The organism is Tepidiphilus thermophilus, from assembly GCF_001418245.1.
In the GTDB taxonomy this organism is placed as follows: Bacteria; Pseudomonadota; Gammaproteobacteria; order Burkholderiales; family Rhodocyclaceae; genus Tepidiphilus; species Tepidiphilus succinatimandens.
This window is the reverse complement of the sequence record NZ_LIPU01000004.1, coordinates 167020-221378: the sequence shown is the minus strand read 5'-3', so window position 1 is coordinate 221378 and position 54359 is coordinate 167020. Positions and strand designations below refer to the sequence as shown.

General features: G+C 67.5%; 56 protein-coding genes and 1 riboswitch (2 of these 57 only partly in view). Of the genes, 38 read left to right on the top strand and 18 right to left on the bottom strand.

All coding sequences use genetic code 11. The annotated features are described in order from the left end of the window. From ASC37_RS05410 to ASC37_RS05390, 5 genes are all read left to right on the top strand, one after another. A protein-coding gene (locus tag ASC37_RS05410) for a MetQ/NlpA family ABC transporter substrate-binding protein (protein WP_055423393.1) crosses the window boundary here: on the top strand, positions 1 to 616 show its 3' portion. 167 nt of this gene lie to the left of the window's left edge; only the last 616 of its 783 coding nucleotides appear in the window; its start codon lies beyond the left edge, outside the window; it ends in the stop codon at positions 614 to 616. A gap of 248 nt (positions 617 to 864) precedes the next feature. Continuing rightward, positions 865 to 1203 (top strand): P-II family nitrogen regulator, encoded by a 339-nt coding sequence (gene glnK / locus ASC37_RS05405; RefSeq protein ID WP_055423392.1) that lies wholly within the window; start codon positions 865 to 867, stop codon positions 1201 to 1203. Between the two features lie 23 nt (positions 1204 to 1226). Beyond that, on the top strand, positions 1227 to 2567 hold the full coding sequence (locus tag ASC37_RS05400) for an ammonium transporter (RefSeq protein WP_176697458.1): 1341 nt from the start codon (positions 1227 to 1229) through the stop codon (positions 2565 to 2567). A 117-nt stretch (positions 2568 to 2684) separates the two neighbouring features. Continuing rightward, on the top strand, positions 2685 to 3362 hold the full coding sequence (locus tag ASC37_RS05395; RefSeq protein WP_055423391.1) for a hypothetical protein: 678 nt from the start codon (positions 2685 to 2687) through the stop codon (positions 3360 to 3362). 91 nt (positions 3363 to 3453) lie between these two features. Then, positions 3454 to 6144, top strand: a complete 2691-nt coding sequence (locus tag ASC37_RS05390) for a cation-translocating P-type ATPase (protein ID WP_072247934.1) — start codon at positions 3454 to 3456, stop codon at positions 6142 to 6144. A 12-nt stretch (positions 6145 to 6156) separates the two neighbouring features. On the opposite strand, the gene gshB is transcribed toward ASC37_RS05390, so the two are convergent. Genes gshB through ASC37_RS05375 form a run of 3 tightly spaced genes read right to left on the bottom strand, consistent with a single transcriptional unit; the run spans position 6157 to position 9724 of the window. Continuing rightward, positions 6157 to 7104: a glutathione synthase gene (gene gshB / locus ASC37_RS05385; protein ID WP_055423390.1), complete on the bottom strand. Its 948-nt coding sequence runs from the start codon at positions 7102 to 7104 to the stop codon at positions 6157 to 6159. Beyond that, entirely contained in the window at positions 7101 to 8405 is a 1305-nt protein-coding gene (gene gshA, locus ASC37_RS05380; RefSeq protein WP_055423389.1) for a glutamate--cysteine ligase, read from the bottom strand. Before gshA ends, gshB begins: the two co-directional genes overlap by 4 nt. 41 nt (positions 8406 to 8446) lie before the next feature. After that, positions 8447 to 9724, bottom strand: coding sequence for an HsdM family class I SAM-dependent methyltransferase (locus ASC37_RS05375; protein ID WP_055423388.1), 1278 nt, complete (start codon positions 9722 to 9724; stop codon positions 8447 to 8449). 47 nt (positions 9725 to 9771) lie between these two features. On the opposite strand from ASC37_RS05375, the gene ASC37_RS05370 reads away from it, so the two are divergent. Further along, positions 9772 to 11118: a M48 family metalloprotease gene (locus ASC37_RS05370; protein WP_198289017.1), complete on the top strand. Its 1347-nt coding sequence runs from the start codon at positions 9772 to 9774 to the stop codon at positions 11116 to 11118. A gap of 73 nt (positions 11119 to 11191) precedes the next feature. Continuing rightward, complete coding sequence (locus tag ASC37_RS05365; protein ID WP_055423387.1) at positions 11192 to 12163, top strand: NAD(P)H-dependent flavin oxidoreductase; 972 nt, start codon at positions 11192 to 11194, stop codon at positions 12161 to 12163. Between the two features lies 1 nt (position 12164). On the opposite strand, the gene ASC37_RS05360 is transcribed toward ASC37_RS05365, so the two are convergent. Next, complete coding sequence (locus ASC37_RS05360) at positions 12165 to 12989, bottom strand: TerC family protein (RefSeq protein ID WP_072247933.1); 825 nt, start codon at positions 12987 to 12989, stop codon at positions 12165 to 12167. A gap of 120 nt (positions 12990 to 13109) precedes the next feature. Between ASC37_RS05360 and ASC37_RS05355 the strand changes: the two genes are divergently transcribed. From ASC37_RS05355 to ASC37_RS05335, 5 genes are all read left to right on the top strand, one after another. Beyond that, positions 13110 to 13457 carry a CidA/LrgA family protein gene (locus ASC37_RS05355; RefSeq protein ID WP_055423406.1) on the top strand — a complete coding sequence of 116 codons (348 nt, stop codon included), beginning with the start codon at positions 13110 to 13112 and terminating at the stop codon, positions 13455 to 13457. Further along, positions 13447 to 14166 carry an LrgB family protein gene (locus ASC37_RS05350; RefSeq protein WP_176697457.1) on the top strand — a complete coding sequence of 240 codons (720 nt, stop codon included), beginning with the start codon at positions 13447 to 13449 and terminating at the stop codon, positions 14164 to 14166. Before ASC37_RS05355 ends, ASC37_RS05350 begins: the two co-directional genes overlap by 11 nt. Before the next feature lie 79 nt (positions 14167 to 14245). After that, entirely contained in the window at positions 14246 to 14446 is a 201-nt protein-coding gene (locus tag ASC37_RS05345; protein ID WP_198289016.1) for a DUF4160 domain-containing protein, read from the top strand. A 10-nt stretch (positions 14447 to 14456) separates the two neighbouring features. Continuing rightward, on the top strand, positions 14457 to 14717 hold the full coding sequence (locus ASC37_RS05340) for a DUF2442 domain-containing protein (protein WP_055423386.1): 261 nt from the start codon (positions 14457 to 14459) through the stop codon (positions 14715 to 14717). A 33-nt stretch (positions 14718 to 14750) separates the two neighbouring features. After that, complete coding sequence (locus tag ASC37_RS05335) at positions 14751 to 15149, top strand: RNA-binding S4 domain-containing protein (protein WP_055423385.1); 399 nt, start codon at positions 14751 to 14753, stop codon at positions 15147 to 15149. Between the two features lies 1 nt (position 15150). On the opposite strand, the gene ASC37_RS05330 is transcribed toward ASC37_RS05335, so the two are convergent. Further along, positions 15151 to 15567, bottom strand: a complete 417-nt coding sequence (locus tag ASC37_RS05330; RefSeq protein ID WP_055423384.1) for a hypothetical protein — start codon at positions 15565 to 15567, stop codon at positions 15151 to 15153. A gap of 60 nt (positions 15568 to 15627) precedes the next feature. On the opposite strand from ASC37_RS05330, the gene ASC37_RS05325 reads away from it, so the two are divergent. The 9 genes from ASC37_RS05325 (at position 15628) to yedF (ending at position 23475) form a co-directional block, all read left to right on the top strand. Beyond that, entirely contained in the window at positions 15628 to 16329 is a 702-nt protein-coding gene (locus ASC37_RS05325; RefSeq protein WP_055423383.1) for an AzlC family ABC transporter permease, read from the top strand. Beyond that, the gene (locus ASC37_RS05320; RefSeq protein ID WP_055423382.1) at positions 16308 to 16652 is read left to right on the top strand and encodes an AzlD domain-containing protein; all 345 of its coding nucleotides are present in this window, start codon (positions 16308 to 16310) and stop codon (positions 16650 to 16652) included. Before ASC37_RS05325 ends, ASC37_RS05320 begins: the two co-directional genes overlap by 22 nt. A 43-nt stretch (positions 16653 to 16695) precedes the next feature. Beyond that, positions 16696 to 17319 carry a bifunctional phosphoserine phosphatase/homoserine phosphotransferase ThrH gene (thrH, locus tag ASC37_RS05315; protein WP_055423381.1) on the top strand — a complete coding sequence of 208 codons (624 nt, stop codon included), beginning with the start codon at positions 16696 to 16698 and terminating at the stop codon, positions 17317 to 17319. Beyond that, entirely contained in the window at positions 17316 to 18191 is an 876-nt protein-coding gene (gene purU, locus ASC37_RS05310; protein WP_055423380.1) for a formyltetrahydrofolate deformylase, read from the top strand. Before thrH ends, purU begins: the two co-directional genes overlap by 4 nt. 155 nt (positions 18192 to 18346) lie before the next feature. After that, on the top strand, positions 18347 to 18625 hold the full coding sequence (locus ASC37_RS05305; RefSeq protein WP_055423379.1) for an HU family DNA-binding protein: 279 nt from the start codon (positions 18347 to 18349) through the stop codon (positions 18623 to 18625). 100 nt (positions 18626 to 18725) lie between these two features. After that, the gene (gene mdtD, locus ASC37_RS05300; protein WP_055423378.1) at positions 18726 to 20159 is read left to right on the top strand and encodes a multidrug transporter subunit MdtD; all 1434 of its coding nucleotides are present in this window, start codon (positions 18726 to 18728) and stop codon (positions 20157 to 20159) included. Between the two features lie 289 nt (positions 20160 to 20448). Next, positions 20449 to 21963 carry a DEAD/DEAH box helicase gene (locus ASC37_RS05295; RefSeq protein ID WP_072247932.1) on the top strand — a complete coding sequence of 505 codons (1515 nt, stop codon included), beginning with the start codon at positions 20449 to 20451 and terminating at the stop codon, positions 21961 to 21963. A 76-nt stretch (positions 21964 to 22039) separates the two neighbouring features. Then, positions 22040 to 23224 carry a selenium metabolism membrane protein YedE/FdhT gene (gene yedE, locus ASC37_RS05290; RefSeq protein ID WP_055423377.1) on the top strand — a complete coding sequence of 395 codons (1185 nt, stop codon included), beginning with the start codon at positions 22040 to 22042 and terminating at the stop codon, positions 23222 to 23224. Further along, positions 23221 to 23475: a sulfurtransferase-like selenium metabolism protein YedF gene (gene yedF / locus ASC37_RS05285; protein ID WP_055423376.1), complete on the top strand. Its 255-nt coding sequence runs from the start codon at positions 23221 to 23223 to the stop codon at positions 23473 to 23475. Before yedE ends, yedF begins: the two co-directional genes overlap by 4 nt. Positions 23476 to 23508: 33 nt before the next feature. On the opposite strand, the gene nusB is transcribed toward yedF, so the two are convergent. From nusB to ASC37_RS05265, 4 genes are read right to left on the bottom strand one after another with little or no spacing between them, the layout of a single operon-like run. Next, complete coding sequence (nusB, locus tag ASC37_RS05280) at positions 23509 to 23994, bottom strand: transcription antitermination factor NusB (RefSeq protein WP_055423375.1); 486 nt, start codon at positions 23992 to 23994, stop codon at positions 23509 to 23511. Then, a complete protein-coding gene (ribH, locus tag ASC37_RS05275; RefSeq protein ID WP_055423374.1) occupies positions 23991 to 24461 on the bottom strand; it encodes a 6,7-dimethyl-8-ribityllumazine synthase in 471 nt (156 codons plus the stop codon). Before ribH ends, nusB begins: the two co-directional genes overlap by 4 nt. 2 nt (positions 24462 to 24463) lie before the next feature. Continuing rightward, entirely contained in the window at positions 24464 to 25603 is a 1140-nt protein-coding gene (gene ribBA, locus ASC37_RS05270; RefSeq protein WP_055423373.1) for a bifunctional 3,4-dihydroxy-2-butanone-4-phosphate synthase/GTP cyclohydrolase II, read from the bottom strand. After that, positions 25600 to 26223, bottom strand: a complete 624-nt coding sequence (locus ASC37_RS05265; RefSeq protein WP_055423372.1) for a riboflavin synthase — start codon at positions 26221 to 26223, stop codon at positions 25600 to 25602. Before ASC37_RS05265 ends, ribBA begins: the two co-directional genes overlap by 4 nt. Positions 26224 to 26312: 89 nt before the next feature. Here ASC37_RS05265 and ASC37_RS05260 point away from each other — a divergent pair, with 89 nt between their 5' ends. The 6 genes from ASC37_RS05260 to ASC37_RS05235 all read left to right on the top strand — a co-directional run bounded on the left by ASC37_RS05260 (position 26313) and on the right by ASC37_RS05235 (position 32450). Continuing rightward, positions 26313 to 26726: a hypothetical protein gene (locus ASC37_RS05260; protein WP_072247931.1), complete on the top strand. Its 414-nt coding sequence runs from the start codon at positions 26313 to 26315 to the stop codon at positions 26724 to 26726. Next, positions 26726 to 27253: a DOMON-like domain-containing protein gene (locus ASC37_RS05255; protein ID WP_055423370.1), complete on the top strand. Its 528-nt coding sequence runs from the start codon at positions 26726 to 26728 to the stop codon at positions 27251 to 27253. Before ASC37_RS05260 ends, ASC37_RS05255 begins: the two co-directional genes overlap by 1 nt. A 106-nt stretch (positions 27254 to 27359) precedes the next feature. Further along, on the top strand, positions 27360 to 27839 hold the full coding sequence (locus ASC37_RS05250; RefSeq protein ID WP_055423369.1) for a formate dehydrogenase subunit gamma: 480 nt from the start codon (positions 27360 to 27362) through the stop codon (positions 27837 to 27839). Next, entirely contained in the window at positions 27836 to 29416 is a 1581-nt protein-coding gene (locus ASC37_RS05245) for a formate dehydrogenase beta subunit (protein ID WP_055423368.1), read from the top strand. Before ASC37_RS05250 ends, ASC37_RS05245 begins: the two co-directional genes overlap by 4 nt. A gap of 5 nt (positions 29417 to 29421) precedes the next feature. Further along, positions 29422 to 32196, top strand: a complete 2775-nt coding sequence (fdhF, locus tag ASC37_RS05240) for a formate dehydrogenase subunit alpha (protein ID WP_082438381.1) — start codon at positions 29422 to 29424, stop codon at positions 32194 to 32196. Then, positions 32193 to 32450, top strand: coding sequence for a formate dehydrogenase subunit delta (locus ASC37_RS05235; protein WP_055423367.1), 258 nt, complete (start codon positions 32193 to 32195; stop codon positions 32448 to 32450). Before fdhF ends, ASC37_RS05235 begins: the two co-directional genes overlap by 4 nt. A gap of 8 nt (positions 32451 to 32458) precedes the next feature. Here the strand turns inward: ASC37_RS05235 and ASC37_RS05230 are convergent, their stop codons facing one another. After that, on the bottom strand, positions 32459 to 32887 hold the full coding sequence (locus ASC37_RS05230; RefSeq protein WP_055423366.1) for an A1S_2505 family phage non-structural protein: 429 nt from the start codon (positions 32885 to 32887) through the stop codon (positions 32459 to 32461). Between the two features lie 25 nt (positions 32888 to 32912). Further along, on the bottom strand, positions 32913 to 34313 hold the full coding sequence (gene fumC, locus ASC37_RS05225; protein WP_055423365.1) for a class II fumarate hydratase: 1401 nt from the start codon (positions 34311 to 34313) through the stop codon (positions 32913 to 32915). Between the two features lie 96 nt (positions 34314 to 34409). Between fumC and ASC37_RS05220 the strand changes: the two genes are divergently transcribed. Together ASC37_RS05220 and ASC37_RS05215 are read left to right on the top strand one after the other, a co-directional pair. Further along, entirely contained in the window at positions 34410 to 35987 is a 1578-nt protein-coding gene (locus tag ASC37_RS05220; RefSeq protein ID WP_055423364.1) for a thymidine phosphorylase family protein, read from the top strand. Beyond that, positions 35987 to 36865 carry a ribose-phosphate diphosphokinase gene (locus ASC37_RS05215; RefSeq protein WP_055423363.1) on the top strand — a complete coding sequence of 293 codons (879 nt, stop codon included), beginning with the start codon at positions 35987 to 35989 and terminating at the stop codon, positions 36863 to 36865. The genes ASC37_RS05220 and ASC37_RS05215 overlap by 1 nt, the downstream gene beginning before the upstream one ends. Here the strand turns inward: ASC37_RS05215 and ASC37_RS05210 are convergent. Genes ASC37_RS05210 through ASC37_RS05195 form a run of 4 tightly spaced genes read right to left on the bottom strand, consistent with a single transcriptional unit; the run spans position 36862 to position 40446 of the window. Beyond that, on the bottom strand, positions 36862 to 37314 hold the full coding sequence (locus ASC37_RS05210) for a universal stress protein (RefSeq protein WP_055423362.1): 453 nt from the start codon (positions 37312 to 37314) through the stop codon (positions 36862 to 36864). The genes ASC37_RS05215 and ASC37_RS05210 overlap by 4 nt on opposite strands. 58 nt (positions 37315 to 37372) lie before the next feature. Beyond that, a complete protein-coding gene (locus ASC37_RS05205; RefSeq protein ID WP_055423361.1) occupies positions 37373 to 38926 on the bottom strand; it encodes a DHA2 family efflux MFS transporter permease subunit in 1554 nt (517 codons plus the stop codon). After that, positions 38913 to 40025, bottom strand: coding sequence for an HlyD family secretion protein (locus ASC37_RS05200; RefSeq protein WP_055423360.1), 1113 nt, complete (start codon positions 40023 to 40025; stop codon positions 38913 to 38915). Before ASC37_RS05200 ends, ASC37_RS05205 begins: the two co-directional genes overlap by 14 nt. Beyond that, positions 40018 to 40446, bottom strand: a complete 429-nt coding sequence (locus ASC37_RS05195; protein ID WP_198289014.1) for a MarR family winged helix-turn-helix transcriptional regulator — start codon at positions 40444 to 40446, stop codon at positions 40018 to 40020. Before ASC37_RS05195 ends, ASC37_RS05200 begins: the two co-directional genes overlap by 8 nt. A gap of 131 nt (positions 40447 to 40577) precedes the next feature. Further along, positions 40578 to 40655, top strand: a riboswitch (SAM riboswitch). 37 nt (positions 40656 to 40692) lie between these two features. Here ASC37_RS05195 and metX point away from each other — a divergent pair. Together metX and metW are read left to right on the top strand one after the other, a co-directional pair. Continuing rightward, positions 40693 to 41820 carry a homoserine O-succinyltransferase MetX gene (gene metX, locus ASC37_RS05190; protein WP_055423358.1) on the top strand — a complete coding sequence of 376 codons (1128 nt, stop codon included), beginning with the start codon at positions 40693 to 40695 and terminating at the stop codon, positions 41818 to 41820. A gap of 2 nt (positions 41821 to 41822) precedes the next feature. After that, entirely contained in the window at positions 41823 to 42446 is a 624-nt protein-coding gene (gene metW, locus ASC37_RS05185; RefSeq protein ID WP_055423357.1) for a methionine biosynthesis protein MetW, read from the top strand. 61 nt (positions 42447 to 42507) lie between these two features. Here metW and ASC37_RS05180 read toward each other — a convergent pair whose 3' ends face one another. Continuing rightward, positions 42508 to 42825, bottom strand: a complete 318-nt coding sequence (locus tag ASC37_RS05180) for a hypothetical protein (protein ID WP_055423356.1) — start codon at positions 42823 to 42825, stop codon at positions 42508 to 42510. A gap of 144 nt (positions 42826 to 42969) precedes the next feature. On the opposite strand from ASC37_RS05180, the gene fdhD reads away from it, so the two are divergent. Continuing rightward, positions 42970 to 43809 carry a formate dehydrogenase accessory sulfurtransferase FdhD gene (gene fdhD / locus ASC37_RS05175; protein WP_055423404.1) on the top strand — a complete coding sequence of 280 codons (840 nt, stop codon included), beginning with the start codon at positions 42970 to 42972 and terminating at the stop codon, positions 43807 to 43809. On the opposite strand, the gene ASC37_RS05170 is transcribed toward fdhD, so the two are convergent. Next, the gene (locus tag ASC37_RS05170) at positions 43799 to 44785 is read right to left on the bottom strand and encodes a zinc-dependent alcohol dehydrogenase family protein (RefSeq protein WP_055423355.1); all 987 of its coding nucleotides are present in this window, start codon (positions 44783 to 44785) and stop codon (positions 43799 to 43801) included. The two genes, fdhD and ASC37_RS05170, sit on opposite strands and share 11 nt — an antisense overlap. Positions 44786 to 45088: 303 nt before the next feature. Here ASC37_RS05170 and fdnG point away from each other — a divergent pair, with 303 nt between their 5' ends. Genes fdnG through selB form a run of 6 tightly spaced genes read left to right on the top strand, consistent with a single transcriptional unit; the run spans position 45089 to position 53956 of the window. Next, positions 45089 to 48157, top strand: coding sequence for a formate dehydrogenase-N subunit alpha (fdnG, locus tag ASC37_RS05160; protein ID WP_141654650.1), 3069 nt, complete (start codon positions 45089 to 45091; stop codon positions 48155 to 48157). Positions 48158 to 48167: 10 nt separating this feature from the next. Continuing rightward, on the top strand, positions 48168 to 49067 hold the full coding sequence (gene fdxH, locus ASC37_RS05155) for a formate dehydrogenase subunit beta (protein WP_055423352.1): 900 nt from the start codon (positions 48168 to 48170) through the stop codon (positions 49065 to 49067). Beyond that, positions 49060 to 49695, top strand: a complete 636-nt coding sequence (locus ASC37_RS05150; RefSeq protein WP_055423351.1) for a formate dehydrogenase subunit gamma — start codon at positions 49060 to 49062, stop codon at positions 49693 to 49695. The genes fdxH and ASC37_RS05150 overlap by 8 nt, the downstream gene beginning before the upstream one ends. 12 nt (positions 49696 to 49707) lie before the next feature. Further along, positions 49708 to 50619: a formate dehydrogenase accessory protein FdhE gene (gene fdhE, locus ASC37_RS05145; RefSeq protein ID WP_055423350.1), complete on the top strand. Its 912-nt coding sequence runs from the start codon at positions 49708 to 49710 to the stop codon at positions 50617 to 50619. Further along, positions 50616 to 52040, top strand: a complete 1425-nt coding sequence (selA, locus tag ASC37_RS05140; RefSeq protein ID WP_055423403.1) for an L-seryl-tRNA(Sec) selenium transferase — start codon at positions 50616 to 50618, stop codon at positions 52038 to 52040. Before fdhE ends, selA begins: the two co-directional genes overlap by 4 nt. Then, positions 52037 to 53956: a selenocysteine-specific translation elongation factor gene (gene selB, locus ASC37_RS05135; RefSeq protein WP_055423349.1), complete on the top strand. Its 1920-nt coding sequence runs from the start codon at positions 52037 to 52039 to the stop codon at positions 53954 to 53956. Before selA ends, selB begins: the two co-directional genes overlap by 4 nt. Here selB and ASC37_RS05130 read toward each other — a convergent pair. Then, a protein-coding gene (locus tag ASC37_RS05130; protein WP_055423348.1) for a transglutaminase-like domain-containing protein crosses the window boundary here: on the bottom strand, positions 53949 to 54359 show its 3' end. 648 nt of this gene lie beyond the right edge of the window; 411 of the gene's 1059 nt are visible here — the last part of the coding sequence; its start codon lies off the right edge, out of view; its stop codon occupies positions 53949 to 53951. The two genes, selB and ASC37_RS05130, sit on opposite strands and share 8 nt — an antisense overlap.

Below are 54359 nucleotides of genomic sequence, written 5' to 3'. Positions count from 1 at the left end.
GTTCACCGACTACGTCCAGCCCAACATCCAGGTGGCGCAAAAGCGCATGGACGCCAATTTCTTCCAGCACAAACCCTATCTGGACGAGTTCAACAAGGATCGCGGCACCGACCTGGTGGCGGTGGCCGGGGTGCACATCGAGCCTTTCGGCGCCTATTCCCGCCGCATCAAGAAGCTCGACGAGCTCAAGGAAGGCGCCGTCGTGGCCATTCCCAACGATCCGACCAACGGCGGGCGGGCGCTTCTGCTGCTGCAGCGCGCTGGACTCATCAGGCTCAAGGATCCGGGAAAGATCACCGCTACGCCGCGGGACATCGCCGACAATCCCAAGCGGCTGGGCTTCAAGGAGCTGGAAGCGGCCACGCTGCCGCGCATCCTCGACCAGGTCGATCTGGCCCTCATCAACACCAACTATGCGTTGGAGGCCGGACTCAATCCCACGAAAGACGCGCTCGTCATCGAGGGGGCCGATTCGCCCTACGTGAACGTGCTGGTGGCCCGGCCGGACAACAAGGACGGCGAGGCCATGCAAAAACTCGTGCGCGCCTTGCACTCGGAGGCGGTGAAGCGCTTCATCCTCGAGAAGTACCAGGGGGCCGTGGTGCCGGCGTTTTGAGCCGAGGCCGCCGATCCGCTCCAGAGTGGACGGATCGGTTCGCGGAATGCACTGAAACGGTGCGTCCGCGCGCGGGGGCGCGCCAGGGGCGGCCCGATCCCGTCGCGCTCCATCGTTCGGATTTCTCGATTCCGTAGCACCAGCCTGAGGGGACGCGGTTCGTTGCCGCGTCCCCTTTTCGCTTTTCCTGCATTTTGGCACGTTCCGTGCTTACGTCGTGGTGGGCATTCCCGCTACGGAGAAGAATCATGAAATTCGTCATGGCGATCATCAAGCCGTTCAAGCTCGACGAGGTGCGCGAGGCGCTCTCGGAAAATGGCGTGCAGGGGCTCACGGTGAGCGAGGTCAAGGGGTTCGGCCGGCAGAAGGGGCACACGGAACTCTACCGCGGGGCGGAGTACGTGGTCGATTTCCTGCCCAAGGTGAAGCTCGAAGTGGCCATACCGGACGAGCTGCTCGAGCAGGTGCTTGAGGCGATCGAGAAGTCTGCCTTCACGGGGAAGGTGGGCGACGGAAAGATCTTCGTCTTCGAACTCGCGGAGGCGGTTCGCATCCGCACCGGCGAGACCGGGACGGCGGCGCTGTGATCTGGACGATGAGGAGAATCATCATGATGAAGAAGAAGTGGTTCGGCGGGGTCGGCTCCTTGGTGGCTCTGGCAACGGTCTCCCTGCCTTCCTGGGCGCAGGAGGCGGCCAGCACGGCCGCGCCCGTGGTGCATCGCGGCGACGTCGCCTGGATGATGACCTCTACCCTGCTGGTGCTGATGATGATCGTGCCGGGCTTGGCGCTCTTCTACGGCGGCATGGTACGGGCGAAGAACGTGCTCTCCGTGCTCATGCAGGTGCTGATGGTGACGGCGCTGGTGCTCGTGCTGTGGGCCTGCTATGGCTATAGCCTCGTCTTCACCGAGTCGATGCCCTGGCTGGGGTCGTTTTCCAAGGTGTTCCTCGCCGGCGTCACGCCCGACAGCCTGGCCGACACCTTTACCGCCGAGGTGAAGCTGCCGGAATACGTCTATGTCGCCTTCCAGGGGACGTTTGCCGCCATCACCTGCGCGCTGGTGGTCGGGGCCTTTGCCGAGCGCATCAAGTTTGCCGCGGTGATGGTCTTCATGGTGCTGTGGTTCACCTTCTCCTACCTGCCGATCGCGCACATGGTCTGGGGGCCGGGCGGATGGCTGCTCGGCGCCGGGGCGATCGACTTCGCCGGCGGCACGGTGGTGCACATCAATGCCGGCGTGGCCGGGCTGGTGGGCGCGATGCTCGTGGGCAAGCGCATCGGCTATGGGCGGGAGGCGCTTGCGCCGCACTCGCTGCCGCTCACCATGGTGGGGGCCTCGCTCTTGTGGGTGGGCTGGTTCGGTTTCAACGCCGGCTCCAACCTGGAAGCGACTTCGGGCGCGACGCTCGCCTTCCTCAACACGCTGCTCGCCACGGCGGCGGCGGTGCTCTCCTGGAGCGCGGTCGAGGCGCTCGTCAAGGGCAAGCCTTCCATGCTCGGGGCGGCTTCGGGCGCGGTGGCCGGGCTCGTGGTCATCACGCCGGCCTGTGGCACGGTGGGCCCGATCGGCTCGATCGTGATGGGCTTGATCGGCGGCGTAGCCGGGCTGTGGGGCGTGAGCGCGCTCAAACGCTGGCACGGCATCGACGATTCGCTCGATGCCTTCGGCGTGCATGGGGTGTGCGGCATCGTGGGGGCGTTGCTCACCGCGGTCTTCACTTCCCCTGCCCTGGGCGGCACGGGCAACGGCAAGGCGGATTTCTCGGTGATGCATCAGCTGTGGGTACAAGGTTGGGGCGTGCTCACCACCATCGTGGTGAGTGGCGTGGTGGCTTTCCTCGCCTACAAGATCGCCGGTGCGCTCACCGGGGGCTTGCGCGTGAGCGAGGAAGAAGAGCGCGAGGGGCTGGACGTGGCTACCCACGGCGAGACGGCCTACCGCCTATAGTCTCCTCTCCGACGGCGATTCCTGTCGTTGCCCCCGGTGATGAACCGGGGGCTTTTTCTTGGCCTGGACCCAGGGGTCGTGCTAGCATGGGGGCATCCGTCCGGTTGCACGCCGCCCATGAAAGACACGAGCCGTCTGATCCTCACCTATACGATGGAAGTGTCCCTTCCCGAGCCTTTGCAGAAGATGCCGCGCGCCGATCTGGCGCGCATCGTCGATGGTCTGCTCGGCGACGTGGTGCATCAGGGCTTGAAGGCGGTGGCGACGAAGCGCCTGCAGGGTAGCGGCATCATGATCCACAAGATGCAGCACCACGTCGATGTCGAACGGCCCCGGCGCGAGCCGGGTCAGACGATTCCCAAGGAGCTGCTGGTGCGCGCGGCACCGCACCTCACCGACGAGGAGCTCGCCGAGCTGGAGGCGCGCGTGGGCAACGTCCCTTTCCTTGCCGAGGAGGAGCTGGAGAAGCGCTTGCGCACCCAGGCGCTGAAGCTGTGCAACGACGTGCGGCTCGCGCCGGTCGTGGTGCGCGGCGTGCGGCCCAACGACGAGCCGCTCGAAACCGAGGCGCAGCTCAATTTCACCCATGGCTCGGTCTTCTTCGACGAGTCGCAGCGCAACCTGCGGCTGAAGGCGAACGCACCCGTGGAGGTCCTGCTGCCGGGCGCAGAAACGCCCGTTCTCGGCCGCTATCTCGGAACCACCTTGGGTGGACCGGTAGTGGAAGTTCCCCTCCACCTGCTCGCGCCTTATCGCGACTTCCTGCTCGCCGCCTGGCAGGGCGGACGCGGCTGAGCCTCTTCTGCCGCGTAGGGGCCGGGGGCCTTGCGCTCCGTGGTATGCTGCATTTCACCGTCCCTTTGTGGTGAGTTCCACGATGTCGTCCATGAGCCGAAGGAACAGGTCTTTTCATGCGCAGTCGCCCCTGGAGGTGACCGAGCAGTTGGCCACGAATCTGCAGTGTGGCCTGACCCAGGCCGAGGCCGAGCGGCGGCTCGCCGTCCATGGCCCGAACCGCTTGCCGGAAGAGCCGCCCGATCCGGCCTGGCTGCGGCTGCTGCGCCAGTTCCACAATCCCCTGATCTACGTGTTGCTGGTGGCGGGAATCTTGACGGCCTACCTCGGGCACTGGATCGATGCGGCGGTGATCTTCGCGGTGGTGATCGTCTCGGCGGTGCTGGGCGCGCTCCAGGAGGGGAAGGCCCAGCGGGCGCTCGCGGCGGTGAAGTCGATGCTGGCGCAAACCGCGGTGGTGATCCGCGACGGACGGCGGCGTCAGATCGCTGCCGAGGAGCTGGTGCCGGGTGACCTCGTCTTCCTCGAATCGGGGATGGTGGTGCCGGCCGACTTACGTCTGGTTGCCGCGCGCCGGCTGGCCGTGGACGAGGCCGTGCTCACGGGGGAATCGCTGCCGGTGGAGAAGGATCCGGAGCCCGTCGACGAGGCGGCTCCGCTCGCTGAGCGACGCTGCATGGCCTACAGCGGCACCACGGTGGTGCGTGGCCAGGGCCTGGGGGTGGTGGTAGCCACGGGCGGGGACAGCGAGCTCGGGCGCATCGGCAAGCTGGTGGCCAGCGTCTCGCGGCTGGAAACGCCGCTCACCCGCCGCTTGACGCGGTTCGCCCAGGGTGCGGCGGCGGTGATCGTGGGCGTGTCGGCGCTGCTCTTCGCCTGGGCCTATTGGGGGCTGGGGCAGCCGCTCGACGAGATCTTCCTTGCGGTGGTGGGGATCGCGGTGGCGGCCATCCCCGAGGGATTGCCGGCCATCGTCACCATCATCCTGGCAATCGGCGGACAGCGATTGGCGCAGCACCAGGCCATCGTGCGCCGCCTGCCGGCGGTGGAGACGCTCGGATCGGTCACCGTGATCTGCACCGACAAGACGGGGACGCTGACGCGCAACCAGCTCACCGTCACCTCGGTGCTGCTGCCGCACGACAGCGTGGAGGTGTCGGGTTCGGGCTATGAGCCGACGGGAGCGTTCCTGCGCGACGGACGCCCGCGGCTGCCGGAGAGCGTGCGCGGCCTGGTGCGGCTTGCACGCGCCTCGCTGCTGTGCAACGACGCCGCGCTCCATGCGGATGCCGAAGGGCACTGGCATGGCGAAGGGGACCCGCTCGAAGTCGCCCTCATGAGCATGGCGCTGAAGGCGGGGCTGGACCCAGAGCGCGAGCGCCGCTGCTGGCCGCGGGTCGACCTGATCCCCTTCGAGCCGGAACGGCGCTGGATGGCGACGCTCAATCGCGATCATCACGGGAATCACGTGATTTTTCTCAAAGGGGCACCCGAAGTGGTGTTGGCGCACTGCTACAGCGATGCCGACGGCCAGCCGCTCGACATGGCCGGCTGGGGAGAGCGGCTGATGCGCGAAGCGGCCAAGGGGCGGCGGATGATCGCGCTCGCCTGGAAACGGCTGTCCAGTCCCAAGGAGGCGCTGAGTCTGGAGGACGTCAACGGCGGCTTTGCCCTGCTGGGCGTAGTGGGGCTGGAGGATCCGCCGCGGCCGGAAGCGAAGGAGGCGATCCGCGAGTGCCACGAGGCCGGCATCCGGGTGCTGATGATCACGGGCGATCACCCGGTCACGGCCCAGGCGATCGGGCAGATGCTGGGACTGCGCGCCGAGGCGCCCCTCACCGGTGTGGAGATCGAACGGCTCGACGACGCAGCCCTGGGCGCGCGCATCGCCGAGACGGACGTCGTCGCACGGGCCGCGCCGGAGCACAAGCTGCGTCTGGTGCGGGTGCTGCAGGGGCAGGGCCACATCGTGGCCATGACCGGCGACGGGGCCAACGACGCGCCGGCGCTGCAGGCGGCCGACATCGGAGTGGCCATGGGCAAGCGCGGCACCGATGCGGCGCGTCAGGCTTCGGCCATGGTGCTCGCCGACGACAACTTCGCCACCATCGCCCAGGCCGTGCGCTGGGGGCGCGTGGCCTACGACAACATCAAGAAGGCGCTGCTCTTCGTGCTGCCGACGAATGTGGCGCAGGCGTTGGTCGTGGCGATCGCGCTGGCGGCGGGCTGGTCGCTGCCGATCTCGGCCACGCAGATCCTGTGGGTGAACCTGGTGACGGCGGTGACGCTGGCGATCGCCGTGGCGTTCGAGATGCCGGAACCGGACGTGATGCAGCGCCCGCCGCGCCCGCCGGTCGAGCCTTTGGTCACGGGGGCCATGGCGTGGCGCGTCGTCTTCATCGGCGTGCTGATCTGCCTCTTGTCCTACGGCGCCTACGGTATCTCCCTCGTGCGCGAGCTCGGCGAGGACTTCGCCCGCACGGCGGCCACGCATACGCTGGTGTGCGCCGAAGTGGTCTATCTCTTCAGCTGCCGGCGCTTCGTCGCGAGCGGCTGGAGCCTGGAAGTCCTGCGGGGCAATCCGGCGCTGTGGCCGGTGATCGGGGTGCTGGCGCTGCTGCAGCTGGCTTTCATCTATGCCCCGCCGCTGCAGCTGCTCTTTCGCACCGCGGCGCTCGATGCCTTTGCCTGGGCGTATGCGCTCGCCGGGGCGCTGGCGGCTTTCGCGGTGGTCGAAGTGGAAAAGGCCGTGTTGCGGCGCATGGGGCGCGTCGCCCTGTGAGCGGCGGCGCGCTCAGCCGGCCGCAAGGCGCTCGAGCGCCTCGATCACCCGCTCGGCTGCGCTGAAGCCGGTCTGGGCCGCGATTTCCACCATGCAGGTAGGGCTGGTGACGTTGATCTCGGTGAGCCGTCCGCCGATGAGGTCGAGCCCCACGATCAAAAGCCCCCGCTGCCACAGGATGGGCGCGAGCGCCTCGGCCACTTCCCGCTCGGCCTCGGTGAGCGGCACGGCCACGCCGCGTCCGCCCGCGGCGAGGTTGCCGCGCGTCTCGCCGGGCTTGGGGATGCGGGCGAGCGCATAGGGCATCACTTGCCCGGCGATCACGAGCACCCGTTTGTCGCCGTCGCGGATCTGCGGCAGGTATTCCTGGGCCATGATGGTACGGTGCCCGTGGTGCGTCAGCGTCTCGACGATCACGTAGCGGTTGTGGTCCTCGCGATGCACGCGGAAAATCTGGCTTCCGCCCATGCCGTCGAGCGGCTTGAGGATCACGTCGCCCAAAGCGTCGATGAAGGCGTGGATGCGCTCGGGGTCGCGCGCCACCATCGTGGCGGGCGTAAACTGCGGGAATTCCAGGATGGAGAGTTTCTCCGAATGGTCTCGGATCGCCCGCGGCCGGTTCCAGACGCGGGCCCCTTGCGCCTCGGCGCGCTCCAGCAGCCAGGTGGCGGTGAGGTATTCGAAGTCGAAGGGCGGATCCTGGCGCATGAGGAGGGCGTCGAATTGGTCGGCGCGCACGCGCGCTTCGGAGACGACCTCGTACCAGGCGCCGGCTCCACCGTCGGTCAGCGCGATGAGCTGGGCCGAGAGCCACACGGCGCCTTCTTCCCAGCAAAGTCCCTCGCGCTGGCAGGTCCAGATCTCGTGGCCGCGCGCCTGGGCGGCGCGCATCATGGCAATCGACGAATCCTTCGTCACTTTCAGCTTGGGCAGAGGGTCGACGAGAAAGGCGAGTTTCATGCCGTATCTCCTTCCGCGCCGAAACGGGCGACGAGTTCCTCGATCTCGATGGCGGCGGCGAGCAAGCCCAGGCGCGCCACCACGCCGTAGGCGTAGAAACGGTTGGGTTCGGCGTCGGGGGCGAGGCCCGAGTCGGGCAGCGAGCAGCTCGCCGCGAAGCGCAGCGGCTCGAAGTGCATGCCCGGCGCGTTGAGGTTCTCGTCGGGGCCGCGTTCGGTGTGTACCCGGTAGAATCCGCCCACCACGTAATGATCGATCATATAGACGACCGGTTCGCACACCGCCTCGCCCAGGCGCTCGAACGTGGGCACGCCTTCCTGCACGATCACCTGGTGCACTTCCAGTCCTTCCTTCACCTTGGCCATCTTGTTGCGCTGCCGCCGCGAGAGCTCGCGCAGCTCGGCCGGGTCCTTGACCGTCATCACGCCCATGCCGTAGGTGCCGGCGTCGGCCTTGACGACGAGGAAAGGCTCCTGGTCGATGCCGCGGGCGGCGTAGGCGGCGCGGATTTCGGCGAAGAGCTCGGCGGCGGTGTCGGCGAGCCGGTCTTCCCCTTCCTTGCTCTGGAAATCCAGGCCGGACACGACGCGGTGCGCCGGAATGAGGTACCAGGGATCGAGTCCGATCGCCTCGGCGAAGTCGGTGGCGACGCGGGCGTAGATCTCGGCGTGGTGCGATTTGCGCCGCGTGTGCCAGCCCGCCACCAGGGGAGGGATCACGTTCTGCTCGCTGAGTCCGCGCAGAATCGGTGGCACGCCGGCCGAGAGGTCGTTGTTGAGCAGGATGGCGCAGGGGTCGAAGTCGGCGAGCCCCAACCGGTTTCCGCGGCGCACCAAGGGCTCGACGAGCACGCGCTCGCCCTCGGCCGCTTCGAGCTCGGTGGGGGCAGTGATTTCCGGCAAGAGCGAGCCGATGCGAACTTCCAGCCCGGCCAGGCGCAGGATGCGCTGCAGGCGGGCGATATTCAGGAGATACCAGCGGTTGCGCGTGTGGTTCTCGGGGATGAGCAGCAGGCGCTTGGCTTCGGGGCAGACGCGTTCGATCGCCACCTGGGCTGCCTGCACCGCCAGCGGCAGGAAGTCGTCGGAGAGGTTGTTGAATCCGCCGGGAAAGAGGTTGAGATCGACCGGGGCGAGCTTGAAGCCGGCGTTGCGCAGGTCGGTGGAGGCGTAGAAAGGAGGCGTATGCTCGCAAAAGCCGCCGCGGAACCATTGTTCGATCGCCGGCAGTTCTTCGAGGAACTGGCGCTCGATGGCGAGCAGGGGCCCGGTGAGGGCGGTCGTGAGGTGAGGCACCGTCATGAAGGGCATCCTTGCAGAGGGTTCGTCTGCGATTGTACCGGTTACGCCGCGTCGTCACACTGCCCGGGGAGGAATCGGGTAAAGGAAGCGGGTAGCGGTGCGCGCTCCAGGCTGCGCTGCGAAAAGAGAAAGCGCCCGTCGCACACGAATCCGAGCTCGGCCCAGGGGACCTCGTCGTTGAGCGCGGCGGCGAGCGCATCGACGTCGAGCTGCGGATCGTGGGGAAAGATCGCCAGCACGCTGCCGTCCCAGTCGCGGCAGGGGTGGACGAAGAAGGGACGCGGGGCGCGGGTGCGACCGTTCACGTACACCCGCGGCGCGTCGCTTTCTCGATGGGTGCGCCCCCATTCCCACCAGTTATGCTCATCGAAATCCCGCACGCGCCGCGCAAGGAGCCGCTCGCGAAAGGGGAGAAGCTCGACGGGCGGCGGTTCGCCGGGGCGCACGAAGCGCATGGGTCGGGTTCGGCCATCGCGCACGGTGGAGGAACAGACGAATTCGCGGTTCGCCCAGCGCGGGTCGGCGTAGATCTCGTCCGCTCCCGAGACGGCACCGACGCACACCCGTGCGATCTGCGACAGGCGTAGGGGGTACGTGCCGCGCACGAAGGCCAGATGCCCGTCGTGTTCGAGCACGGTGCGCGCTTCCCACGGCGGCGGGGCCTCGTCTTCGGGGGCGGGCAGAACGGCGGCGAGCGCCGCGAGCCGCTCCTGCCAGCCGGCCTCCCGACCCAGCTCGGCATAGCGCAGCGTGTGCGCCCGCCGGCCGCGCTCGAAGCGCCAGATGAGGCAGTTGGGCACGGCCCCGGCAAAGAGGCGCGCATCGCCCGTGTCGATCACTTCGGTGAAGCTTCCTTCGGTGAGCAACCAGCGGTTGAGCCGTCGGGCGGCGGTGGCTTTGAGGAAATCGCGCGGGGTGATGAAGATGAGTTCGCCGCCCGGTTCGAGGTGGCGCACCGCTTTCTCGATGAAGTGCAGGTAGAGATTGGCATGCCCGTCGAGCAGGTGGCTATCGAGCCGCGCAGCGGTCTCCGGCAGCACGTCGCGGCGGCGCACATAGGGCGGATTGCCGATGATGGTGTCGAACTTCTCGTGCTCGGGCAGGGCGAAGAAATCGAGGCGGCACGCCCGCGGCGGACACACGCGCGGGTCGAGTTCGCAAGCGAGGGCACCGGGTTCGAGAAAGCGCAGGAAGGCACCATCGCCGCAGGCAGGCTCCAGGACGCGCCCGCGGCGGCGGCGCAGGCACAGCATGGCGCGCACCACGGGCTCGGGCGTGAACACCTGCCCCAGCGCGTCCGGCGGAATTTCTTCTATCATGGAGCGGGATGATAGCCGATTCCGCAGCCCTGCCGCAGGAGGACAGAATGCACGATAGCGCTTGGATGACGTGCGATCCCGCCGGCCGCCGGCCAATGACGCGGCGCGAGGCGCTCAAGCTGCTGGGCGCAAGCCTGACCGCGCCGCTCTTTTCTGGCTGCGCCACTTCGCCCATCACCGGTGAGACCATCTTCGTCGGCATGAGCGAAGCGCAGGAGATCGCGCTCGACCGGAAGCTGGCGCCGCAGCAGTTCTCGCAGGATCTGGGGCCGATCCAGCAGGCGTCGGTCAATGCCTATGTGGGCGAGGTGGGCGCGAGGGTGCATGCGGTGAGCCACCGGCCGCACCTGCCCTATTCGTATCGGGGCCTGAATGCGAATTACCTCAATGCCTACACTTTCCCCGCCGGATCGGTCGGTGTGACGCGAGCCCTGCTGGTGCGGCTCGACGATGAAGCGCAGCTCGCGGCAGTGCTCGGCCACGAGATCGGCCACGTCAACGCGCGCCACTCGGCGCAGCAGCAGGCCAAGGCGATGCTGGCGCAGGTGGCGCTCACCGCGCTCGATGCGGCCACGAGCAGGAGCGAGTGGGGGCAGCTGCTGGTGCAGGGCGGCGCGCTCGGGGCGAGCGCCTTGCTCGCCTCTTATTCGCGCGAACAGGAGCGGGAGGCGGATTACCTCGGGCAGCGCTACCTGGTGCTCGCGGGCTACCCGGCAAGCGCCATGGTGCGCTTGCATCAGGTGCTGCTCGAAGAAGAAAAGAACCAGCCCGGGCTGCTCGAGACGATGTTTTCGACGCACCCCATGACGCAGGAGCGGATCCAGCGGGCGCAGTGGCTGGCCGAGACCGAGTTCGCCGACGGCGAGCGTTTCCCCGTGCAGCGCGAGCGCTTCATGGACCGCACGGCACCGTTGCGCGCGCTGCGACCGACCATCGAGCGTTGCCGTCGCGGAGAAGAGGCGATGGGGGAGAAAAAGCTCACCGAGGCCGAGCAGCACTTTCGCGAGGCGATCACACTCACGCCGGACGATTACGCCGCCAACCTGCGCCTGGCGCAGATCCTGCTCGCACGCGGCCGGCTCGACGAGGCGCGTTCCTATGCCGAGCATGCCCGCGCCGTCTATCCCCAGGAAGCGCAGGCGCACAAGGTGCTCGCCGCCGCCGCCCTGCAGCAGCGCCGCTACGAGGAGGCTCTGGTTGCGCTGGAGGCCTACGACCGCTTGCTGCCGGGGGATGCCGGCATCACCTTTCTGCGCGGCGTCTCGCTCGAGGGGCTGGGGCGGCGGCAGGAAGCGGCGCGCCTCTACGCCGACGTGCTGCAGCGCAGCGGCGGCCAGGGTCAGGCGGCGGCCTATGCCCGGCAGCGTCTGCGGCAGTGGGGCTATTTGAGATGAACGATCGTTCGAAATCCGTTTCGAACTAATGTTAGAATCGAACGGCACATTTCATTCCGCTCAGGAGAAGACCATGCCCGTTCCCGCCGCCTTCACAGGGCGTTTCCGTGTGCCGGTGATCGCCGCGCCCATGTTCCTCGTCTCCGGTCCCGAGCTCGTCATCGCCTGCTGCACCTCGGGCGTGGCCGGTACCTTCCCTTCGCTCAACGCCCGGCCGGCAAGCGAACTCGAGGTCTGGCTTTCGCGCATCGAGGAGGCGCTGGCGGCCTTCCAGCGCGAGCATCCCGACCGGCCCTGCGCGCCCTACGGGGTGAACCTCATCGTGCACCACACCAATTCCCGCCTGCAGGAGGATCTGGCCTGCATCGTGGCACACCGCGTGCCTTTCGTCATTACCAGCCTGGGTAATCCCAAGGACATCGTGGAGGCGGTGCATGGCTACGGCGGGCTCGTGTTCCACGACGTGATCCGGGCGCGGCACGCGCGCAAGGCGATCGAGGCGGGGGTCGATGGCATCATCGCCGTGTGCGCCGGCGCAGGCGGGCATGCCGGCACGCAGAGCCCTTTCAGCCTGGTGCGCGAGATCCGCGAATTCTGGGAGGGGACCTTGATCCTTGCCGGGGCGATTTCCGACGGCTACGGGGTGCGCGCGGCCGAAGTGCTCGGAGCCGACTTCGCCTATCTCGGCACGCGTTTCATCGCCACGGAGGAGTCGATGGCACCCCAGCCGTACAAGGAGATGCTGCTTCGATCGCGCGCCGATGACGTGGTCTATACCGACGCGATCTCGGGGGTCAATGCCAACTTCCTCTGGCCCAGCCTGGAAGCGGCCGGCCTCACGCCCGAGAAACTGCAGCAGCTCGCGGGCAAGGGGAAGCTGCACGACATCGGCGCGGAAGTGCGCGCCTGGCGCGACGTGTGGAGCGCAGGGCACGGCGTGTCGCTCATCCACGAGGTGGTGCCGACGGCGACGCTCGTGGAGCGGCTCGCGCGCGAATACGAAGCGGCCTGCGCCCTGCCGCGCAGCCCGGCGCTCGCCCGCTGATTCAGCGAGAGGGGCGGGAGGTTTTGCTGGCTTCCCGCTCGGCCGCCGTCGCCGGTTCTTCGCCCCTTTCTTCCTGCGCGAGCGCCGCTTCGAGCGGCGGGTGCAGCTTCACCGGCCGCTGGGCCATCTTCTGCCGCAGGCGGATGTTGAGCATCTCGACGCCGGCCGAGAAGGCCATGGCGAAGTAGACGTAGCCCTTGGGCACGTGCAGGCCGAAGCTCTCGGCAATGAGCAGCACGCCGATCACCACGAGAAAGCTCAGCGCCAGCATCTTGATGGTGGGGTGACGCTCGATGAAGGCGCTGATCGCGCCGGCGGTGAACATCATCACGACCACGGCGACGACGATGGCAGCGATCATCACTGGGATCTGGTTGACGAGCCCCACGGCGGTGATGACCGAGTCGAGCGAGAAGACGATGTCGATGAGGGCGATCTGGGTGACGATGACGGCGAAATTGGCATGTACCCGCGCCACGCCGTGCTCGTCGCTGCCTTCCAGCGCTGCGTGGATCTCCATCGTGCTCTTCCACAGCAGGAAGAGGCCGCCGCCCAGCAGGATCAGGTCGCGCCCGGAAAAGTCGTTCCCCAGCACGGTGAAGAGCGGGTCGGTGAGCCGCATCATCCAGGAGAGCGTGAGCAGCAGCGCGATGCGCGTGCCCATGGCCAGCGCCAGCCCGATGAAGCGGGCCGAGGCCTGGCGCGCCGGCGGCAGGCGCCCGACGAGGATGGCGATCATGATGATGTTGTCGACGCCGAGCACGATCTCGAGCGCGGTGAGGGTGAGGAAGGCGATCCACAAGCCGGGGTCGAGCAGGGCTTCCATGGGCACAGGGTTTCCGCGTGGGGCGATGGTTGCATTATAAATGTTCCCCTTTCGCAGCGGCACCTTTTCGCTAGAATGAGGGGACCGCGGCTCGTAGTGCCGCGTTCGATGGAGTCGATCATGCTGTGGGGTCTCACGGCCTTGCTGGCGTTGCAGCTCGCCGGTGAAGTGGTGGTGCGCTTCTTCCACTGGCCGGTGCCGGGGCCGGTGATGGGCTTGGTGTTCGCGCTCGCGCTCCTCTTTCCGTTGGGGCGGGTGCCCAAACCGGTAGAAGATGCAGGGGGGACGCTGCTGCGCCACCTCTCGCTGCTCTTCGTGCCGGCCGGCGTGGGGGTGGTGGCACACTGGGAGCGCCTGCAGCAGGCTTGGCTGGTGATCGGCGTGGTGTTGCTCGTGAGCACGCTCCTCGGTTTGGCGGTGTCGGCCTGGGTGTTCGAGCGCCTGGCGGGAGGGGAAGATGCCCTTTGAAGCGATCGCACCCTGGCGCGAGCTGTGGGTGTATCTGTCGGCCACGCCGCTCTTCAGCCTGACGATCACGCTGGCGGTGTATCTCGTCTGGGAATGGGTGCATCGGCGGGCCGGTCTGCATCCGCTGCTCAACCCCGTCGCCTGGAGCATCGCCACCCTCGGGGCGCTGCTCTTGGGTTCCGGCCTGCCTTATCCAGCCTATTTCGCCGGGGCGCAGTTCATCCACTTCCTCTTGGGCCCGGCCACCGTGGCCCTGGCGATTCCGATCTTTCACCAGCGCCGCCGCGTAGCGGCGCACGCCAAGGCGGTGGCAGTGGCGCTTCTGGCCGGTTCGGTGACGGCCGCCGGCAGCGCCGTGGCTCTGGGTGCGGCGCTGGGATTGGACGCGACCATGCTGCGCACGCTCGCGCCCAAGTCGGTGACGAGCCCGATCGCCATGGCGGTGAGCGAGCAGATGGGCGGCATCCCGGCGCTCGCGGCGGTGTTCGTCATTGTCACCGGCATCCTCGGTGCGCTCTTCGGGCCGCTGCTCTTCGCGGCGATGCGGGTGCGCTCTTCCGCAGCCAAGGGCCTGGCGCTGGGGGTAGTCGCGCACGGCATCGGCACGGCCCGAGCCATGCAGATCGATCCGGTGGCCGGCGCGTTCGCCGCCCTGGGGATGGGGCTGAACGGGGTGGTGACGGCGGTGGTGTTGCCGTGGCTAGGGTGAGAGGGGAATCGTGCCGACCATCAGCATGTTCTATGGATTGATCGTCCGAATGCTGTATATAGACGTACAGTAGCACCATTTGCCGCACTTGCATGTCGAATATCAGGGCGAAGAGGCGGTGGTGAGCATTCCGGAAGGGGAATTGCTCGAGGGAAGTCTGCCACCGAAAAAATTGCGCATCCTTCAGGCATGGATTGCGATTCACGAAGAAGAACTGATGGCTGATTGGGCGCTGGCGACGCGTGGCGAGCCTGTCTTCCCCATCGATCCGCTGAAGTGAGGAAAACGTCATGGTGCGAGTACGTTCCGTCGAGATCGAGCCGAATTTCCATCTGCGGCTTACCTTTACCAACGGTGAGACACGGTGTTTCGACATGCGCCCCTATCTCGATCTTCCTGTGTTTCGCCGGCTGCGCGATCCGGCGTTCTTTGCCCTGGCGCACGTCGAGTACGGCACCGTGGTCTGGCCGGGGGCAATCGATATCGCCCCCGAAACGCTCTACGAACGTTCTATGGCGGTGGTACGGACGGAGACATCGCATCATGCCTGAATGTAGCCACGCGATTGCGCTGAAAGTAAGTCGATGAGCAAACGGGAAACGGCCGGCGGCGCCGGCGAGCGGGTGCGCCTAGACAAGTGGCTGTGGGCGGCGCGGTTCTTCAAGACGCGCACGCTGGCGCAGGAGGCGATCGAGGGCGGTCACGTCAAGGTGCAGGGGGCGCGGGCCAAGCCCTCGCACGAGGTGAAGCCGGGCGAGCGGCTCACCATCACCATCGGCGAATACGTCTGGGAGATCACGGTAAAGGCGCTGTCGGCGCGCCGCGGGCCGGCGAGCGAGGCGCGGCTCCTCTACGAGGAGGATCCGGCAAGCCTCGCGCGGCGGCAGGAGGCGGTGGCGCGCAAGCGGGAACGGCGCGAGCCGCGCGTGCGCGGGGACGCGGTGGATAGGGCGAAGCTGCGCGCCCTCAAGCGCGGCGGCTGACTCAGGGAGCGGACGCCGGCGTTTCGCTGGCTGCTGGGGGTGCGTTCGGGGCTGCTTCTTTTTCGGTGGCGGGCTGCGTCCCCTCCGCCGTGCCCTGCTTCTCGGCGCGCGCCCGTTCACGGGCCTCTTTTTCCGCCTTCTTGCGCTCGATTTCGATCTGGCGTGCCTGGATTTCGAGCTGACGGGCCTTTTGCAGCATCTCGAGGCGCTTTTCGTGGGCTTCGTCGATGCAGGCGTTGACGAGGAAGCGCTTCTGGCACTCGATGCGGGCGCGGTCGACGATCTCGTCGGCTTCGCGGCGCAGCTGCCGCGCTTCTTCGCGCATGCGCTTGACTTCGTCGTCGGTCGTGGCGACGGTGGCGGCGACGGCGGACAATCCGAGAATGAAAAGGCCGATGAACGCGAGAGAGCGGCTCATGGAAGGATGGGCGACGGAAGAATGCGATATTCTACCCCTTCTTCACGAAAGGGGAACGGGATGCGTGATGGGCCGTGGCTGCGAGGTCTGCGGGACGGGGTTCCCATCGCCCTGGGCTACCTGCCGGTGGGGGTGACCTTCGGGGTGGTGGCCACCCAGCAGGGCATGAGCGCGATGGAAGCCACGCTCACCTCGATCATCGTCTATTCCGGAGCGGCGCAGTTCATGCTGGTGGGGCTGCTCGCGGCAGGAACGCCGATGGCGCTGACCGTCGGCTTGTGCCTGCTGCTCAACGCCCGTCATGCGCTCTACGGCCCGGCGATCGCGGCCTATCTACCGGCAAGCCCCTCGCGTCTGTCTGCTCTGGCTTTCGGGCTCACCGACGAGGTGTTCGCCGTGGCCCTTGGGCGATTACCGGCCCAGCCGGCAGCCCAGCGTCCCTTGTGGCTTGCCGGGGTAGAGGCCATGGCCTACGCGTCGTGGGTAGGCGCGAGCGCGGCCGGAGCGCTCGCCGGCGACTGGATCCGCAGCCATCTGCCGCTGCTCGCCGAATCTTTGCCGATCGCCCTGTCGGCCCTCTTCCTCGTCCTGCTGCTGCCCCATGCCCATGCGGGACGGCGCGGGGCGATTCTGGTGACGGTGGGCGTGGCCGCTGCCTTCGCCTTGGCGCAGCACGCGGCGCTAGGGCTGCTGCTCGCCGCGGTGCTCGGCGCGCTCTTGGCAGGAATCGGGGAGGTGCGATGCGCACGGAAATCCTCTTGATGCTGGTGGCGATCGGCCTGGGGACCTATGCTCTGCGCGCCTTGCCCCTCATCGGGGCGCGCCGGCTCGACCCGGCGGGCAAGGTGTTTCGCACCCTGCAACTCCTGGGGCCGATGCTCATCGCCGCCTTGCTGGGGGTGTCGGTGATCGGCGACGTGCGCGGTCATGGAGCGGGCGGTTGGCTGCCGGAACTGCTCGGCCTGGGAGCGACGCTGGCGGTGCAACGCCGCTTCGGTGGCTTCGTCGCGCCCATTCTCGCCGGCGTGGCGGCCTGCGCGCTCGGTTTGGCCCTGCTGCGCTCGTGGGGTGCCGGAATCGGGTAGAATGCCCCGCTGTCACGCGCTTTGCGGGTAGCCGGGAGTGGCCATGGAACTCGTCTGTCTCGATGTCGAAGGGGTGCTGATCCCCGAGATCTGGATCGCGTTCGCCGAGCGCACGGGGATCGCCGAATTCCGGCGTACCACGCGCGACGAGCCCGATTACGACAAGCTCATGCGCTATCGGCTGGCGCTCTTGGAGCGTCATGGCCTGCGCCTGCCGGACATCGAGGCGGTGATCGCTTCGATGACGCCGCTGCCCGGCGCCAAGGCTTTTCTGGATGCGCTGCGCGAGCGCTACCAGGTGATCCTGCTCTCCGACACTTTCCAGGAATTCGCGCGCCCGCTGATGCGCCAGCTCGGCTGGCCCACCCTGTTCTGCCATTCGCTGGAAGTGGACGACGCCGGCCGCGTGGTGGATTACCGCCTGCGCCTGCCCAATCAGAAACAAGAGGCGGTGCGTCACCTCAAGGCGCTCAATTTCCGCGTCGTGGCCGCCGGGGATTCGTACAACGACACGACCATGCTCGGCGAAGCACACGCCGGCATCCTCTTTCGCGCCCCAGAGAACGTCGTGCGCGAATTCCCGCAGTTTCCCCACGTCACCGACTACGCCGCCCTGCGCACCCTCATCGACGAATCCTTCGCCCGCCTGCGGGAGCCGGCGCGATGAGCAAGGAGCGGCACTATACGCTCACCGCCTCCTGCCCCGACCGCGTCGGGCTGGTGGCCAAGGTGGCCAGCTTCATCGCCGAGCACGGCGGCTGGATCCTCGAGACCAACCTGCACGCCGAGCCGCCCGGGCCGCTGGCGCCCAGCGGCCGTTTCTTCATGCGCTTCGAGATCCGCGCCGACAGCATCCCGCTCTTGTTGACCGAATTGCGCGAACGCTTCGCCCCGCTGGCCGAGTCGCTGGAGATGGACTGGCGCATCAGCGACTCGGCGGTGAAGAAACGCGTCGTCATCCTCGTCTCGCGCCAGGAACACTGCCTCTATGACCTCCTGTCGCGCTGGCACAGCGGCGAGCTCGACGTGGAGATCCCCTGCGTGATCTCGAATCACGAAGACTTGCGTGGCTTCGTCGAATGGCACGGCATCCCTTTTCTGCACGTGCCGGTGACGCCGGACAACAGGCCGGCGGCCTTCGCCGAGATCCGACGCCTCTTCGAGGAAGTGGGCGGCGACGTGATGGTGCTCGCGCGCTACATGCAGATCCTGCCTCCCGAGCTGTGCCGTGCCTACCCGGCGCGCATCATCAATATCCACCACAGTTTCCTGCCCAGCTTCGTCGGAGCGCGGCCCTACCACCAGGCGTGGGAGCGGGGGGTGAAACTCATCGGGGCTACCTGCCACTACGTCACCGAGGAGCTCGACCAAGGGCCGATCATCGAGCAGGACGTCATCCGCGTCGATCATTCGGATACGGTGGACGACATGGTGCGCTACGGCAAGGACATCGAGAAGACGGTGCTCTCGCGCGGGTTGCGCTATCACCTCGAGGATCGGGTGTTGGTCCACGGCAACAAAACCATCGTGTTTCGCTGAGCTCGGCATCAGGCGCGGGATTTGTGCCGCGCGGCTTGACGCAAGGTGGCGGTTTTACGGCAGAATAGCGCATACGTACGGAGGGGGCCCGACGCCGGCATGGTTCGCCGCGCCGCGGTGCGTTCGATTTTCCATCAACGATAGCGAGGTTTGCGATGAACAAAGGTGAATTCGTCGAAGCATTGGCCGATGCGCTGGGATCCAGCCGCGCCGAGGCCGAGCGGGCGCTCAACGCGGTATTGGAGCTGATCGCCGAGCGTCTGGAGAAAGGCGAGAAAGTGGTGTTCACCGGCTTTGGCTCCTTCGAAGTGACCGAGCGGGGGGCGCGCACGGGTCGCAACCCGCAAACGGGTGCAACCATCCAGATCCCGGCCACTAAGGCGCCGAAATTCTCGCCCGGTGCGGCGCTGAAGAAACGCATCGCCGGCAAGTGATACCCCCTGCGCGGCTCGTCCGCGCTCGGGGGCCTGCGGCGTGTGTGTCCGCAGGCTCTGGACGACCCCGCCGCGGGTCGTCTTTTTTTCAGGGGTTGCCGTGACGACTGCGCTCGATCCGCGCACTGCCCGCCTCATTCCTTGGATCGTCGCCTCGGCATTCTTCATGCAGACGCTCGACGGCACGATCCTCAACACCGCGCTGCCGGCGATGGCCGCATCGCTGGGCGAGAGCCCCTTGCGCATGCAGGCGGCGGTCATCTCCTACCTGCTGACGGTCGCGCTGCTCACGCCGCTCTCCGGCTGGCTCGCCGACCGTTTCGGCCCGCACCGCGTCTTCATCGTCGCCATCTTCCTCTTTTGCCTCGGGTCGCTTGCCTGTGCGCTTGCGCCCTCGCTTTCCTGGCTCGCGGCTGGACGCGTGGTGCAGGGTGGAGGTGGGGCCTTGATGATGCCGGTGGGGCGGCTCATCATCCTGCGCGGCTACCCTCGTCGGGAGCTGGTGCGCGTGCTCTCCTTCGTGACGATCCCCGGACTGGTGGGGCCGCTCATCGGCCCCACGCTCGGCGGCTGGCTCGTCGAATACGCCAGCTGGCACTGGATCTTCCTCATCAACCTGCCCGTGGGGGCGGTCGGAGCGTGGGCAGCGCATCGCTGGCTGCCGCGGCTCATCCCCGTGGCGCGCGCACCCTTCGACGTGTGGGGGTTCGTGCTGATGGGCGCCTCCATGGTGACGATTTCGCTGGCGCTGGAGGGACTGGGAGAGCTGGCCTTTGCCCATGCGAAAGTAATGCTCCTGCTGGTGGCGGGGCTCGCCTGCCTTGCGGGGTACTGGCTGCATGCCGCACGTCATCCGAGTCCACTCTTCAGCCTGCGGCTCTTCCGCACTCCCACCTTTGCCGTCGGCATTCTTGGCAATCTCTTCGCGCGCCTGGGCAGCGGCGCCATGCCTTTCCTCGTGCCGCTCTTCCTGCAGGTGGGCTTGGGCTACAGCGCGGCGGTCGCCGGCATGACCATGATCCCGATGGCGGCGGCGGCGATCGCGGCCAAGGCCGTCGGCACGTCCTTGATCGCCCGTTTCGGCTATCGCCGGGTTCTCCTCGTCAACACCGCCTTGCTGGGGCTGTCGATGATGGCCTTTGCGCTGATCGACCCTGCACGGCCCGTGGCGCTCCTCTATGCCCTGCTCGTTGTTTTCGGCGCCATCAATTCCCTGCAATTCACGGCCATGAACACGCTCACGCTCATCGATCTGGCGCCGGAGCAGGCGGGCAGCGGCAACGGACTACTTTCGGTGGTGCAGCAGCTGGCGATGAGCCTGGGGGTGGCGGTGGCCGCGGCCTTGCTGGGCGGTTTCACCAGTCAGCACGGGGGTATGCCGGAGGCGGGTACGACGCTGGCAGCGTTTCACGCGACCTTCCTGTGCGTGGGTACTCTCACCTTGCTCTCGGGGCTCGTCTTCCTGCAGCTCGGCCCTGACGAGGGACGGCCGGGCGAGCTTCCCCGGTCGGACGAGTCGATCGGCGAAGGGTGAGATTTTTCTTGCGTCAGGAAGCAAGGTGCGCTATGATTGTAAAAGTTGTGCCACACAGTCGATGGAATCTCACCGGATCTTCCGATCCGCTTCTCCTGGGGACTGTCGCCACAGCCCCGTCGCGCTTGCGTGAATCTTCGTCGCGCTGCTCCTGATGCCGTATGCCACGGCAGCCTCGGTCTTTTGTTTCCGGGTTTCGGGCGAGCGCCCGCGCATTCGACGGTAACTCGCCGTGCCGCTGCCTTGTCGCGGCGGAAACGGCCTTTCCGACTCCGAAACTGGAATCATGATGACCGAAACCAACGTATCGACTCCTTCCCTTTCCTTCGCCGATCTGGGCCTGCCGGAGGCGCTCGTCGCCGCGGTGGCGCAAAGCGGCTACACGACGCCCACCGAAGTGCAGGCGCGCGCCATCCCGGCCGTGCTCGCCGGGGCCGACCTGCTCGCCTCCTCGCACACCGGCAGCGGCAAGACCGCGGCCTTCGCCCTGCCGCTCTTGGCGCGCCTGGCGCTGCCACGGCGCCACTCTGGGCACGGGGCTCGCGTGCTGGTGCTCACGCCCACCCGTGAGCTCGCACAGCAGGTGGAGAAATCCTTCCGCACTTACGGCCGCGGCCTGCGGCGCCTGAAGACCGTGGTGCTGGTGGGCGGCATGCCCTTCGGCCCGCAGCGGCGCGACCTCTCCGGCCCGGTGGACGTGATCGTGGCTACGCCCGGCCGCCTGATGGATCACATGCAGCAAAGAACCGTGTCGCTCGACGGCATCGAATCCTTGGTGCTCGACGAGGCCGACCGCATGCTCGACATGGGCTTCATCGACGACATCCGCGCCATCGCCGAATCCTTGCCCGCTTCGCGCCAGACGCTGCTCTTCTCCGCCACGCTCGACGGCGTAGTGGGGCGGCTCGCGCTCTCGCTCACGCATGAGCCGCAGCGCATCGAGATCACCACGACGCCGGTGCAGGAAGCCAAGATCGAGGAGCGGCTCATGCTCATCGACGGCTTCGAACACAAGCATCGCCTGCTGGAAAAGATCCTGGGTGACGGCGAGCTGCAGCAGGCGGTGGTCTTCACGGCGACGAAGCGCAGCGCCGAGGATCTCACCGAACGCATGATCGGCTGGGGCGTGCGCGCTGCGGCCTTGCACGGTGACATGACCCAGCGCGCGCGCACGCGCACGCTCGACCGGCTGCGCCGCGGCGAAGTGCAGGTGCTGGTGGCCACCGACGTGGCGGCGCGCGGCATCGACGTGGCAGGTATCTCCCACGTGATCAATTTCGATCCGCCGCGCCAGGCCGAGGACTACGTGCATCGCATCGGCCGTACCGGCCGCGCGGGGCGCAGCGGCGTGGCGATCACCCTCACGCACCCCAACGAGATGCGCACCATCGGCGCGATCGAGCGCTTCACCGGTAGGCGCTTGGCCGAGCACGTGATCGAGGGGCTGGAGCCGCGCGCACCGCGCCGTCCGGCCGGTGCGGGGCGTGGAGGGTTCGAGGGTTCGCGCGGAGGCAAACCCTCCGGTCCGCGCACCCCGGCGCCGCGGCGCAGCGAGGATTCTCCGCGACGCTGGGGCGATGCACCCCGCAGCCACGAAGGCCGGCAGGAGCGAGCGGCGGCCCCGCGTGCGTACGGCGAGACGGCGCCGCGCTCGGAGTTCGAGCGCCGGGTGCGGGGCGACGACGGCGATCGTCGCACCTTGGGCGTATCCGGCGAGCGCAAGCCGCGTAGCAGCTGGGGCAATAAGGACCACCATCCCCAGCGCGACGGCGAAGGCTGGGGACGCCGCCGCCGCGATCGCTGAGCACGCGACCCTCGCTTGCGGCGAAGGCTGGGGGCGCTAGAATAGAGCCCTTCTCCCTCGGGAAGGGGATGCCCTCATGTCTTCGCTGCGCCAGCAGTTCTTCGTCCGTTTCTGGCCGCCGATCCCCACGCTCGTCGCGTTGGGGGTCGCTTCGGCCTATTATTTTGCCCTCACCGGAACCTTCTGGGCCGTTACTGGCGAGTTTACCCGCTGGGGCGGGCACGTGCTCGCCTGGTTCGGTCTGAGGCCGCAGGAATGGAGTTACTTCAAACTGCTGGGGTTACAGGGCACGCCGCTCGATCGCGTCGACGGCGTGATGGTGCTCGGCATGTTCCTCGGGGCGCTGTGCTGCGCCCTGTGGGCGGGCAACGTGGGTCTGCGCCGCCCCACCAGCCTGCGCCGGCTCATGCAGGGGCTCATGGGCGGGATCATCGCCGGCTTCGGGGCGCGTCTGGCGATGGGCTGCAACCTCGCGGCTTTTTTCACCGGCATCCCCATGTTCTCGGTGCACGCCTGGGCCTTCATGTTTTCCACCGTCTTGGGCGCCTGGCTCGGGGTGAAGATCACCCTCTTGCCTTTTCTGCGCCATTCCCTGCGCGTGCAGGCCGGAGGCTCGACCCTGCCCGACCCGGAAGCGCTCGCGCAGCGAACCGAGCGGCAATGGCGCCTAGGCTGGGGCTTGCTCGCGCTCTCCTTGGCCCTGGCGGCCTGGCGCTTCGAAGCCTCGCTCGCGCTGGGGATGGCGTTCCTGTTCGGCTTGGCCTTCGGCGGCCTGATCGAACGGGGGCAGATCTGTTTTACCAGCGCCGCGCGCGACCTGTGGACCACCGGCCGCACCAAGGTCGCTTATGGCATTTTGCTGGGCATGGCCGCCGCCTGCATTGGCACGTTTGCGGCGATCCGGCTCGGCGTGGCGCCCAAGATCTTCTGGATGGGCCCGAACGCAGTGGTGGGCGGTGTGCTCTTCGGCCTGGGTATCGTGCTCGCCGGCGGCTGCGAGACGGGCTGGATGTACCGGGCGATGGAAGGGCAGATGCATTTCTGGGTGGTGGGTGTCGGCAACGTGATCGGGGGAACGCTCGTGGCCGCTTTCTGGGACGAACTGGGCGGTGCGCTCGCCCTGCCTTATCCCAAGCTGAACCTGCTGGAGCTCTTCGGCCCCGTGGGTGGGCTCCTCGTCACCTATCTCGGTCTGGCGTTATCGCTCGCCCTCGTCGCCGCCAATGCCCGGCGGTTCTCTCATGCAAGGAAAACCCGATGAATACCGAACGCAAACCCGATCTCTCGCTCGACCTGCGTGGCGAGCATTGTCCCTACAACGCCATCGCCACCCTCGAGACCCTGCGCACCATGCAGCCGGGGCAACTCCTGGAGGTAGTGACCGATTGTTCGCAGTCCTTCCATGGCATCCCCGAAGATGCCACCCGCCATGGCTACCATTGCCTAGCGGTGGAGCAGCATGGGCCGCTCTTTCGCTTCCTCATCGAGGTGCCGGCGCCCGACGCTGGGTGAAGCCGGTCTGGGTGGGGCAATGCTTCTGCCCGATCAGCGGCTGGGGGTACGCGCGGCGCGCACTTCGTCGGGGCGCAGCGCCGCGGCGTACTTGTCGAGCACGCCGTTGATGAACTTATGCCCGTCGGTGCCGCCGTAGCGCTTGGTGAGCTCGATCGCCTCATTGAGGATCACCTTGTAGGCGGTCTCGGGGTGGGCGTGCAGCTCCACCGCGGCGATAAGCAGCACCGCGTGCTCCACCGGCGAGAGCTCTTCGACCCGCCGGCGCAGGAAAGGGGTGAGCTCCGCGCGCCAGAGGTCGGCGCGGGAGACGGCGCCGCGCAGCAGCTCCAGCATCAGCTCGTGGTCTGCCCCGGGAAAGTCTTCGTCGTGGGCGAGCTGCGCCTCGATCTGGGCAAGCGGGTTGTCGGACAAGAGCCACTGGTAGGTGCCTTTGAGGGCGAGCTCGCGGGCGAGCCGCCGACGCTGGCGGCGCGGGGCGCGGTCTTCTTCGGTGGGGGTGAGCGGTTCTTCGTTCATCGGATCGCTTTGCACAGGTTGGCCATTTCCACTGCGGCGCGGGCGCAGTCGCGTCCTTTTTCGCTCATGCGGGCGAGCGCCTGTTCGTCGGTGTCGGTGGTGAGTACGCCGTTGGCGATCGGCAGCCCCAGATCGAGCGCGACGCGGGTGATGCCGGCGCCCATCTCGTTGGAGACGAGCTCGAAGTGGTAGGTTTCGCCGCGGATCACGGCGCCGAGCGCGATGAGCGCATCGAACCGCCCCGTGCGGCCGAAGGTCTGCAGGGCGAGCGGCAGTTCGAGCGCGCCGGGGACGGTGGCCAGGCGCAGGTCGGCCGGATCCACGCCGAGGCGGCGCAGCTCGGCGACGCAGGCCGACAGCAGCCCTTCGCCTACGTCCTGGTTGAAACGGCTCATCACCACGGCGATGCGCAGGCCCCGGCCGTCGAGGTTTTCATCATATTCGAAGAGGTCGTCGTAACGGGCCATGGTCATCCTTTCGCGGCGGGGGGGTCTTCGAAACCCGTGATCTCCAGACCGAAACCGGAGAGGTTGGGAAAGCTCATCGGGTGCGACAGCAGGCGCATCTTGCCCACGCCCAGGGCGTGCAGGATCTGTGCGCCCACGCCGAGCAGCCGCGGATCCCAGGCGCGGCGGCGCGCCGGCGTCTGCGTGAGCACTTCGAGTAGCTCCTGTCCGCTTTGCGGACGGTGCAGCATCACCATGACTCCAGCGGGGCTCGACGCGATGCGGCGCAGCGCCTCGGGCACCGGTACCGAATGGCCAGGGGCTTCGGGGGCGAGGAAGTCGAGCACCGAGATGGGCTCGTGCACCCGCACCAGGGTTTCGCGGTTTGCTTCGATTTCGCCGTGCGCCGCGGCGAAATGCACTTCGCCCGTGGTCTCGTCTTCGAAGGCGTAGAGGGTGAAGTCGCCGTAGGCGGTGGAGACGGTCCGCTCGGCCGCCTTGCGCACCAAGGTCTCGGTACGCAAGCGGTATTGGATGAGGTCGCGGATGGCGCCGATCTTCAGGCCGTGTTTCTTGGCGAATTCAATGAGGTCGGGCAGACGCGCCATCGAGCCGTCTTCGTTGAGGATCTCGCAGATGACGGCGGCCGGTTCGAACCCGGCCAGTTGCGCCAGATCGCAGCCGGCCTCGGTGTGCCCGGCGCGGATGAGCACGCCGCCCTTGCGCGCCATGAGGGGGAAGATGTGCCCCGGCTGGACGATGTCTTCCGGCTTGGCGTGGCGGGCCACCGCCGCGCGCACGGTCTGCGCCCGGTCGTGCGCCGAGATGCCGGTGGTCACCCCGCGCGCCGCTTCGATCGAGGTGGTGAAGGCGGTTTCGTAGGGCGAGCGGTTGTCCTGCACCATGAGTTTGAGGCCGAGCTGCTTGCAGCGCTCTTCGGTGAGCGTCAGGCAGATGAGGCCGCGGCCGTATTTGGCCATGAAGTTGATCGCCTCGGGGGTGACGCACTCGGCCGCGAGCACGAGGTCGCCTTCGTTTTCCCTGGCCTCGTCATCGACGAGGATCACCATGTGGCCTTGGCGGATCTCGTCGATGATGGTCTCGATGGGGCTGATCCCTTCGCTCGCGGCGGGAAGCGCTGTGGAGGTATGGGGTTCGTTCATGAGGCGGGGTTCCTTCCAGCGTATTCGAGCACGCGTGCGCAGTAGCGCGCGAGCGGGTCGACTTCGAGATTGACGCGCGCGCCGGGCGAGAGGTTCTTGAGCGTGGTCACCGCCAGGGTGTGCGGAATGAGGTTGATGGCGAAGGTGCAGGAGCCGTCGGGTTCGTCACGCACGGCATTGACGGTGAGGCTGACGCCATCGACGGCCACCGAGCCTTTGCGGGCGAGAAAAGGGGCAATCGCCACCGGGGCGCGGATCTCGAGCAGCGTGCTACCGCCCACGGGAGCGAAGCGCTCGACCGTGCCGATGCCGTCGACGTGGCCGGTGACGAGGTGCCCGCCGAGCGCATCGCCCAGTCGCAGGGCTTTTTCGAGATTGAGCTCGCGTCCGGGTTCGTTCAAGCCCACCGAGCAGGCGAGCGTCTCGCCCGAGATGTCGTATTCGAGCACCGTCCCCTGCCGCGCCACCACGGTCAGGCACACGCCGCTGTGGGCGATGCTGTCGCCCAGGCGCACGTCCTCGAGCTCGAGCGCGCGCGAATCAACGGCGATGTGCACGCCATCGGCGAGTGGCGTGACGGTGAGCACGCGGCCGATGCCCATCACGATACCGGTAAACATGGCATTCTCGCAGATCGGCAAAGAGGGGATTTTACGGGAAAGCAGCCGGTTACGGGTAAAATCGGCCAAACCCTACACGGAGTAGAACCATGGCTCGCAATCAAGTTCCGCCGATGGATCCGGCCTCACTCTATCGCGAAGAGCTCTATCTCGACCGCCGCGTTGGCTCGATTCGCCGCCTGATCCCCGTCACCGTCGAGGGCGCACCCGATCCCGCCCGCGCGGAGGTCTTCAGCGGCTCGATCACCGTGATGACGCCCATGGGGGCTTTGCCCATCAGCTTCGAGATTGCGGCCAAGACCTTGGCCGAGGCGGTGGCCGGCTTTGCCGCAGCCGCCGAGAAGAAGATCGAGGAGACGATGGACGAGCTGCGCCGGCTGGAGCTGGAGCAATCCTCGCTGCTCGCGCAGAGCGCGCTGGCTGGCACCGACCTGCGCGGTGGCGGCCCCGGTGGGGCGGGCGGCCTGGGCGGTCTGGGCGGCGGAGGGCTCATCCTTCCCTGATGCGCGTCGCGCTTCGTCCCCATCCCGAGTCCGCGGCGCTCGGCGAGTTCGTCCTGGAGGTCGAGCTCGAGCGCCAGGAGGGAGCGCTTCTGCTCGGCTACACCCTGCAGGGGGAGCTGGAGCGACTGCGCCTCCCCGATGTCGGCGCGGTCCTGCCGCTGCAGCGGTTGTGGGCGCACACCTGCTTCGAGCTCTTTCTCGCCCGTGAAGGCGGCGGTTACCGCGAATTCAACTTCTCGCCCAGCGGCCAATGGGCGTTCTACGCTTTTTCCGCCTATCGCCAACCCACACCAACGCCGGAACCTCCCGCTCCTTGCCAGCGCTGGCACCGTGCGCCGAGCTGCCTGAGCCTTCGAGTTCGCCTCTCCCCTGAATCTTTGCCCTCCGGACGGGGGGCGCTGCGCCTGGGCCTTGCCGCCGTGCTCGAAGGGCATGGGGGAGCATTTTCCTGGTGGGCGCTGGCGCATCCGCCGGGTCGGCCGGATTTTCATGCACCCGAAGGGTTCGCGCTGCGGTGGGAGGGGTGAGGCTTCTTGAGCGGGGGGCGCGGCTTCGGTATTGACAGCGAGCCTCTTTCGCGCGACAGTCAAAATAAATTGCAGAGGCCACCGCATGGCCTGGAAGAGGGGGAGCATGGAGACGAGGGATCGTGGGGTGCCGGGCCCGTTGGCGCCGCTGCTCGAGGCGCACCGCGGTCGGCCGGGGGCATTGCTGCCGCTCTTGCACGCGGTGCAGGAGGCGGTGGGGTATGTCCCTCCCGCTTGGGTGCCGTCCATCGCCGAGGCGCTCGATCTGTCGCGCGCCGAAGTTCATGGCGTGATCCGCTTCTATCCCCATTTCCGTCAAACGCCTGCCGGTGCGCATCGCGTGGTGCTGTGTCGGGGGGAATCCTGTCTCGCCCGCGGCGCCGAGGCGCTGATCGCGCAGGCCGAGCAGCGTCTGGGCGTGCCCTTGGGCGGAGACACGCCCGACGGCCGCTTTTCCCTGGAGGGCGTCTATTGCCTGGGGTTGTGCGGCTGCTCGCCGGCGGCGATGCTCGACGGGCAGGTCCATGGCCGGCTCACGCCGCAGCGGCTCGACGCGCTTCTGGCGACGGCGCAGGAGCGGCCATGAATCCGCCCCGGGAAACCCCGACGGTGGTCTATGTGCCGCGCGATGCGGCGGCGCTGGCCGTGGGCGCCGACGTGGTGGCCGGGGCGATCCACGCCGAGGCCGCGCGGCGCGCCTTGCCGGTGCAGATCAAGCGCACCGGTTCGCGCGGTCTCTTCTGGCTCGAGCCGCTCGTCGAGGTGGCCACGCCGCAGGGGCGTATCGCCTATGGGCCGGTGCAACCGGAAGACGTGCCCGATCTCTTCACAGCCGGTTTCCTCTCCGGCGCGTCGCATCCCTTGCGCCTCGGTTCTCCCGAGGCCCTGCCGTATCTGCAGGGACAGGATCGTCTCCTGCACGCCCGCCTGGGCGTGATCGAGCCCGACCGTGTGGACGACTATCTCGCCACGGGGGGCTATCGCGCTCTGGAGCAGGCGCTCGCGTTGGAGCCGCCCGAGCTCGTCGCGCAGGTGCAGCGTTCGGGGCTGCGCGGGCGCGGCGGCGCGGCCTTTCCGGCCGGCATCAAATGGGACACGGTGCGCCGCGCTCCCGGTCCGACGAAATACGTGGTGTGCAATGCCGACGAGGGCGATTCCGGCACCTTCGCCGATCGCATGGTGCTGGAGGGCGATCCGTTCTCGCTGATCGAAGGCATGACCATCGCCGCACTCGCGGTGGGTGCCACCCAGGGCTACGTCTATCTGCGCGTGGAATATCCCCATGCGTATCGCACCCTGACGGCGGCGATCGAGCTGGCCCGGGCCCGCGGTTATCTGGGGCCGGACGTATGCGGCAGTGGGCGCGCCTTCGAGCTGGAGGTGCGCGTGGGCGCCGGGGCCTACGTCTGCGGCGAGGAGACGGCGCTGCTCGAAAGCCTCGAAGGCAAGCGGGGTCTGGTGCGGGCCAAGCCGCCGCTGCCGGCCCTGGCCGGACTTTTCGGCCGCCCTACCTTGGTGCATAACGTCCTCACCCTCGCCACCGTGCCGGTGATCCTGGCCGAGGGCGCCGAAGCCTACCGCGACTACGGCTGCGGCAACTCGCGCGGCACGCTTTCACTGCAACTGGCGGGAAACGTGCGCCGTCCCGGTCTGGTCGAGAAAGCGTTTGGGATGAGCCTGGGTGAGCTCCTCTACGACTACGGCGGCGGCACCGCCAGCGGCCGGCCGATCCGCGCGGTACAAGTCGGCGGGCCGCTCGGTGCCTACCTCTCGCCTTCGCACTTCGACCTGCCGCTCGACTATGAAACCTTCGCCGCGGCAGGGGCCATGCTGGGACACGGCGGCATCGTGGTGTTCGACGATACCGTGGACATGGCGCGCATGGCGCGGCACGCCTTCGCGTTTTGCGCCGACGAATCCTGTGGCAAGTGCACGCCCTGCCGCATCGGCTCGGTGCGCGGACGCGAGGCGCTCGAGCGCGTGCTCGCCGGGGGACCTGTCGAAGCCGAACTCGCCCTGGTGCGCGAGCTCGCCGCGACGATGCGCGATGCCTCGCTGTGCGCTCTGGGCGGCATGACGGCGTATCCCGTACTGGGCGCACTCGAGCATTTTCCCGAGGATTTCACGGCGCGCGCCCGCTCTGGGCGTCCGGTACAGGGGTAACGGCCATGCGTTTGTGCGACGACGATCTCGGCACGCCCGCCCGCTTGGGTGCTGCCACCGTGCGGCTGACGATAGACGGGCGGACGGTGGAGGCGCCCGAGGGCACTTCCCTCCTGCGCGCCGCGGCGCAGGCCGGTATCCGCATCCCCCGGCTGTGCGCGAGCGAGCGGCTCGAACCTTTCGGCTCCTGTCGCTTGTGTCTGGTGCAGATCGAAGGCGGGCGGGGCTATCCTGCGTCTTGCACCACCCCCGTGGCCGAGGGCATGGTGGTGCATACCCACACCCCTCGTTTGACCGAGCTGCGGCGCGGCGTGATGGAACTCTATTTGTCCGACCATCCCCTCGATTGCCTCACCTGCAGTGCCAACGGGGATTGTGAGTTGCAGGAGATGGCCGCCCTGGTGGGCGTGCGCCGTATCCGCTATCCCGCCGGCGGACAGAAGCACGCCGGAATGCCGGTCGATGGCAGCAACCCCTATTTCGCTTTCGATGCCGAGAAGTGCATCGTGTGCGCCCGCTGCGTGCGCGCCTGCGACGAGATCCAGGGGAGTTTCGCCTTGACCGTGGCCGGGCGCGGTTTCGCCGCCGCCGTCACCGCGGGGCAGGGCGAGGGGTTCCTCGGTTCCGAATGCGTTTCGTGCGGCGCCTGCGTGCAAGCCTGCCCTACGGCGGCGCTCATGGAAAAGCGCGTGATCGAGGAAGGATTGCCCGAGCGCGCCGTCGTCACCACCTGCGCCTATTGTGGCGTGGGCTGTTCCTTCCGCGTGGAACTCAAGGGCGAGGTGCCGGTACGCTTGGTGCCGGACGGGCGCGGCCGCGCCAACGAGGGTCATTCCTGCGTCAAGGGGCGTTTCGCCTTCGGGTACGCCACGCACCCGGACCGGGTCAGAAGCCCGCTGGTGCGCGGCTCGATCGACGAGCCCTGGCGGGAAGTGGGCTGGGACGAGGCCATCGCCCACGTGGCGGCCGAATTCCGCCGCATTCAGGCGCGCTACGGACGCGAGGCCATCGGCGCCGTGGCCTCCAGCCGCTGCACCAACGAAGAGGTCTATCTGGTGCAGAAACTCGTACGCGCGGCCTTCGGCAACAACAACGTCGACAACTGCGCCCGCGTGTGCCATTCCCCCACGGGCTACGGCCTGAAGCGCACCTTTGGCGAGTCGGCTGGAACGCAGGATTTCGCCTCGGTCGATCACGCCGATGTCATCATGGTGATCGGCGCCAACCCCACCGAGGCCCACCCGGTGTTCGGCGCGCGGCTCAAACGCCGCCTGCGCCAGGGCGCCCGGCTGATCGTGATCGACCCGCGCACTACCGGCCTGGTGCATGGCCCCCACGTGCGCGCCGAGTACCACCTGGCGCTGCGCCCTGGAACGAACGTGGCCCTACTCAATGCCATGGCGCACGTGATCGTCACCGAGGGTCTGGTCGACGAATCCTTCGTGGCGCAACGCTGCGAGGCCGACTCCTTCGCCCGGTGGCGCGCCTTCATCGCCGATCCTCGCCATGCCCCCGAGGCCGTCGAGGCCGAAACGGGCGTGGCGGCCGAGCAGGTTCGCGCCGCCGCCCGGCGCTATGCCAGCGCCGACAACGCCGCCATCTACTACGGCCTGGGCGTGACCGAACACAGCCAGGGGGCCACGACGGTGATGGCCATCGCCAACCTGGCCATGGCTACCGGCAACATCGGCCGCCCCGGAGTGGGGGTCAATCCGCTCAGGGGGCAGAACAACGTGCAGGGGGCCTGCGACATGGGGGCTTTCCCCCATGAGTTGCCTGGATATCGGCATGTGTCCGATCCCGTCGCCCGGGCTGCGTTCGAGGCTCATTGGGGGGTGACGATTTCCCCGGAGCCGGGGCTGCGCCTGCCGCACATGCTCGCCGAGGCGCGCGAAGGGCGTTTCAAGGGGATCTACATCCAGGGCGAGGACCTGGCGCAGTCCGAACCGGACCTCGAGCACGTGCATGCCGCCCTCGAGGCGATGGAATGCGTCGTGGTGCAGGATCTCTTCCTCAACGAGACGGCCCGTTATGCACACGTGTTCTTGCCCGGCGCTTCCTTTCTCGAGAAGGACGGCACCTTCACCAACGCCGAACGGCGCATCTCGCGGGTGCGCCGCGCCATCCCGCCTTTGGCAGGGCTCGAGGATTGGGAGATCACGCAGCGGCTGGCGCAGGCCATGGAATACCCCATGGCCTATTCCCACCTCTCCGAGATCATGGACGAGATCGCGCGCCTCACGCCGCAATTCTCCGGGGTGAGTTACACGCTGCTCGAACGGCTGGGTAGCGTCCAGTGGCCCTGTAACGAAGAAGCGCCGCACGGCACGCCGCTGATGCATCGAGAGCGGTTCGTGCGCGGCGAAGGCAGTTTCGTGCTCACCGAATACGTTCCCACGAGCGAGCGGCCCGACGGGCGGCGGGAGCTGCTCCTCACCACCGGCCGGGTGCTGGCGCAGTACAACGTCGGCACCCAGACCCGACGCACGGCCAATGGGGTGTGGTGCAGCGCAGACGTGCTGGAGATCCACCCCCAGGACGCGGAGGCGCGCGGCATCGCCGAGGGAGACGAAGTGTGCATCGAAAGCCGGATGGGGCAGACCCGTCTGCGCGCCAAGGTAAGCGAACGGGTACGGCCCGGGGTGGTCTTCACCACCTTCCATTTTCCCGCCTCGAAGACCAACGTCTTGGTGACCGATGGTTCGGACTGGGCCACCAACTGTCCGGAATACAAGGTCGTGGCGGTTCGGGTCGAGCGCGCCGCAGGAGCTTCGGCGTGAATCCGGCCGAAAACCTCCGATCCGAGGCTGTGGCCGTGCCTTCTGCGGCTTACCGGGCGCGCCTGCTCGCGATGCTCGAGCGCGTCTGTGCCAATTGCCGCGCCGAGCCGGACCCGGTGGCCACCGTGCTCGAGCATCTGCGGCGATTCTGGCACCCCTGGCTGCGCCAGGCGCTGACCGCGCTCGACGCGCAAGAGCGTGCGCAGGCGAGCGAGACGGCGCGGCAGGTGCTGGAGCGGCTAGACGCCGGCTGACCCTTCCTTCACCCTTCGAGCAGGTACGGCCGCCATTGCTCGGCAAACGAGCAGCGACCGATGGCGATGAGTGGCCGGAAGAGCGGGGCGATCTGCTCGTCGCGGTAGCCGGCGATGCCGCAACCGACGCGGGTGATGAAGAAACGCAGCTGCGGATGCTCGGCGACGAACTGGATGAAGCGCTCGACGTAGCGCTTGATCTCTTCGAGCGGCAGGACCTCGAAGTTCTCGTCCAGCGTGGGGATGGCGAAGGAGTGCCGCGGCGGGGTGCCCATGTAGCCCCAGCCTACGCCCATTTGGGCGCCGAAGCGGCGTACCGCCTCGGCCGCGGCGCCTCCGCCGTGCCGGCCGGCGAGGTTGGCGCCGAAGGCGAAGACTTCGCCGTGCTGGGGTATGCTGCCGTCGGGGTGGAAGGTGATGCCGTCGTCTTGACTCATAGCGTTTCCTCCGCGGATCTCCGGTTCAGTGCATGCCCGGCCGCGTCATGGCGAGCGGATCGACCCAGCGGTCGAACTCTTCGGCCGTGAGGTATCCCAGCTCGACGGCCGCCTGCTTGAGCGTCTTGCGCTCGGCCGCGGCTTTCTTGGCGATGGCGGCGGCCTTGTCGTAGCCGATGTGGGGGTTGAGCGCCGTGACCAGCATGAGATTGCGTTCGAGGTGCTCGCGGATGCGCTCGCGGTTGGGCTGCATGTCGCGGGCGCAGTAGCGCTCGAAGGCGAGGATGGACTGCGACAGCAGTTCGATGCTCTCGAGCGCCGCGTGCGCCATGAGGGGTTTATAGACGTTGAGCTGGAAGTTGCCCTGGTTGCCGGCAAAGGCGATGGCCGTGTCGTTGGCGAAGACGCGCACGCACACCATGGTGAGCGCCTCGCACTGGGTGGGATTGACCTTGCCCGGCATGATGGAGCTACCGGGCTCGTTGGCCGGCAGGATCAGCTCGCCGATGCCTGCATCCGGCCCCGAGGCGAGCCAGCGCACGTCGTTGGCCATCTTGAAGAGCGCATTGGCGAGGGTGCGCAGGGCCGCCGAGACGTTGACCAGCGCGTCGTGCGCGGCGAGCGCAGCGAAGCGGTTGCGCGCGCTGCGAAAGGGAAGGCCTGTCTCGCGCGCGATGTATTCGGCGCATACTTCCCCGAAGTGCGGATGGGCGTTGAGCCCGGTGCCCACGGCCGTGCCGCCGATGGCCAACTCGTGCAAGCCCTCTTCGGCCAGGCGCAGGAAGGCGAGGGCGTCCTCGATCTGCGCCACCCAGGAGCCGATCTCCTGCCCCAGGGTGATGGGGGCGGCGTCCATGAGGTGGGTGCGTCCGGTCTTGACGAGTTCGGCGTATTCCTCGGTCTTGCGCGCCAGCGTGTCGCGCAGCGTCTCCACCGCCGGATAGAGGTGGCGGCGCAGTTCGAGCACCGTGGCCACGTACATCGCCGTGGGGAAGGTGTCGTTCGAGGACTGGCCGCGGTTGACGTGATCGTTGGGATGCACCGGGGATTTACTTCCCAAGGGCTGGCCGGCGAGCTCGTTGGCGCGGTTGGCGATGACTTCGTTGGCGTTCATGTTGCTGTGCGTGCCGCTGCCGGTCTGGAAGACGACGAGGGGGAAGTGCTCGTCGAGCTTTCCTTCGATCACTTCCTGGGCAGCGCGCACGATGAGCTCGGCCAGATCCCGCGGCAATTCCCCCAGCTCGGCATTGGCCTGCGCTGCCGCTTTCTTGAGGATGCCAAAGGCGCGGATGACGGGCAGCGGCATGCGGTGGTTCTTCACGCCGATGGGGAAATGCTCTAGCGAGCGCTGCGTCTGAGCGCCCCAGTAGCGGTCGGCCGGGACCCAGACTTCTCCCAGCGTGTCGGTTTCGCGGCGTTTGTCCATATGTCCGACTCCTCTTTCGGCGGTAGCGGTCGTTTTCATTGTAGGATAGCCCTTGCCGCGCCTCACAGGGATTGCGCCGCCAGAGGAGGAAAGAAGATGGCTGAAAACAGTGACCCATCGATGACCGAGAATGCGGTGCGTTTGGCGCTGCGCCGCGTGGCCATCGACACCTACCGCGAGAACGTCGCCTATCTGCACCGCGAGTGTTCGGTGGTGCGCGCCGAGGGGTTCCAGGCGCTGGCGAAGATCGAGGTGGGGCAGGACGGCGAGCGGCACGTCCTCGCCACGCTCAATGTGGTCGACGATGATCGCCTGGTGGGTGTGGACGAGATCGGGCTCTCGCTCGAGGCCTTCGCCCAGCTGGGCTTGCCCGAGGGGGCGCAGGTGACGGTGGCGCAGGCCGAGCCGCCGGAATCCATGGGCGCCTTGCGGCGCAAGCTCGCCGGCGAGCGCCTGCGTCCCCAAGAATTCTTGGGCATCGTGCGCGACATCGCCGAGCGGCATTATTCCAAGATCGAGCTCACTGCCTTCGTGGTGGCTACGCACCACAACGAGCTCGACCGCGAGGAGGTGTATTTCCTCACCGACGCTATGACGAAAGTCGGACGGCGGCTCGACTGGCACGAGCGCCCGGTGGTCGACAAGCACTGCATCGGCGGCATCCCCGGCAACCGCACTTCCATGCTGGTGGTGCCCATCGTGGCGGCGCATGGAATGCTCTGCCCCAAGACGTCTTCGCGCGCCATCACCTCGCCGGCTGGTACCGCCGACACCATGGAGGTGCTCGCCGAAGTCGAGCTGCCGTTCGAGAAGATGGAGCAGATCGTGCGCCAGCTGCGCGGCTGTCTCGCCTGGGGCGGAACGGCGGATCTGTCCCCGGCCGACGACGTGCTCATCTCGGTGGAACGGCCCCTGGCGATCGATGCCCCGGGGCAGATGGTGGCTTCCATTCTCTCAAAGAAAGTGGCAGCGGGCTCGACGCACCTCGTGCTCGACATCCCATTGGGGCCGACGGCCAAGGTGCGCACGATGCGCGAGGCGCTGCAGCTGCGCAAGCTCTTCGAGTACGTGGCGCGCCGCCTGGGGCTGGTGATCGACGTGGTCATCACCGACGGGCGCCAGCCGGTGGGATTCGGCATCGGGCCGGTGCTGGAGGCGCGCGACGTGATGCGCGTGCTGGAAAACGATCCGCTCGCCCCCATCGATCTGCGCCAGAAAGCGTTGCGGCTCGCCGGCCGGGTGATCGAGTTCGACCCGGACGTGCGCGGCGGCGAAGGGTTCGCCATCGCCCGCGACATCCTCGACTCGGGTCGGGCGCTTGCCAAGATGCGCGCCATCATCAAGGCGCAGGGGGAAAAACCCTTCGATCATCACGCTCCGCCGCTGGCCTCGCAATGGTTCGAGGTGACTGCGCCCGCCGACGGCGTCGTGGTCGACATCGACAACCTGCATCTGGCGCAGATCGCCCGCCAGGCCGGCGCGCCCAAGGTCAAGGGCGCGGGCGTGGATCTCTTCAAGAAACTGGGCGATCCGGTCACTCAGGGCGAACCTCTCTATCGAGTTTATGCCCAGTATCCGGCCGATCTGGTATTCGCGCGGCGCAGCTGCGAACGGGCCACGGGCTACCGCATCGGGGTCGCCTCCGACATCGTCGAAGTCTATACGGAGTTCTGATGCTGCTCTTTTTCCCCGAGGAAGAGGGTTTCGCCCGGCGGCTGGCCGCAGCGACCGGCTTGGAAGCGGCGCCGATCGAGCGTCACCGTTTCCCCGACGAGGAGATCAAGTTGCGCCTGCCCGAGCGGCTACCGGAGAAGGTGGTGCTGCTGCGCGGGCTCGATCGTCCCAACGAGAAGCTCGTCGAACTGCTGCTCGCCAGTGCCGGTCTGCACGAAGCCGGCGTGCGGCGCATCGTGCTGGTGGCGCCCTATTTCCCCTATCTGCGGCAGGACAAGGCGTTTGCCCCGGGCGAAGTGGCGAGTGCTTTCGTGGTGGGGCGCTTCGTCGCCTCCTGCGTCGAGGCGCTCGTCACCGTCGATCCGCACCTGCACCGCATCGCCCGGCTCGACGAGGCCGTTCCGGTGACGCCGGCGCTCGCCTTGTGCGCCGCGCCGCTGCTGGGCGAACTCGCGGCGCGTGAGCGGGGGCGGCCGCTCCTCGTCGGCCCCGACGAGGAGTCGCGCGCCTGGGTGGAGGCGGCGGCGCACGCCTCGGGCTTGGAATACGCCGTGGGGCGAAAGGAACGGCGCGGCGACCGGGATGTGGCGGTGACCCTGCCCGAGGGGCTGAACGTGCGCGGCCGGGCGGCGGTGGTGCTCGACGACGTGGCGAGCACCGGGCGCACGCTCGCTCAGGCCGTGCGGGCTCTGCGCTCGGCGGGGGCGGCGACGGTAGACGTGGCGGTGACCCACGCCCTTTTCGTCGAAGATGCCCTGGAGACGGTGCGCGCGGCCGGTGCCGGAGCGATCTGGAGCACCGACACCATCGCGCATCCCACGAACGCCGTGAGCGTGGCGCCGCTGATCGCGCAGGCGCTCGCTGCCCTGTTGCGCTAGCCGTTCGCCTCTTCTGATCGCGGCATGGCCACGAGTAGGCTGCAGGGCAGGGAATCGAGCAGCGAGTGCCCGACCGAGCCGTGCCACCAGCGATCGAGCGGCCCCCGCCGGCGGTGACCGACCACCACCAGATCGGCTTCGACTTCTGCAGCATACTCCCCGATCACCGGCGCCGCCTCGCCCACGCGGATGACGCCATCGACCTCCAGTCCTGCGTCCTTGAAGCGCTCGATGCCTTCCTGGAGGATGCGGTGGGTGCGGGCGCAATCTTCGTCGAGGCAGTCTTCGGGCACCACTACTTGCGCATACTTGGCTTCCCGTGGCACCGCCATCACGGCGAGCAGGTGGCAGCGCGCCCCCACGAGTCTGGCGAGCTCGATTCCTTCGGCCAAGGCCGCCTGCCCTTCGGCGCTGCCGTCGTAGGCGAACACGATGGTACGGTAAGTCATGATGCCTCCTGATGTGGCCTGACGTTCAGTGTAGCCGGTGCGGCGTTGCATCGCCGTTTCAGCGGCGCCCTTTCATCAAATAGCCCGGCAGCAGTGACAGCAGGAACACGATGCCGACGATGGCGAAACCGTCGCTGTAGGCCATGCTCTGGGCTTTGGCCGCGAGCACCTTGTCGAGAAAATTCAAGGCGCCCCCCATCTGGTAGGCGTACGCAGCGGGCACGCCGGCCATCGCGTTGATTTGTTCGATCAGCTGGATCACGTACATCGTCGTGCTGTTGGCCTCGGTCTGCGTGGCGGTGAGCGCTGCGGAATGGAAAGCGAAACGGATCTCCACGGCGGCCGACAGCAGGCTCACGCCGAACGCGCCGCCGAGCTGGCGCATGAAGTTGATCGTCCCCGTCCCCTGGGCGAGCAGTTCGGCAGGGAGCGCCGAGAGCGCCCCGGCGTTCAGGGCCGGCATCATCACGCCGAGCCCGATGCGCCCCAGCAGCACCATCAGCGCCATGTCCCAGAAAGGGATGTCGACGTCGATTTCGTAGAGGAGTAGGTTCGAGAGTCCGAAGAGGAAAAGGCCGGCGCAGACCAGCAGATAGGCGGGCAGCCGGTCGGTGAGTCGCCCGGCGATGGGAAAAACGAGGCCGAGGACGAGTCCTGCCGGCATCAGCAACAGCCCCGAGCGCGTCGGCGTATAGCCCTGCACGGTCTGCAGGAAGAGTGGGATGAGGTAGGTCGAGCCGTACAGCCCCGCCCCATAGAGAAAAGCGACGAGCGAGGCGGCGCTGTAGCGACGAAAGGCGAACACGCGCAGGCTCACCAAGGGCTCGGCGCGGCGCGCGAGCCAGACGATGAAGGAGAGGAAGAGGGCAAGGCTCAGTGCCCCTGTGCCGACGATGATGTCCGAATTCCACCCCTCGCGCTGCCCGTTGGCGAGCGCGTAGAGCGAAGTGACGAGGAAGGCGGCGAGCAGCACGAATCCGAAGGAATCGAAACGGCGCCGTTTGCCGCCGCTCAACCGCGTAGGCAGGAAGATGGTACCCAGCAGCATGCCGAGAAAGGAGGTGGGCAGCCCCATGTAGAAGACGTAGCGCCAGTCGTAGTTGTCGATGAGCCAGCCACCCAGCACCGGGCCGACCGCCGGCGCGAGCACCACGCCGATGCCGTAGATGCCCATGGCGGTGCCGCGTTCCTCGGGCGGAAAGACGCGAAAGATCATGATCATCGCCAGCGGCTGGATGATGCCGGCGGCGATCCCCTGGGCGACGCGGGCGAAGGTGAGCACGTTCTCGTTGGGCGCGAGCCCTCCGAGCACCGAGGCGGCGGCAAAAAGGGCCATGGAGCCGACGAAGGTGGCCCGGATGCCGATGGCGTCGTTGAGCCAGGCGTTGACGAGCATGGAGGCGGTCATCGCCGCGAGGAACCCGGTCGACATCCATTGCGCCTGGTCCTGGCCGATGCCGAAGGCGCCCATGATGTCGGGCAACGCCACGTTCACGATGGTCGAAGAGAGCACGACCGTGATCGTGCCCATGAGCGTCGTCGTGATGACGAACCAGCGATAGGCCGATCCAAAGCGCTCGAAGAAACCGGAGAGTTCGTCAGTGGCGGACATCGATCGACACCACGGCCATCATGCCGGGTTTGAGGAGCCCGTCTTCCTGCTTCACGCGGATGCGCACCGGGATGCGCTGGGTGATCTTGGTGAAGTTGCCGGAAGGGTTGGGATTGGGCAAGAGCTGAAAGGTGCTGGTGGCGGCGTTGCCGATCAGCCAGACTTCGCCGTGGAAAACCCGGCCGGGAATGCCGTCGATCGTTACTTCCACCGGCTGCCCCGGGCGCACGTCGGCGATCTTGGTCTCCTTGATGTTGGCTTCGACCCAGACGGCCTCGGGATCGTGAATGAGCATCACGCGCTGGCTGGCGGAGACGTAGTCGCCTTCGTTGGAAAACGTGCGGTCGACCACGCCGTCGATGGGGGCGGTGAGGGTGAGGTCTTCAAGGTTAAGCCGGGCGAGGTCGCGCTCGGCCAGCACCTGGTCGCGATGCACTCTGGCCTGTTCGAGCTGGCGTTCGAGCGAGCCGAGTCGGGCATCGGCACGCGCCCGCGCCAGTCGGGCCTTGGCGGCTTCGAGGTTGGCCTGGGCGCTGGCCTCGTTCTGCTTGGCGACCTTGTAGGCGTTTTCGGCATGCTCGGCCTCTTGCTCGGGCACGGCGTGCAATTTCACCAGCGCGGCGCTGCGCCGGTAGTCGCTCTCGGCGTTGGCGCGCTGGATCTGCGCCGCCTTGAGGGCTTCTTCGGCCGTCTTCACGCCGCTCTCGGCTTCCATGACGGCGGCTTGGGTGGAGGCGCGCTGCTCGGCAAGGAGGTGTTCCAGCCGCTCGATTTCCTTCTCGGCGGCTCCGAGCGCCGCCTCCTGGGACTGCGCCTGCAGGCGGGAGGGATCGCGGTAGAGTACCGCCAGGGTCTGCCCTTTCTGGATGCGATCCCCCTCCATCACTGGGCGTTCGACCAGCCAGCCTGGGAGGCGCGGGGCGATGGTGATCATTTCGGTGGCTACGCGGGCGTCGATCTCTTCGACGTGGGTGAGGCGGTAGTGGACGATGCTGCCGATCCAGGCGATGAGCGCGAGCGATGCAAGGAGGATGGATGCGCGGCGGATCCTGGGATGGGCGGCGAGGGTGGACTTGACGTTCTTGACGCGGTCAATCATGGAGGTTCTCGAGTTTTTGGCGTAGCTGCGATAGAACTTCAGCGGCGATGGCCACGCGCGCAGGATCGATGCCGGCGAGCAGCTGCTCGCGCAGTGCCTGGGCGATCACGGCGACTTCGTGCTGCAGCGTTTTGGCCTTGGCGGTGGGGACGACGCGTTTGGCGCGTCGATCGCCGGGGACGTCTCGCCGCTCGATCCAGCCGTTGGCCTGCAGGCGGTCGAGCAGGCGCACGAGGGTCGAGCCTTCGATTCCCACTTTGCGCGCGAGCGCGGTCTGCGTGAGCCCTTCTTCGGGCAACTTGATCAGCACCAGCCATTGCGACTGCGACAGACCAAGATGGCGCAGACGCCGGTCGAGCTCGGTTCGCCAGGAGCGGGCGACCTCATGCAGGAGAACGCCGAAGTGGTCGGTCGTGTTCATCGTCATTATTGGCTAACTAATTTAAGCCATTATAACGATCCTTTTGTTCCAAGATCAATCCTGTCGGCGTCATGGTTTTTGCGAGGCCAGCTCGCCTTGACATCCCCGGGTAGGCACGCTATGGTTTGGTTAAACGATACGGCGCCGATTTGAGCCTCAGCTTGCGGGCGCCTTACAAATGCAGCTAAAGCGGGAGCGCCCGGCGCCCGCATGTCGCCGGGCTTTTTCGTTTTTGGGAGCCGCCGCATGACGCATCCTCGTTCCGTCGGCTTCGTCGAAGCGCAAAAAGCGCATTTCGACGAGCCGCTGCCGCTCAAGGCCGGGCGGGTTCTGCCGCAGTACGATCTGGTCTACGAGACCTACGGGACGCTGAACGCCGCACGCAGCAACGCCGTGCTCGTATGCCATGCGCTGTCGGGTTCGCACCACGTCGCCGGGGTCTATCGTGACGATCCGCACAACGTCGGCTGGTGGGACAACCTCGTCGGGCCGGGCAAGCCGCTCGACACCGAGAAATTCTTCGTCATCGGGGTGAACAACCTCGGCGGCTGCTTCGGTTCGACCGGGCCGGTGTCGATCAATCCGGCCACCGGCAAACCCTGGGGGGCGGATTTCCCTTTCGTGACGGTGGAGGACTGGGTCAATGCCCAGGCGCGGCTCGCCGATCGGCTGGGCATCGAACGCTTCGCCGCGGTGATCGGGGGCTCGCTCGGCGGGATGCAGGCACTCTCCTGGTCGCTGCAGTATCCCGAGCGCGTGCGTCACGTACTGGCGATCGCCACCGCCCCCAAGCTCTCGGCGCAGAACATCGCCTTCAACGAGGTGGCGCGCCAGGCCATCCTGTCGGACCCGGATTTCCACGGCGGCAATTACTACGAGCACGGCGTGGTGCCCAAGCAGGGGCTGAGGCTGGCGCGCATGATCGGGCACATCACCTATTTATCGGACGACGCCATGGCCGAGAAATTCGGCCGGGCATTGCGCCACGGCATCATGCGCTACTCCTACGACATTGAGTTCGAGATCGAGTCCTATCTGCGCTACCAGGGGGACAAGTTCGCGCGCTTCTTCGATGCGAACACGTACCTCCTCACTACCCGGGCGCTGGACTACTACGATCCGGCGGCCGACTATGGCGGGGATCTGGCGGCGGCCTTCGCGCGCGCCGAGGCGGCTTTCCTCGTGGTGGCCTTCACCACCGACTGGCGCTTCTCGCCGGCGCGCAGCCGCGAGATCGTCTCGGCGCTGGTGCACTCGGAGAAAGACGTGTGCTACGCCGAGATCGACAGCAAGGCCGGGCACGATTCCTTCCTGCTGGAGCACCCGCGCTACCACGCGGTGCTGCGCGCCTACTTCAACCGGATCGAGGTGTGACCATGGCGATTTCCGACCGCGAACCCGGGCGCCGTTCGACCCTGCGCCCCGACCTCGTGGCGCTCACCGAATGGATCGCTCCGGGCGAGCGCGTGCTCGACTTGGGCTGCGGCGACGGGGTGCTGCTGCGCCACCTCATCGACACCAAGGGGGTGGTGGGCTACGGCATCGAGAACGATCCAGCGCGCATCGTCGCCTGCATCGAGCGCGGCATCAACGTGATCCAGAGCGACCTCGATGAGGGGCTCGCCGACCTGCAGGACGGGCATTTCGACCACGTCATCATGAGCCAGGCGCTGCAGGCGATGCACAACACGCAGGGCATCTTGCAGGAGATGCTGCGCGTGGGGCACGAGGCGATCGTGAGTTTCCCCAACTTCGCCTTCTGGAAGCACAGGAAGAGCATCCTCGAGGGGCACATGCCCGTCTCGGAGAGCCTGCCGCACCAGTGGTTCAACACGCCCAACGTACGCTTCTTCACCGTGGCCGATTTCACCACGCTGTGTGGGTTGCTCGACATCGAGGTGCGCGAATGGCGCGGCTTCGACGATCAGGGCCGACCGGTACAGGAAGACCTCAATTTCCTCGCGGCGCTGGCGATCGCCCGCATCGGCCGGCGCGCTTGAGGCCGGAGGCCGCAGGGCGGGAACGGAGGCTCGCCCGCATTCCTGCGGCCTAGGGGAAAGTTCAGCCGACGGTGAAATTCTCGACGTCGATGCGTGCCACCGGCCGATCGAGCAGGCGCGCCACCACCTGGGCGAAGGTCTGCGCCCATTCGCCGCCCTCGGCAAAGCGCGCCTCTCCGGCGCATTTGGCCAGGTTGAGGATCAGATCGACCACGAGCACCTTGCCCATGGGATTGGGGGCGTCGCACTCGAGCGCTTCCATTTCCCGCACCAACCAGTCGCGGGCGACGTTGCGATCGAGCGCTTCGACCGCCTCGGCGTTGGTGTAGAACTCATACTCGCGGTCGGGCCCGAAGACCACCTTGACGACGTAGGACATGGGAACTCCTCCTGTTGCGCTGATGATGAAAAATGTTTGAAGATATTTTTGCTTGTCTGCGCATTGTAGACGATAGCTGCCGCAGGGCGCAGAAGAAGGCGGCGTTCTGGTTCGGCAAAGGGCGAGGGAAGAGGGCTGAAGATGATGTCAGTAAATGACGAGTGCAGTGCGAAAGGGCAGCCCCGGATCCACAAGGTGGTATTGCGCGTGCGCACGTCGCGCCTCGAGCCCTTGCCCGAAGAAGACGTGCTCGCCGAGGAGACACCGGTGGCGCTCGAATACAACGGCATCGCCTATGCGACGATGCTCGCCACGCCCGCCGATCTGGAGGACTTCGCCCTGGGGTTTTCGCTCACCGAGGGGATCGTCGAGGGTCCAGCCGAAATTTATGATCTCGAACTCGCATCCGGCGAAGTGGGGGTGATCGTGCGGATCGAAGTCGCCAGCGAGCGCTTCGCGCGCCTCAAGGCGAGGCGGCGCGCCTTGAGCGGGCGCACGGGATGCGGCCTGTGCGGCATCGAGTCGCTCGCCGAAGCAGTGCGCCCCGTGCCGGGCGTGCCGCAGGGTGGGGGGGTGCCGCTTGCGGCCGTACTCGGGGCGATGCGCTCCTTGCGCGCGCGGCAGCCGTTGCATGAGGCCACCGGGGCCACGCACGCGGCGGCGCTCGCCGCGGCCGACGGCTCGCTCCTGCTGGTGCGAGAGGACGTGGGGCGGCACAACGCGCTCGACAAGGCGATCGGGGCCGCGGCGCGCGCCGGGCTGCTGCGCACGGGGGCGGTGGCGATGGCGCTCATGTCGAGCCGGGCGAGTTTCGAACTGGTGCAGAAGACGGCGGTGGCCGGCATCGGCGTGCTCGCGGCGGTGTCGGCGCCCACGGCCCTGGCAGTGCGTCTGGCCGAGGAGGCAGGCATCACCTTGTTGGGGTTCGTGCGCGGCGAAGGGGCGACCGTCTATAGCCGGGCGGATCGCCTGGTTACGGAATGAGCACCGCCGCGCCGTTCACGCGGCCCGCGCGCAGGTCGGCGATGGCCTCGTTGGCCGCCGTGAGGGGGTAGCAGGTGACGGCCGGATGTAGCGGCACCTCGGCGGCGAGCTTCATGAAGGCTTCGCCGTCGGCGCGCGTGAGGTTGGCCACCGAGGTGAGCGTTCGCTCTTCCCACAGCCAGCGGTAGGGGAAGGAGGGAATGTCGCTCATGTGGATGCCGCCGCACACCACCGTGCCGCCTTTGTCGGTGGCGCGCAGCGCCTGCGGCACGAGCTCGCCCACGGGGGCGAAGATGAGTGCGGCATCGAGCGGCTCGGGCGGCGGTTCGTCCGAACCGCCCGCCCAGCAGGCACCCAGGCGCCGGGCGAATTCCTGGGCGGCGACGTCCCCCGGGCGCGTGAAAGCGTAGATGCGCTTGCCTTGGTGTATGGCCACCTGGGCGATGAGGTGCGCCGCGGCGCCGAAGCCGTAGATGCCGACGCGTTCGAGGTTCGCGCCCGCCTTGGCGTAGGTACGCCAGCCGATGAGTCCGGCGCACAGCAAGGGCGTGGCCTCGGCGTCGCCGTAGCGCCCGGGGATGGGAAAGCAGAAGCGGGCGTCGGCCAGCGTCTCCTCGGCAAAGCCGCCGTCGCGCGTGTAGCCGGTGAAGATGGCCGATTCGCACAGGTTCTCCTGCCCGCGCCGGCAGTAGCGGCACGTACCGCAGGCCCCGCCGAGCCAGGGCACACCCACGCGATCGCCCACGCGAAAGCGCGTCACGCCTTCGCCCACTTCGAGTACGCGTCCGACGATTTCGTGGCCGAGTACGAGCGGCAGCTTGGGGTGGGGCAGCTCACCGTCGATCACGTGCAGGTCGGTGCGGCACACGGCGCAGGCGAGCACTTTCAGCCGGATCTCGCCGGGGCCGGGCCGAGGGGAAGGGAGTTCGACGCATTCGAGCGTCGCGCCGGGGCGGGTGAGGAGCATCGCTTTCATGAGATCTGGACGCCACAGAGCCGATCGTGATTCAGTATAGACGAGACGACGGGCGCAGCGCTTCGGGTGTGCGAAAATCGCCGGCAGGGAAACGCTTGTGCACTGCGAGGTTGACTTGCATCAAACCTTGTCTTACAAATCGAACCATCGACCCGATGGATGCGATGTCCGTCTGGAAGGATGATCGTCCTCGGCCGCCTCGTGCATGAAGGCGGGGCCGCCGCAGGCCGTACAGGGGGTGGAGCGAGGCCGTTTTCGGTGTCGCTTTGCCGAGGTAGAAACGAAAAACCCAAGGGGAGACCCATGAACGGGATGAACCGAAGGCAGTTCTTCAAGGTCACCGCTGCCATGCTCTCGGGCTCGAGCATGGCGGCGTTGGGCCTGGCGCCGGAAGCGGCTCTGGCCGAGGTGCGCCAATACAAGCTCGCGCGCATGACCGAGACGCGCAATACCTGTCCCTACTGCTCGGTGGGGTGCGGGATCCTGATGTACGGGCTGGGCGATGGCGCGAAAAACGTCAAGACCACCATCGTGCACATCGAGGGCGATGCCGACCATCCGGTCAATCGCGGCACGCTGTGCCCGAAGGGCGCCTCGCTCATCGATTTCATCCACAGCCCGAACCGGCTCAAGCAGCCGCAGTACCGTGCGCCGGGTTCAGACAAATGGCAGACGATCTCCTGGGACGAGGCGCTCGATCGCATCGCCGCGCTGATGAAAGCCGACCGCGACGCCAATTTCGTCGAGAAGACCGCCGAGGGCAAGACCGTCAACCGCTGGCTCACCACCGGCATGCTCGCAGCTTCGGCCTCCAGCAACGAAACCGCCTATCTGACGCACAAGATCGTGCGCAGTCTGGGGATGCTCGCGTTCGACAACCAGGCGCGTGTCTGACACGGCCCGACGGTGGCAGGTCTTGCCCCGACGTTCGGCCGTGGTGCGATGACGAACCACTGGGTCGACATCAAGAACGCCGACATCATCCTCATCATGGGCGGCAACGCCGCCGAGGCGCACCCTTGCGGTTTCAAATGGGTGACCGAAGCCAAGGCGCACCGCGGCGCCAAGCTCATCGTCGTCGATCCGCGCTTCACGCGTTCGGCCTCGGTGGCCGACGTCTATGCGCCGATCCGCACCGGCACCGACATCGTCTTCCTGGGCGGGGTGATCCGCTATCTGCTGGAGAAAGACCAGATCCAGCACGAATACGTGCGCAACTACACCGATCTGTCGTTCATCGTGCGGGAAGACTTCTCGTTCGAGAACGGTCTCTTCTCCGGCTACGACGCCGAGAAACGTCGCTACGACAAGTCGAGCTGGGACTACGAGCGCGGCGAGGACGGCTACGTCAAGACCGATCCCACCTTGCAGCACCCGCGCTGCGTCTATCAGCTCATGAAGCAGCACTATGCGCGCTACACGCCGGAGACGGTCGAACGCGTCTGCGGCACGCCGCAGGCGAAGTTCCTGCAGATCTGCGAGATGCTCGCCTCCACCGCGCCGGCCAACCGCGTCGCCACCATTCTCTACGCGCTCGGTTGGGCGCAGCACTCGATCGGAGCGCAGATCATCCGCACCGCGGCCATGATGCAGCTGCTCCTGGGCAACATCGGCATGCCCGGCGGCGGCATCAACGCCCTGCGCGGACACTCCAACATCCAGGGGCTCACCGACCTGGGGTTGATGTCCAACCTCTTGCCGGGCTATCTCACGCTGCCCAATGAAGCCGAGCAGGAATTGCCCCAGTATCTGGCCGCGCGCACGCTCAAGCCGCTGCGCCCCAACCAGATGAGCTACTGGCAGAACTATCCCAAGTTCTTCGTGAGCCTCATGAAGGCCTGGTGGGGCAAGGCCGCCACGGCCGAGAACAACTGGGCCTACGACTATCTGCCCAAGCTCGACAAGCTCTACGACCTGCTGCAGGTCGTCGAGCTCATGGCGCAGGGCAAGATGAACGGCTATATCTGCCAGGGGTTCAACCCGCTGGCGGCAGCGCCGAACAAGGCCAAGGTGCTGGAGGGGCTCGCCAAGCTCAAGTACCTGGTGGTGATGGATCCGCTCGCCACCGAGACCTCGGAATTCTGGCGCAACGCCGGCGAATCGAACCCCGTCGATCCGTCGAAGATCCAGACCGAGGTGTTCCGGCTGCCCACGACCTGTTTTGCCGAGGAAGACGGCTCGCTCGTCAATTCCGGGCGCTGGCTGCAATGGCACTGGAAGGGGGCTGAACCGCCGGGCGAGGCGCGCAGCGACATCGAGATCATGGCCGAGCTCTTCCTGCGCATCCGCGAGCGCTACCGCCGCGAGGGCGGCGCTTTCCCGGCGCCCATCCTCGACCTTTGGTGGCCCTACGCCAACGAGGCGAACCCCACGCCCGAAGAGCTCGCCAAGGAGTACTCCGGCAAGGCGCTGGTCGACCTGCCCGATCCCAAGGATCCGGCGAGAATCGTGCGCCGCGCCGGCGAGCAGCTCGCCGGCTTCGCGGAGCTGCGCGATGACGGCAGCACCGCCTGCGGCTGCTGGATCTTCTCGGGCAGCTGGGGGCCGACGGGCAACCTGATGGCGCGACGCGACAACAGCGACCCCACCGGTATCGGCCAGACGCTCGGCTGGTCCTGGGCCTGGCCGGCGAACCGGCGCATCCTCTACAACCGGGCGAGCGCCGACCTGCAGGGCCGACCGTTCGATCCGCAGCGCAAGCTCATCTACTGGAACGGCAAGGCGTGGGCCGGGGCGGACGTGCCGGATTTCAAGGTCGACGAGCCACCCGACTCCGGGATGGGGCCTTTCATCATGAACCCGGAAGGGGTGGCGCGATTCTTCGCCCGCGCCGGCATGGCCGAGGGCCCGTTCCCCGAGCACTACGAGCCGTTCGAGACGCCGCTCGGCTACAACCCGCTGCATCCGAAAACGCCGGCGGCCACCAGCAACCCGGCGGCGCGGGTGTTCGCGCGTGATCTGGCCGACATGGGCAAGGTGGAGGAATTCCCTCACGTGGCGACCACCTACCGGCTCACCGAGCACTTCCACTACTGGACGAAGAACGTGCGTCTGAACGCCATCGTCCAGCCGGAGCAATTCGTCGAGATCGGCGAGGCGCTCGCCAAGGAGCTGGGCATCGCCAACGGCGAGCGCGTCAAGGTCTCGTCCAAGCGCGGCTACATCAAGGCGGTCGCCCTGGTGACCAAGCGCATCCGGCCGCTGACGATCGAGGGCAAGACGGTGCACCACGTGGGCATTCCCATCCACTGGGGGTTCGTGGGCATCGCCAAGCCGGGGTTCCTGGCGAACACGCTCACGCCTTCGGTGGGCGATGGCAACATCCAGACGCCGGAATTCAAGTCCTTCCTGGTAAAAGTGGAAAAGGCATAGGAGCGCGGCCATGGCATTGCAATCTCTCGACATCAAGCGGCGCTCCGCCACCACTTCGCCCACCCCTTCGGTGCGCGAGCCGAGCGTGGGCGCGGTGGCCAAGCTCATCGACGTCTCCAAGTGCATCGGCTGCAAGGCGTGCCAGACGGCGTGCATGGAGTGGAACGACCTGCGCGACGAGATCGGCACCAACATCGGCGTCTACGACAACCCGGCCGATCTCACCGAGCATTCGTGGACGGTGATGCGCTTTGCCGAATACGAGAACCCTCAAGGAGATCTCGAGTGGCTCATCCGTAAGGATGGCTGCATGCACTGCGAAGATCCGGGTTGCCTCAAGGCCTGCCCCTCGCCGGGGGCGATCGTGCAGTACGCCAACGGGATCGTGGATTTTCACGAGGAGAACTGTATCGGCTGCGGCTACTGCGTCACGGGCTGCCCGTTCAACGTGCCGCGCCTCTCGAAGAAGGACCACAAGGCGTACAAGTGCACCCTGTGTTCCGACCGTGTCGCCGTGGGACAGGAGCCGGCCTGCGTCAAGACCTGTCCCACGGGGGCGATCGAGTTCGGCACCAAGGAAGAGATGAAGGAGCACGCCCAGGCGCGCATCGCCGATCTCAAATCCCGCGGCTACGCCAACGCCGGGCTCTACGATCCGGCCGGCGTGGGCGGCACGCATGTGATGTACGTGCTGCACCATGCCGATCAACCCACCCTCTACAGTGGGTTGCCGAAAGACCCGCAGATCAGCCCCACGGTGTCGCTGTGGAAAGGGGTGGCCAAGCCCTTGAGCATGGCGGCGATGGCGCTCGCCGCGCTGGTGGGCTTTTTCCATTACATGCGCGTCGGTCCGGCCGAGACGAGCGAGGAGGACGAGCACCGCGCCGAGAAGGAGGTGTCCCATGAGTGAGACCACACGACCGCGGACTCTGCCGCGCTACAGCGCCAGCGAGCGCAGCAACCACTGGGTGGTGGCGATCACCTTCATCCTGCTCGCGCTCTCGGGGCTGGCGTTCTATCATCCGGCGTTCTTCTTCCTCTCGGACCTGCTCGGCGGCGGCTACTGGGCGCGGGTGCTGCATCCGTACATCGGGGTGGTGTTCTTCGTCTGCTTCGCCGTGCTCGCGCTGCGTCTGGCGCGGCACAACGCCTGGGAGGCGAAGGATGCGCAGTGGCTGAAGCACTTCCCCGACGTGCTCGCCAACCGCGAGGAGCATCTGCCCGAGGTGGGGCGCTACAACGCCTTGCAGAAGGCGCTCTTCTATGTGCTGGTGCTGAGCGCCGTCGGTCTGCTGCTCTCGGGAATCGGCCTGTGGCGTGCCTGGTTCTCTTTGCCCGTCGGCGTCGTGCGTGCAGCGGCGCTGGTGCACGCTGCGTGCGCTTTCGTCGCCATCACGTCCATCATCGTGCACATCTACGCGGCCATCTGGGTGAAGGGTTCGGTGCGCGCGATGACGCGCGGCGACGTCACTTGGGGTTGGGCCTGGCGGCACCATCGCGCCTGGTTCCGGCAGATGGTCAAGGGTGCCAACGAGTAAAGGGAGAACGGCTTGCAACGCATTCTGTCACGCGGCGAGATCGAGGGGCTGGAGCGAAATGCCTTGCCACGGCTGCGCCTTCCTTCACGGGAAGTCTTTGCCGAGCGCGCAGCGCGCCTGCGCCATCTGGCCGGGGGGAATTCCCTGGGCGAGTATCTCGCCTTGATGGCGCGGCTCGCCCAGGCGCAGCACGAGGCGCTCGGCGCGTTCACCGCGCCCTTGCCCGACGAGAATCGGCTCTCGCTCGCGCACACGCACGGCATGCCGCCCCTTCCCTGCGAGGGGCCGCTCGAAGGATGCTGGCGCGAGGCGCTGCGGGCGGTGCTTGCGGCGCTGTCCGGTCAGGAGCTCGGGGATGCGCCGCGGGCGACGGTGGCGCGGCTCGAGCAAACGCTCTCTGCCGAGCCGCAGCGGCTCGATGCGCTCGCCCAGGCGCTCCTTGCCGGGGAAGAACCGGGGGACGTAGCCGCAGCGCCTTTCCTCATGGCGGCGCTGCAGGTGTATTGGACCGAGCGGGCGAGCCGTCTGCCGGAAGCGGTGGTGCCGGCTGTGGTGCCCTCGCGCGTCTGCCCGGTGTGCGGCAGCCTGCCGGTGGCAAGCGTCGTGCGCGTGGGCGCGGCGAGCGACGGTCTGCGCTATCTGCACTGCGGTCTATGCGCGAGCGAGTGGCACATGGTGCGCGTCAAATGCAGCCACTGCGAGGACACCCGTTCGGTGGCCTACCACCACCTCGAAGGGGCGTCCGAGGCGATCAAGGCCGAGTCTTGCGATGCCTGCCACAGCTATCGTAAGATTTTCTACCAGGAGAAGGACCTGGAGGTGGATGCGGTGGCCGACGATCTCGCCAGTCTCACGCTCGACGTCTTGATGGGAGAAGCCGGATACGGGCGCGCGAGCGCCAATCCCTTGCTGTGGTTCGCGTGACGACGAACACCCGTTCCGAATCCGTTGCGGCGAGCGCCATCCCTTCGCTCGAACGGCTGCTGGCCTCGCCCGCCTTCGCCGCCCTGCTCACGGCGCACGGCCGCACGCGGGTGCTGGCCGCTTCGCGCGTCCATCTGGCGGCACTGCGGGCGCAGGCTCAGGAAGGGGCGCTCGCAGCCGAGGCGATCCGGCCCGAGGCGATCGCCGCCCGGGTGCGGGAAGCCCTGCAGGCGCAGGATTGTCCCCGCCTGCGTACCGTCTTCAATCTCACGGGAACGGTGCTGCACACCAACCTCGGCCGAGCGCTCCTTGCCGACGAAGCGGTGCGCGCCGTGGTGCAGGCGATGACGGCCCCGGCGGCGCTGGAGTTCGACCTCGAGAGCGGAGGACGGGGCGATCGCGATACGCTCGTGGAAGAACTCGTGCGCGAGCTCACCGGGGCCGAGGCGGCCACCGTGGTCAACAACAACGCCGCGGCGGTGCTCTTGGCGCTCGATGCGCTCGCCAAGCGGCGCGAGGTGGTAGTCTCGCGCGGCGAGCTGGTGGAGATCGGCGGGGCCTTCCGCATTCCCGACATCATGAAGCGCGCCGGAGTCCGCCTCGTCGAAGTCGGTACCACCAACCGCACCCATTCCCACGATTATGTCGAAGCGATCGGACCGCGCACGGCGATGCTGCTCAAAGTGCATTGCAGCAACTACGCCATCACCGGCTTCACCAAGAGCGTGCCGGTGGCGCAAGCCGCCGAGATCGCACACGCGCACGGCCTGCCTCTGGGCGTCGATCTGGGCAGCGGCACGCTCACCGATCTGACCGCTTGGGGTTTGCCGGCCGAGCCGACGGTGCGCGAGACCGTCGCTGCCGGGGCGGACCTCGTCACTTTCAGCGGCGACAAGCTGCTGGGCGGCCCGCAGGCCGGTTTCCTCGTCGGACGCGCCGATCTGATCCGCCGCATCAAGAAGGATCCGCTCAAACGGGCATTGCGGGTGGGCAAACTCACCTTGGCGGCGCTGGAGGCGACGCTGCGGCTCTACCGTGAGCCGGAATTCCTTGCCGAGCGTCTGCCCACGTTGCGGCTGCTCACGCGCCCGGCCTCGGCGATGGCAGCGCAGGCGGCGCGGCTGCGCGCGCCGGTACAGCAGGCTCTGGGCGAAGGATTCGTCGTCGACGAGTCTGCCATGGCGAGCCAGATCGGCAGCGGGGCGCTGCCGGTGGAGCGCTTGCCCAGCCACGGCCTGGTGCTTCGCCCGGTGGGTAAGCGCGCGGGGCGTTCCTTGTCGCGGCTCGAGGCGGCGCTGCGCGCGTTGCCACGCCCGGTGCTCGGACGCGTGGCCGACGAGGCGCTGTGGTGGGACCTGCGTTGCCTGGACGAGGCCGACGAGGCCGCCTTTCTTGCCCAATTGACGGAATTGCGGCCATGATCGTCGGCACGGCGGGGCACATCGACCACGGCAAGACGACGCTGGTCAAGGCGCTCACCGGCGTCGACACCGACCGGCTCGCCGAGGAAAAGGCGCGCGGCATTACCATCGAGCTCGGCTACGCTTATCTACCGCTCGCCGACGGCGAAGTGCTCGGATTCATCGACGTGCCCGGCCACGAGCGCCTGGTGCACACCATGGCCGCGGGTGCGAGCGGCATGGATTTCGCGCTCTTGGTGGTGGCCGCCGACGATGGGGTGATGCCGCAGACGCGCGAGCACCTCGCCATCCTCGGTTGGCTCGGCGTGACGCGCGGGGCGGTGGCGATCACCAAGATCGACCGAGTCGAGGCGACGCGCCTGGCTCAGGTACGGGACGAAATCGCCGCGCTCACGGCGGGGAGTTTTCTCGAAGGCGCGCCGGTCTTCGCCGTGCGGGCGCAGGAGCCGGGCGACGAAGGCACGGCGGCGCTGCGCGCGCATCTGGAACGTGAGGCGGGCCGAATCGCGGCGCGCCGCCGCGAGGGGTTCTTTCGGCTTGCGATCGACCGGGCGTTTACACTCGCCGGCGTGGGTACCGTAGTGACCGGTACGGTCCATGGAGGATGCTACGCCTTGGGCGGACCGGAGGAACTGCGGCTCATGCCGGCAGAACTGCCGGTGCGTGTGCGCAACATCCATGCGCAGAACCGGCCGAGCGAGCGCGCCTTGGCCGGTGAGCGCTGCGCCCTGAACCTTCCGGGGGTGGCGAAAGAGGCCATCGCGCGCGGCGACTGGATCGCGGATGCGCGCTGTTTCTTACCCACGTGCCATCTCGATGTGGAATTGGCGCTCTCTGCGGACGCGCCGGCGCTCGGCGTGCGCACGCCGGTGCATGTGCACCTCGCCGCGGCGCACCGGCTCGCTTACGTCATACCGCTCGAAGGCGATCTCCTGCCGCCCGGCCGGCGAGGGCTCGTGCAGCTGGTTTTCGAGGAACCGCTGTGCGCTGCACCGGGCGATCGTTTCATCCTCCGCAACGCCCAGGCGAACCGCACCCTGGGAGGCGGCCGCGTGCTCGACCCTTATGCGCCCGAGCGCAAGCGCCGTTCGCCGCGGCGCCGAGCCTGGCTCGAGGCGATCACACGCCTGCTGGAAGGCGAGGGGCTCGGACCGCTGCTGGGGCAGGCGCCCTACGGTGTGGACGAAGCGCTGCTCGAGCGGCTGTTCGCGGCGCCGATCTCGGCGGCTGTGCTGCCGCCCGAGGCTTTGCGGGTGCAGGGAGCTCGAGGCGCGGCCTGGATCCTGCCCGGACACTGGGAGGCGCTCGCCGAACGGGTACTCGCCGTGCTCGAACGCCAGCATGAGCGCGTGCCTGACGACCCCGGTGTGGACACGCCGCGCCTGCGCCGCATGGTCGATGCGCTCATCCCCGAGCCTTTGTGGCAGGGCGTACTCGACGCGCTGGCGAGCCAGGGCAAGGTGGCGCGCAGCGGCCCCTGGTGGCATCTGCCGGGGTATGCGGCCCGGCTCGCGGCCGAAGAGGAGGCGCTCGCGGCGCGATTGCTCGCCCGGCTCGAAGCGGGTGGTTTCGATCCGCCGTGGGTGCGGGATCTGGCGCGCGCGGAAGGATTGCCCGAGGAGGTGGTGCGCACCCTGCTGCGCAAGCTCGCGCGCCGTGGCGAGGCGGCGCAAGTGGTCAAGGATCTCTTCTATGCCCCCCGGCGGGTGCGGGAGCTCGCGGCGATCGCCGCCGAGCTCGCCGCGGCCGCAGGGGGCGTGCAGGCGGCGCGTTTTCGCGATGCCACGGGCTTGGGGCGTAAACGGGCGGTACAGATCCTGGAATTCTTCGATCGCATCGGCTACACCCGCCGGGTGCAGCGCCGCGGCCAGGATGCGCACCTGTTGCGCGGCGATGCCGGTTCCGTCTTCAGCTGAGGGAGGCCGATTCGATGCGGTAAGAGAAATGCTCCGGATCGAGGCTGTCGAGGACCTTGCCGCCCACCCGCGCCTGCGGATACATGAAAAAGCCCGACATCATGCTCGGTCCGAAGCGCAGGTCGTTCTCGTCGTTGAACGCCACCCAGTTCATCTCCCAGCTGCCGAAAAGCCGTTCGCGCAGCCCGGCGATCTTCGGGTCGTCGAGCGGCAGTTTTTCTTCGAGCACCGCCTTGCGCACGTCCGCCGGGTCGACGGGGACCCAGCCGAACTCGGCCACGTAGAATTCGGCGCGGCAGTGCTGTGCGCCGGTCACGTCGCCGCTGCGGCCCAAGGACTTGAACAAGCGTGAGTCGGCCACGCGGATGCCGTAGATCTCGCGCGCGGGGATGCCGACGGCCCG

Excerpts from the sequence above, each read along its gene's own strand:
- glnK (WP_055423392.1), top strand. The coding sequence starts at position 865 with ATGAAATTCGTCATGGCGATCATCAAGCCGTTCAAGCTCGACGAGGTG.
- ASC37_RS05400 (WP_176697458.1), top strand. The coding sequence starts at position 1,227 with ATGATGAAGAAGAAGTGGTTCGGCGGGGTCGGCTCCTTGGTGGCTCTG.
- ASC37_RS05395 (WP_055423391.1), top strand. The coding sequence starts at position 2,685 with ATGAAAGACACGAGCCGTCTGATCCTCACCTATACGATGGAAGTGTCC.
- ASC37_RS05390 (WP_072247934.1), top strand. The coding sequence starts at position 3,454 with ATGAGCCGAAGGAACAGGTCTTTTCATGCGCAGTCGCCCCTGGAGGTG.
- gshB (WP_055423390.1), bottom strand. The coding sequence starts at position 7,104 with ATGAAACTCGCCTTTCTCGTCGACCCTCTGCCCAAGCTGAAAGTGACG.
- gshA (WP_055423389.1), bottom strand. The coding sequence starts at position 8,405 with ATGACGGTGCCTCACCTCACGACCGCCCTCACCGGGCCCCTGCTCGCC.
- ASC37_RS05375 (WP_055423388.1), bottom strand. The coding sequence starts at position 9,724 with ATGATAGAAGAAATTCCGCCGGACGCGCTGGGGCAGGTGTTCACGCCC.
- ASC37_RS05370 (WP_198289017.1), top strand. The coding sequence starts at position 9,772 with ATGCACGATAGCGCTTGGATGACGTGCGATCCCGCCGGCCGCCGGCCA.
- ASC37_RS05365 (WP_055423387.1), top strand. The coding sequence starts at position 11,192 with ATGCCCGTTCCCGCCGCCTTCACAGGGCGTTTCCGTGTGCCGGTGATC.
- ASC37_RS05360 (WP_072247933.1), bottom strand. The coding sequence starts at position 12,989 with ATGGAAGCCCTGCTCGACCCCGGCTTGTGGATCGCCTTCCTCACCCTC.
- ASC37_RS05355 (WP_055423406.1), top strand. The coding sequence starts at position 13,110 with ATGCTGTGGGGTCTCACGGCCTTGCTGGCGTTGCAGCTCGCCGGTGAA.
- ASC37_RS05350 (WP_176697457.1), top strand. The coding sequence starts at position 13,447 with ATGCCCTTTGAAGCGATCGCACCCTGGCGCGAGCTGTGGGTGTATCTG.
- ASC37_RS05340 (WP_055423386.1), top strand. The coding sequence starts at position 14,457 with ATGGTGCGAGTACGTTCCGTCGAGATCGAGCCGAATTTCCATCTGCGG.
- ASC37_RS05335 (WP_055423385.1), top strand. The coding sequence starts at position 14,751 with ATGAGCAAACGGGAAACGGCCGGCGGCGCCGGCGAGCGGGTGCGCCTA.
- ASC37_RS05330 (WP_055423384.1), bottom strand. The coding sequence starts at position 15,567 with ATGAGCCGCTCTCTCGCGTTCATCGGCCTTTTCATTCTCGGATTGTCC.
- ASC37_RS05325 (WP_055423383.1), top strand. The coding sequence starts at position 15,628 with ATGCGTGATGGGCCGTGGCTGCGAGGTCTGCGGGACGGGGTTCCCATC.
- ASC37_RS05320 (WP_055423382.1), top strand. The coding sequence starts at position 16,308 with ATGCGCACGGAAATCCTCTTGATGCTGGTGGCGATCGGCCTGGGGACC.
- thrH (WP_055423381.1), top strand. The coding sequence starts at position 16,696 with ATGGAACTCGTCTGTCTCGATGTCGAAGGGGTGCTGATCCCCGAGATC.
- purU (WP_055423380.1), top strand. The coding sequence starts at position 17,316 with ATGAGCAAGGAGCGGCACTATACGCTCACCGCCTCCTGCCCCGACCGC.
- ASC37_RS05305 (WP_055423379.1), top strand. The coding sequence starts at position 18,347 with ATGAACAAAGGTGAATTCGTCGAAGCATTGGCCGATGCGCTGGGATCC.
- ASC37_RS05295 (WP_072247932.1), top strand. The coding sequence starts at position 20,449 with ATGACCGAAACCAACGTATCGACTCCTTCCCTTTCCTTCGCCGATCTG.
- yedE (WP_055423377.1), top strand. The coding sequence starts at position 22,040 with ATGTCTTCGCTGCGCCAGCAGTTCTTCGTCCGTTTCTGGCCGCCGATC.
- yedF (WP_055423376.1), top strand. The coding sequence starts at position 23,221 with ATGAATACCGAACGCAAACCCGATCTCTCGCTCGACCTGCGTGGCGAG.
- nusB (WP_055423375.1), bottom strand. The coding sequence starts at position 23,994 with ATGAACGAAGAACCGCTCACCCCCACCGAAGAAGACCGCGCCCCGCGC.
- ribH (WP_055423374.1), bottom strand. The coding sequence starts at position 24,461 with ATGGCCCGTTACGACGACCTCTTCGAATATGATGAAAACCTCGACGGC.
- ribBA (WP_055423373.1), bottom strand. The coding sequence starts at position 25,603 with ATGAACGAACCCCATACCTCCACAGCGCTTCCCGCCGCGAGCGAAGGG.
- ASC37_RS05265 (WP_055423372.1), bottom strand. The coding sequence starts at position 26,223 with ATGTTTACCGGTATCGTGATGGGCATCGGCCGCGTGCTCACCGTCACG.
- ASC37_RS05260 (WP_072247931.1), top strand. The coding sequence starts at position 26,313 with ATGGCTCGCAATCAAGTTCCGCCGATGGATCCGGCCTCACTCTATCGC.
- ASC37_RS05255 (WP_055423370.1), top strand. The coding sequence starts at position 26,726 with ATGCGCGTCGCGCTTCGTCCCCATCCCGAGTCCGCGGCGCTCGGCGAG.
- ASC37_RS05250 (WP_055423369.1), top strand. The coding sequence starts at position 27,360 with ATGGAGACGAGGGATCGTGGGGTGCCGGGCCCGTTGGCGCCGCTGCTC.
- ASC37_RS05245 (WP_055423368.1), top strand. The coding sequence starts at position 27,836 with ATGAATCCGCCCCGGGAAACCCCGACGGTGGTCTATGTGCCGCGCGAT.
- fdhF (WP_082438381.1), top strand. The coding sequence starts at position 29,422 with ATGCGTTTGTGCGACGACGATCTCGGCACGCCCGCCCGCTTGGGTGCT.
- ASC37_RS05230 (WP_055423366.1), bottom strand. The coding sequence starts at position 32,887 with ATGAGTCAAGACGACGGCATCACCTTCCACCCCGACGGCAGCATACCC.
- fumC (WP_055423365.1), bottom strand. The coding sequence starts at position 34,313 with ATGGACAAACGCCGCGAAACCGACACGCTGGGAGAAGTCTGGGTCCCG.
- ASC37_RS05220 (WP_055423364.1), top strand. The coding sequence starts at position 34,410 with ATGGCTGAAAACAGTGACCCATCGATGACCGAGAATGCGGTGCGTTTG.
- ASC37_RS05215 (WP_055423363.1), top strand. The coding sequence starts at position 35,987 with ATGCTGCTCTTTTTCCCCGAGGAAGAGGGTTTCGCCCGGCGGCTGGCC.
- ASC37_RS05210 (WP_055423362.1), bottom strand. The coding sequence starts at position 37,314 with ATGACTTACCGTACCATCGTGTTCGCCTACGACGGCAGCGCCGAAGGG.
- ASC37_RS05205 (WP_055423361.1), bottom strand. The coding sequence starts at position 38,926 with ATGTCCGCCACTGACGAACTCTCCGGTTTCTTCGAGCGCTTTGGATCG.
- ASC37_RS05200 (WP_055423360.1), bottom strand. The coding sequence starts at position 40,025 with ATGATTGACCGCGTCAAGAACGTCAAGTCCACCCTCGCCGCCCATCCC.
- ASC37_RS05195 (WP_198289014.1), bottom strand. The coding sequence starts at position 40,446 with ATGAACACGACCGACCACTTCGGCGTTCTCCTGCATGAGGTCGCCCGC.
- metX (WP_055423358.1), top strand. The coding sequence starts at position 40,693 with ATGACGCATCCTCGTTCCGTCGGCTTCGTCGAAGCGCAAAAAGCGCAT.
- metW (WP_055423357.1), top strand. The coding sequence starts at position 41,823 with ATGGCGATTTCCGACCGCGAACCCGGGCGCCGTTCGACCCTGCGCCCC.
- ASC37_RS05180 (WP_055423356.1), bottom strand. The coding sequence starts at position 42,825 with ATGTCCTACGTCGTCAAGGTGGTCTTCGGGCCCGACCGCGAGTATGAG.
- fdhD (WP_055423404.1), top strand. The coding sequence starts at position 42,970 with ATGTCAGTAAATGACGAGTGCAGTGCGAAAGGGCAGCCCCGGATCCAC.
- ASC37_RS05170 (WP_055423355.1), bottom strand. The coding sequence starts at position 44,785 with ATGAAAGCGATGCTCCTCACCCGCCCCGGCGCGACGCTCGAATGCGTC.
- fdxH (WP_055423352.1), top strand. The coding sequence starts at position 48,168 with ATGGCATTGCAATCTCTCGACATCAAGCGGCGCTCCGCCACCACTTCG.
- ASC37_RS05150 (WP_055423351.1), top strand. The coding sequence starts at position 49,060 with ATGAGTGAGACCACACGACCGCGGACTCTGCCGCGCTACAGCGCCAGC.
- selB (WP_055423349.1), top strand. The coding sequence starts at position 52,037 with ATGATCGTCGGCACGGCGGGGCACATCGACCACGGCAAGACGACGCTG.